Origin of the sequence: Streptomyces sp. NPDC002809 (assembly GCF_040295435.1) — a bacterium.
Classification (GTDB): domain Bacteria; phylum Actinomycetota; class Actinomycetes; order Streptomycetales; family Streptomycetaceae; genus Streptomyces.
Genome location: NZ_JBEOVJ010000059.1, coordinates 1 through 53,097 on the forward strand (window position 1 = coordinate 1; position 53,097 = coordinate 53,097).

Annotated in this window: 39 protein-coding genes and 1 pseudogene; 26 read left to right on the forward strand and 14 right to left on the reverse strand. The window is 71.7% G+C overall.

Going from position 1 to position 53,097, the window contains the following annotated elements; genetic code table 11:
* The 5 genes from ABT025_RS27940 to ABT025_RS27960 all read left to right on the forward strand — a co-directional run.
* A partial coding sequence (locus tag ABT025_RS27940; RefSeq protein WP_502972040.1) for an amino acid adenylation domain-containing protein occupies positions 1-6,519 on the forward strand: 6,519 nt, incomplete at its 5' end.
* A gap of 3 nt (positions 6,520-6,522) precedes the next feature.
* On the forward strand, positions 6,523-6,738 hold the full coding sequence (locus ABT025_RS27945) for an MbtH family protein (protein ID WP_123467710.1): 216 nt from the start codon (positions 6,523-6,525) through the stop codon (positions 6,736-6,738).
* Between the two features lie 10 nt (positions 6,739-6,748).
* Complete coding sequence (locus tag ABT025_RS27950; protein WP_351000122.1) at positions 6,749-7,996, forward strand: cytochrome P450; 1,248 nt, start codon at positions 6,749-6,751, stop codon at positions 7,994-7,996.
* 27 nt (positions 7,997-8,023) lie between these two features.
* Complete coding sequence (locus ABT025_RS27955; protein ID WP_351000125.1) at positions 8,024-8,782, forward strand: SRPBCC family protein; 759 nt, start codon at positions 8,024-8,026, stop codon at positions 8,780-8,782.
* Complete coding sequence (locus tag ABT025_RS27960) at positions 8,782-8,982, forward strand: hypothetical protein (protein ID WP_351000128.1); 201 nt, start codon at positions 8,782-8,784, stop codon at positions 8,980-8,982. Before ABT025_RS27955 ends, ABT025_RS27960 begins: the two co-directional genes overlap by 1 nt.
* Before the next feature lie 357 nt (positions 8,983-9,339).
* Here ABT025_RS27960 and ABT025_RS27965 read toward each other — a convergent pair.
* A pseudogene (locus ABT025_RS27965) lies at positions 9,340-9,558 on the reverse strand (YjbQ family protein); the annotation flags it as partial.
* Between the two features lie 92 nt (positions 9,559-9,650).
* On the opposite strand from ABT025_RS27965, the gene ABT025_RS27970 reads away from it, so the two are divergent.
* The 4 genes from ABT025_RS27970 (at position 9,651) to ABT025_RS27985 (ending at position 13,302) form a co-directional block, all read left to right on the forward strand.
* Positions 9,651-9,734: a putative leader peptide gene (locus ABT025_RS27970; RefSeq protein ID WP_351000224.1), complete on the forward strand. Its 84-nt coding sequence runs from the start codon at positions 9,651-9,653 to the stop codon at positions 9,732-9,734.
* A 258-nt stretch (positions 9,735-9,992) separates the two neighbouring features.
* Positions 9,993-10,826: an ATP-binding cassette domain-containing protein gene (locus ABT025_RS27975; protein WP_351000131.1), complete on the forward strand. Its 834-nt coding sequence runs from the start codon at positions 9,993-9,995 to the stop codon at positions 10,824-10,826.
* The gene (locus ABT025_RS27980; protein WP_351000134.1) at positions 10,823-12,031 is read left to right on the forward strand and encodes an LLM class flavin-dependent oxidoreductase; all 1,209 of its coding nucleotides are present in this window, start codon (positions 10,823-10,825) and stop codon (positions 12,029-12,031) included. Before ABT025_RS27975 ends, ABT025_RS27980 begins: the two co-directional genes overlap by 4 nt.
* A 179-nt stretch (positions 12,032-12,210) precedes the next feature.
* Positions 12,211-13,302, forward strand: coding sequence for an NAD(P)-binding domain-containing protein (locus tag ABT025_RS27985; protein WP_351000137.1), 1,092 nt, complete (start codon positions 12,211-12,213; stop codon positions 13,300-13,302).
* A 17-nt stretch (positions 13,303-13,319) separates the two neighbouring features.
* Here the strand turns inward: ABT025_RS27985 and mltG are convergent, their stop codons facing one another.
* From mltG to ABT025_RS28000, 3 genes are all read right to left on the reverse strand, one after another.
* The gene (mltG, locus tag ABT025_RS27990) at positions 13,320-14,180 is read right to left on the reverse strand and encodes an endolytic transglycosylase MltG (protein ID WP_351000140.1); all 861 of its coding nucleotides are present in this window, start codon (positions 14,178-14,180) and stop codon (positions 13,320-13,322) included.
* A gap of 374 nt (positions 14,181-14,554) precedes the next feature.
* Positions 14,555-15,163 (reverse strand): hypothetical protein, encoded by a 609-nt coding sequence (locus ABT025_RS27995; RefSeq protein ID WP_351000143.1) that lies wholly within the window; start codon positions 15,161-15,163, stop codon positions 14,555-14,557.
* Between the two features lie 101 nt (positions 15,164-15,264).
* The gene (locus ABT025_RS28000; RefSeq protein ID WP_351000146.1) at positions 15,265-17,073 is read right to left on the reverse strand and encodes an ABC transporter ATP-binding protein; all 1,809 of its coding nucleotides are present in this window, start codon (positions 17,071-17,073) and stop codon (positions 15,265-15,267) included.
* Positions 17,074-17,280: 207 nt separating this feature from the next.
* Between ABT025_RS28000 and ABT025_RS28005 the strand changes: the two genes are divergently transcribed.
* On the forward strand, positions 17,281-17,727 hold the full coding sequence (locus ABT025_RS28005) for a MarR family winged helix-turn-helix transcriptional regulator (RefSeq protein ID WP_351000149.1): 447 nt from the start codon (positions 17,281-17,283) through the stop codon (positions 17,725-17,727).
* A 43-nt stretch (positions 17,728-17,770) separates the two neighbouring features.
* Positions 17,771-20,704 (forward strand): FAD-binding and (Fe-S)-binding domain-containing protein, encoded by a 2,934-nt coding sequence (locus tag ABT025_RS28010; protein ID WP_351000152.1) that lies wholly within the window; start codon positions 17,771-17,773, stop codon positions 20,702-20,704.
* A 185-nt stretch (positions 20,705-20,889) separates the two neighbouring features.
* Here ABT025_RS28010 and ABT025_RS28015 read toward each other — a convergent pair whose 3' ends face one another.
* Entirely contained in the window at positions 20,890-21,630 is a 741-nt protein-coding gene (locus tag ABT025_RS28015; protein WP_502972041.1) for a hypothetical protein, read from the reverse strand.
* Positions 21,631-21,880: 250 nt separating this feature from the next.
* On the opposite strand from ABT025_RS28015, the gene ABT025_RS28020 reads away from it, so the two are divergent.
* From ABT025_RS28020 to ABT025_RS28035, 4 genes are all read left to right on the forward strand, one after another.
* Positions 21,881-23,737: an ABC transporter transmembrane domain-containing protein gene (locus ABT025_RS28020; protein ID WP_351000155.1), complete on the forward strand. Its 1,857-nt coding sequence runs from the start codon at positions 21,881-21,883 to the stop codon at positions 23,735-23,737.
* Positions 23,734-25,515, forward strand: coding sequence for an ABC transporter ATP-binding protein (locus ABT025_RS28025; RefSeq protein ID WP_351000158.1), 1,782 nt, complete (start codon positions 23,734-23,736; stop codon positions 25,513-25,515). The genes ABT025_RS28020 and ABT025_RS28025 overlap by 4 nt, the downstream gene beginning before the upstream one ends.
* A 61-nt stretch (positions 25,516-25,576) precedes the next feature.
* The gene (locus ABT025_RS28030) at positions 25,577-27,337 is read left to right on the forward strand and encodes an ABC transporter transmembrane domain-containing protein (RefSeq protein WP_351000161.1); all 1,761 of its coding nucleotides are present in this window, start codon (positions 25,577-25,579) and stop codon (positions 27,335-27,337) included.
* The gene (locus ABT025_RS28035; RefSeq protein WP_351000164.1) at positions 27,334-29,106 is read left to right on the forward strand and encodes an ABC transporter ATP-binding protein; all 1,773 of its coding nucleotides are present in this window, start codon (positions 27,334-27,336) and stop codon (positions 29,104-29,106) included. Before ABT025_RS28030 ends, ABT025_RS28035 begins: the two co-directional genes overlap by 4 nt.
* Before the next feature lie 32 nt (positions 29,107-29,138).
* Here ABT025_RS28035 and ABT025_RS28040 read toward each other — a convergent pair whose 3' ends face one another.
* Positions 29,139-30,791 (reverse strand): MFS transporter, encoded by a 1,653-nt coding sequence (locus ABT025_RS28040; protein ID WP_502972042.1) that lies wholly within the window; start codon positions 30,789-30,791, stop codon positions 29,139-29,141.
* 273 nt (positions 30,792-31,064) lie between these two features.
* On the opposite strand from ABT025_RS28040, the gene ABT025_RS28045 reads away from it, so the two are divergent.
* Complete coding sequence (locus ABT025_RS28045; protein ID WP_351000166.1) at positions 31,065-32,060, forward strand: Lrp/AsnC family transcriptional regulator; 996 nt, start codon at positions 31,065-31,067, stop codon at positions 32,058-32,060.
* 171 nt (positions 32,061-32,231) lie between these two features.
* Here ABT025_RS28045 and ABT025_RS28050 read toward each other — a convergent pair whose 3' ends face one another.
* Positions 32,232-33,023: a metal-dependent hydrolase gene (locus tag ABT025_RS28050; RefSeq protein WP_351000169.1), complete on the reverse strand. Its 792-nt coding sequence runs from the start codon at positions 33,021-33,023 to the stop codon at positions 32,232-32,234.
* A 170-nt stretch (positions 33,024-33,193) separates the two neighbouring features.
* On the opposite strand from ABT025_RS28050, the gene ABT025_RS28055 reads away from it, so the two are divergent.
* On the forward strand, positions 33,194-35,707 hold the full coding sequence (locus tag ABT025_RS28055) for a DEAD/DEAH box helicase (RefSeq protein ID WP_351000172.1): 2,514 nt from the start codon (positions 33,194-33,196) through the stop codon (positions 35,705-35,707).
* Between the two features lie 46 nt (positions 35,708-35,753).
* Positions 35,754-36,635, forward strand: a complete 882-nt coding sequence (locus tag ABT025_RS28060) for an acyl-CoA thioesterase (RefSeq protein ID WP_351000175.1) — start codon at positions 35,754-35,756, stop codon at positions 36,633-36,635.
* 4 nt (positions 36,636-36,639) lie between these two features.
* On the opposite strand, the gene ABT025_RS28065 is transcribed toward ABT025_RS28060, so the two are convergent.
* Positions 36,640-36,864, reverse strand: coding sequence for a DUF6011 domain-containing protein (locus ABT025_RS28065; RefSeq protein ID WP_351000178.1), 225 nt, complete (start codon positions 36,862-36,864; stop codon positions 36,640-36,642).
* Positions 36,865-36,931: 67 nt separating this feature from the next.
* Here ABT025_RS28065 and ABT025_RS28070 point away from each other — a divergent pair, with 67 nt between their 5' ends.
* Together ABT025_RS28070 and ABT025_RS28075 are read left to right on the forward strand one after the other, a co-directional pair.
* Positions 36,932-37,621, forward strand: coding sequence for a hypothetical protein (locus ABT025_RS28070; RefSeq protein WP_351000181.1), 690 nt, complete (start codon positions 36,932-36,934; stop codon positions 37,619-37,621).
* Positions 37,622-37,801: 180 nt separating this feature from the next.
* On the forward strand, positions 37,802-39,571 hold the full coding sequence (locus ABT025_RS28075) for a cation:proton antiporter (RefSeq protein WP_351000185.1): 1,770 nt from the start codon (positions 37,802-37,804) through the stop codon (positions 39,569-39,571).
* A 33-nt stretch (positions 39,572-39,604) separates the two neighbouring features.
* On the opposite strand, the gene ABT025_RS28080 is transcribed toward ABT025_RS28075, so the two are convergent.
* The gene (locus tag ABT025_RS28080; RefSeq protein WP_351000188.1) at positions 39,605-41,422 is read right to left on the reverse strand and encodes a glycoside hydrolase family 15 protein; all 1,818 of its coding nucleotides are present in this window, start codon (positions 41,420-41,422) and stop codon (positions 39,605-39,607) included.
* A 168-nt stretch (positions 41,423-41,590) separates the two neighbouring features.
* On the opposite strand from ABT025_RS28080, the gene ABT025_RS28085 reads away from it, so the two are divergent.
* Positions 41,591-43,027, forward strand: coding sequence for a DUF2252 domain-containing protein (locus ABT025_RS28085; RefSeq protein ID WP_351000191.1), 1,437 nt, complete (start codon positions 41,591-41,593; stop codon positions 43,025-43,027).
* Positions 43,028-43,174: 147 nt separating this feature from the next.
* Positions 43,175-44,515 (forward strand): chloride channel protein, encoded by a 1,341-nt coding sequence (locus ABT025_RS28090; RefSeq protein WP_351000194.1) that lies wholly within the window; start codon positions 43,175-43,177, stop codon positions 44,513-44,515.
* 36 nt (positions 44,516-44,551) lie between these two features.
* Here ABT025_RS28090 and ABT025_RS28095 read toward each other — a convergent pair whose 3' ends face one another.
* Positions 44,552-44,989: a DUF7144 family membrane protein gene (locus ABT025_RS28095; protein ID WP_351000197.1), complete on the reverse strand. Its 438-nt coding sequence runs from the start codon at positions 44,987-44,989 to the stop codon at positions 44,552-44,554.
* A 178-nt stretch (positions 44,990-45,167) separates the two neighbouring features.
* On the opposite strand from ABT025_RS28095, the gene ABT025_RS28100 reads away from it, so the two are divergent.
* Positions 45,168-45,749, forward strand: coding sequence for a helix-turn-helix domain-containing protein (locus ABT025_RS28100; protein ID WP_351000199.1), 582 nt, complete (start codon positions 45,168-45,170; stop codon positions 45,747-45,749).
* A gap of 13 nt (positions 45,750-45,762) precedes the next feature.
* Complete coding sequence (locus tag ABT025_RS28105; protein WP_351000201.1) at positions 45,763-46,329, forward strand: GNAT family N-acetyltransferase; 567 nt, start codon at positions 45,763-45,765, stop codon at positions 46,327-46,329.
* Here ABT025_RS28105 and ABT025_RS28110 read toward each other — a convergent pair.
* The 3 genes from ABT025_RS28110 to ABT025_RS28120 form a co-directional block, all read right to left on the reverse strand.
* On the reverse strand, positions 46,299-47,549 hold the full coding sequence (locus tag ABT025_RS28110; protein WP_351000204.1) for a metal-dependent hydrolase family protein: 1,251 nt from the start codon (positions 47,547-47,549) through the stop codon (positions 46,299-46,301). The two genes, ABT025_RS28105 and ABT025_RS28110, sit on opposite strands and share 31 nt — an antisense overlap.
* A gap of 47 nt (positions 47,550-47,596) precedes the next feature.
* Positions 47,597-49,027 (reverse strand): MFS transporter, encoded by a 1,431-nt coding sequence (locus tag ABT025_RS28115; RefSeq protein WP_351000207.1) that lies wholly within the window; start codon positions 49,025-49,027, stop codon positions 47,597-47,599.
* Between the two features lie 196 nt (positions 49,028-49,223).
* Entirely contained in the window at positions 49,224-50,783 is a 1,560-nt protein-coding gene (locus ABT025_RS28120; protein ID WP_351000210.1) for an amidase, read from the reverse strand.
* 150 nt (positions 50,784-50,933) lie between these two features.
* On the opposite strand from ABT025_RS28120, the gene ABT025_RS28125 reads away from it, so the two are divergent.
* Together ABT025_RS28125 and ABT025_RS28130 are read left to right on the forward strand one after the other, a co-directional pair.
* Positions 50,934-51,938, forward strand: coding sequence for an AsnC family transcriptional regulator (locus ABT025_RS28125; RefSeq protein ID WP_351000212.1), 1,005 nt, complete (start codon positions 50,934-50,936; stop codon positions 51,936-51,938).
* A gap of 36 nt (positions 51,939-51,974) precedes the next feature.
* A complete protein-coding gene (locus tag ABT025_RS28130) occupies positions 51,975-52,463 on the forward strand; it encodes a glutathione peroxidase (RefSeq protein ID WP_351000215.1) in 489 nt (162 codons plus the stop codon).
* Between the two features lie 63 nt (positions 52,464-52,526).
* Here ABT025_RS28130 and ABT025_RS28135 read toward each other — a convergent pair whose 3' ends face one another.
* Positions 52,527-52,925, reverse strand: coding sequence for a hypothetical protein (locus ABT025_RS28135; RefSeq protein ID WP_351000218.1), 399 nt, complete (start codon positions 52,923-52,925; stop codon positions 52,527-52,529).
* Between the last annotated feature and the right edge of the window lie 172 nt (positions 52,926-53,097).

Genomic DNA, 53,097 nt, shown 5'->3' on the forward strand with positions numbered 1-53,097 from the left:
CGGCCGGACACCGACCCGGACATCACACACGACATCCGGCACCCCGCCTACGTGATCTACACCTCGGGCTCCACCGGCCGCCCCAAGGGCGTCGTGGTCGGTCACAGGGGTGTCGCGAGCCTGGTCGCAGGGCAGATCGAGCGCTTCGCGATCGAACCCGGCAGCCGGGTGCTCCAGTTCGCATCGCCCAGCTTCGACGCCTCGGTGTCGGAGATCTTCACCGCCCTGCTGGGCGGCGCCACCCTGATGCTGCCCACCGCAGCCGACCCGGTCGCCGCCCTGACCGACCCGACCCTCGGCGCCACCCATGTGACGGTGCCGCCGTCCGTCCTCGCCGCTGTGCCGGACGGCACGGTGACGGTGTCGACGCTGGTGGTGGCGGGAGAGGCGTGCCCGCCGGAACTGGTGCAGCGCTGGGCCCCCGGACGGCGGATGATCAACGCGTACGGCCCGACCGAGACCACCGTGTGCGCGACCATGAGCGACCCACTGTCCCCGGGCTCCGGCGTACCGCCCATCGGCCGACCGATCGCCAACGCCCGTGTGTACGTGCTGGACGACCGCCTGCGGCCGGTACCGCCGGGCATGACGGGCGAGCTGTACGTCGCGGGCGCGGGCCTGGCACGCGGATACCTCCACCGGCCGGCCCTGACGGCGGGGAGGTTCGTCGCCTGCCCGTTCGGGCCCGGTGAACGCATGTACCGCACCGGCGACCTGGTGCGCCGGCTGGGCGACGGCCAGCTGGAATACGTCGGTCGCGCCGACGACCAGGTGAAGGTGCGCGGGTTCCGCGTCGAACCCGGCGAGGTCGAGGCCGTCCTGGCCGAGCACCCCGCCGTCGCCCAGGCCGCCGTCGCGGCCCAGGACGACCGGCTCGTCGGCTACGTCGTTCCGCGCCGGGACTCGGCCCGGGACAGCGGCCTGGAAGCGGACCACGTGGGCGAGTGGCAGGATGTCTACGACGCCCTGCCCATCGCCCCCGAGCAAGCGGCCTTCGGCCACAACTTCGTCGGCTGGAAGAGTAGTTACGACGGCGGTTCGATCCCCGTCGAGCAGATGCGGGAATGGCGGGACGCGACCGTGACCCGCATCCTGGCCCTGAAGCCGCGCCGGGTGCTGGAGGTCGGAGTCGGCACCGGTCTGCTGCTCTCTCAGATCGCACCCAGGTGCGAGACCTACTGGGCGACCGACTTCTCCGCCACCGCGATCGACGCCCTGACCGCCCAGGTCGCGAAGGAGGAACGGCTGGCCGGGCGCGTGGTGCTGCAGACCCGTCCGGCGCACGATACCGACGGGCTGCCGGCCGGTGAGTTCGACACCATCGTGATCAACTCGGTGGTGCAGTACTTCCCGTCCGCCGACTACCTCGCGGACGTGATCGGGAAACTGATGGCGCTGCTCGCCCCCGGGGGTGCGCTCTTCATCGGCGACGTCCGCAACCTGCGGCTGCTGCGCCCGCTGGCCACCGCTGTCGAGCTGTACAGGGCCGGCGACGGCGCCGACCGCGCGGCCGTGCGCCGCGCGGTGGAGCAGGCCCTCAGGGTGGAGAAGGAACTCCTGGTGGACCCGGACTTCTTCGCCGTCCTGCGCGAACACGGCACGGACATCGGCGCGATGGCCGTGGAGGTCAAGCGCGGCCGTCACCACAACGAACTGACCCGCTACCGCTACGACGTGACGCTGCACAAGCCGCCCGTCGCCCCCGGGGCCTCGACCACGTCAGCCGACCTGGCCTGGGGACGGCAGATCACCGGGACGGCCGGGCTGCGCGAGCTGCTCGCCCAGCCGCCCGCCGAGGTGCTGCGGATCACCGGCGTGCCGAACCGCCGTGTGGTGGGAGAAGCCGCCCTCGCCCGGGCGGTGCAGGACGAGGACGGACCGCTCGCGGAACTGCTGGGGCGGTTGCACGCCCCGGAGGGAAGCGAGCTCCCCGACCCGGAGGACTTCCACGCCCTCGGCAGGGAGTTCGGCCGCACCGTGGGCGTCACCTGGTCGGCCACCGCGGCCGACACCGTGGACGTCGTCCTCGCCGGTCCGCGGGCGCTCCACGGCTCGACGGTCGAACCGTGCCGGCCGGCCGGGGCAGCCGGCCGGGCACTGTCCTCGCTGACCAACCGCCCGGCCGGCAGCCGTGGCACCGGCGCCCTCCTCGGCGAACTCCGGGACTGGCTGCGCGGGCGGCTGCCCGACTACCTGGTTCCGTCCGCGTTCGTCGCGATGGAGACACTGCCGCTGACCGCCAGCGGCAAGCTCGACCGCCGCGCTCTGCCCGCCCCCGACCTCGGCGCTGCCGCTGCCGGACGGGCACCGCGCACCCCGCAGGAGCAGGTCCTCGCGGAGCTTTTCGCCGAGGTGCTCGGACTGGCACAGGTCGGGGTCGACGACAGCTTCTTCGACCTCGGCGGACACTCGCTGCTGGCGACCCGCCTGGCCTCCAGGGTCCGGGCGACCCTCGGCGCCGAGCTGGAGGTCCGGACTCTGTTCGAGACCCCGACCGTGGCCGGGCTGGCGGCCCATCTGGACGGTTGTGGAGCAGCGCGGCCCGCGCTGACCGCCCGTCCCCGTCCGGAGCGCCTGGAACTGTCCTTCGCTCAGCGCCGCTTGTGGTTCCTGCACCGGATGGACGGACCGAGCGCCACCTACAACATGCCGCTCGCGCTGAGCCTGACCGGCAGCCTCGACCGGTCGTCCCTGCACGCCGCGCTCGCGGACGTGATCACCCGGCACGAGAGCCTGCGGACCGTCTTCCGCGAGACCGACGGCGTCCCGTTCCAGGTCGTGCTGAGCCCCGCGCAGGCAAACCCGGCGCTGCCGGTGGTCGAACTCGACGAGAGCGGGCTGGCCGCGCGCCTGGCGGACACCGCCCGCCGCGGCTTCGACCTGGCCGCGGAGCCGCCGGTCCGGGCCGAGCTGTACGCGCTCGCCCCCGACCGGCACGTGCTGCTGGTCGTGGTGCACCACATCGCCGCCGACGGCTGGTCGATGGGACCACTCTCCGGCGACCTCACGAAGGCCTACGCGGCACGCTGCCGGGGCGAGGAGCCACAGTGGTCCCCCCTGCCGGTGCAGTACGCCGACTACACCCGCTGGCAACGCGACCTGCTCGGCGACGCCGCCGATCCTGACAGCCTGTTCGCCCGGCAACTTGCCTACTGGAAGGACGAGCTGACGGGTATTCCGCAGCAGGTGCAGCTGCCTGCCGACCGTCCCCGGCCGCCGGTGGCCTCCCAGCAGGGCGACCGGGTCGTGGTCCGCTTGGACCCCGAGCTGCACCAGGCGCTTCGGGACCTGGCCGCCGAGCGCGGGGCCAGCATGTTCATGGTGCTCCAGGCCGGTCTCGCCGCTCTCCTCAACCGGCTCGGAGCCGGGACGGACATCCCGATCGGCAGCCCGATCGCCGGCCGTACCGACCAGGCGCTGGACGAGCTCGTCGGCTTCTTCGTCAACACGCTGGTGCTGCGCACCGACACCAGCGGGGACCCCGGCTTCCGCGAACTGCTCGGCCGGGTACGGCAGAAGGCGCTCACCGCTTACGACCACCAGGACGTGCCCTTCGAGTACCTGGTCGAGGTGGCCAACCCGGTGCGGTCGCTGGCCCATCACCCGCTGTTCCAGATCATGCTGGCCCTGCAGAACGCTCCGCTCGGCGAGTTCGCCCTGCCAGGACTGGCGACGGGCCACCTGGAGGCGCCGACCGGGACATCCAGGGTCGACCTCACGTTCAGCCTGGCCGAGCAGTTCCGCCCGGACGGAGGTGCCGACGGTCTGGTCGGCGCGGTGGAGTACGCCACCGACCTGTTCGACGCGTCCACGGTGAAGCAGCTGTTCGAACGCTGGGCCCGCCTGCTGCGCGCGGCGGTCGCCGACCCCGACCGGCCGATCAGCCGGATCGACCTCATGTCCGAGGCCGAGCGCCACCGGCTGCTGTACGGCTTCAACGACACGGCCGCGGAGCTGCCGTCGGCCTCGGTGCCGGAGCTGTTCGCCCGTCAGGTGCGGTCCTGCCCGGACGCGGTCGCGGTCGTGGCGGGCGGCACCGAGCTGACCTACGCGGAGCTCGACGTCCGGGCCGACCGCCTGGCGAGGGCGCTGATCCGCCAGGGCGTACGGCCGGAGACGCCGGTCGCGGTCATGATGGACCGCTCCGCGGAGCTGGTCGTGGCGATCCTGGCGATCGTCAAGGCGGGTGGCGCCTATGTACCACTGGACTCCCGCTTCCCGTCCTCCCGGATCGACCTGATCATGCGGGAGAGCGGGGCCGCCCTGGTGCTCACCCCGGAGGTGCTCACCGCACTCGTCGGGTCCGCGGCCGCCGACCCGTGCGACGTCGACGTCTCCTGCGAACCGGGGCAGGTGGCGTACATCATGTACACCTCCGGCTCGACCGGACGGCCGAAGGGCGTGGCCGTGACCCACGGGGACGTGGCGGGCCTGGCGCTGACGCCCGAATGGCGTGGCGGCGGACACGAGCGGGTGCTGATGCACTCCCCTACGGCCTTCGACCTCTCGACCTACGAGCTCTGGGTTCCGCTGCTCAACGGTGGCCGGGTCGTGGTCGCACCGCCCGAGCAGCTCGACCTCGACCTGCTGCAGCACACCATCGCCACGCACGGGGTGACCGGACTGTGGCTGACCGCTGGGCTGTTCCGTCTGGTCGCCGAGGAGCGACCGGGCGTGCTCGCCGGGGTCCGCGAGGTGTGGACCGGCGGCGACGTGGTCTCCCCCGCCGCCGCCGCGCGGGTGCTCGCGGCCTGCCCCGGCATCGAGGTGGTCAACGGCTACGGGCCCACCGAGGCCACCACCCTGGCCACCTGTCACCCTGTGCGCGACCTCCCCGAGAACGCCGCGACCGTGCCGATCGGCGGGCCGATGGCGAACATGCGCGCCTACGTGCTCGACGACCGGCTGCGGCCGGTGCCGACGGGCATGGTCGGTGAGCTGTACCTCGCGGGGACGGGCGTGGCCCGCGGCTACTTCGGCCGCCCCGGCCTGACGGCTGAGCGCTTCACCGCCGACCCGTACGGACCGGCCGGAAGCCGGATGTACCGCACCGGCGACCTCGCCTGGTGGCGCCCGGGCGGGCGCCCCCGGCCGGAGGGCGGTGGTGGCACCCTGGAGTTCGCCGGACGCGTCGACCACCAGGTCAAGCTGCGCGGCCAGCGGATCGAGCCCGGGGAGATCGAGGCGGTCCTGACGGGATGCCCGGGCGTCGCCCAGGCCGCCGTGGTCGCCCGGGAGGACCGGCCGGGAGACAAGCGGCTGGTCGCCTACCTGGTGCCCACGTCCGAGGGTGCGCCCGGGACGGCCGAGCTGACCGGCCGGCTGCGCCGCGAACTGCCCGACTACATGGTGCCGGCGGCGTTCGTCACCGTGGACACGCTGCCGCTGACCGCCAACGGCAAGCTCGACCGGGCCGCCCTGCCCGCCCCCGACTACGGGGCGTCGGAAGCCGGGCGCGGCCCCCGGACGCCGCAGGAACAACTGCTGTGCGGCCTGTTCGCCGAGGTCCTCGGCCGGGAGCAGGTGAGCATCGACGACGGCTTCTTCGATCTGGGCGGGCACTCACTGCTGGCCGCCCGGCTGGCCTCCCGGGTTCGCGAGACCCTCGGCCTGGAGCTGGGGCTTCGCCTGCTCTTCGAGGCGCCGACCGTGGCCGGACTCGCCGAACGCCTGGGCATGAACCGTCAGGACGACGCGCTGGACGTGCTGTTGCCGCTGCGCTCGACCGGGACGGATACACCGTTGTTCTGCGTCCACCCCGGCGGTGGAATCAGCTGGTCCTACAGCGGGCTGCTGAACCACCTCGGTCCGCAGCACCCGGTGTACGCGATCCAGGCGCGCGGCCTCGGCCGCCCCGAGCCGCTGCCTGCGTCGTACGAGGAGATGGCGGCCGACTACGCCGACCACGTGCAGAAGATCCAGCCGGAGGGCCCGTACCTGCTGCTCGGCTGGTCCGCGGGCGGACTGATCGCCCACGCACTGGCCTGCGAACTGCAGGCCCGCGGGGAGCGGACCGCACTGCTGGCGATCCTCGACGCCTACCCGGTGAGGGACGTGCGGTTCGAGGAGGAGCCGGTGCCCACCGTGCGGGACGTGCTCGTCGGGGTGCTGGACGTCGACCCGGACGAGCTGGACGGCCAGGAGATCACCTACGCCGAGGTCGCCGAGGTTCTGAACCGGCGGGGCAGTGCGCTGGCCGGTCTGAACGAGCGGCAGGTCGAGGTGATCGTCCAGATCATGATCAACAACGCGAAGCTCGCGGTCGATTTCGTCCCCGGCAGGTACGACGGGGATCTGCTGCTGTTCAACTCCACGATCGACCGGAGCCACGACGGCGCCGGTCCGGAGGTCTGGCGTCCGTACATCAGGGGCCGGATCGAATCCCACGAAGTCACCACCCGGCACGACCAGATGACCCAAGCGGGGTCGCTGGCCCAGATCGGGCCGATCCTGGCCGCCAGGATCGCCGAGGCCACCGGTGACGCCGATGACACCACCCGTTCCCCTCAGGAGGACTGACCCATGACCAACCCCTTCGACGACCAGGACGGCACCTTCCTCGTCCTCGTCAACGACGAGAACCAGCACTCGCTCTGGCCGCAGTTCGCCGACGTCCCGGCCGGCTGGACCGTCGTCCACGGCCCCGACTCCCACGCCGCCTGCCTGGAACACGTCGAGCAGTCCTGGACCGACATGCGGCCCAAGAGCCTCGCCGACGCAATGAACGCCCAGCGGTAGCACGGCCGACGTGACCTCCACCGACACACTGGGCGGGGCCCGCGAAACCGCGGGCCCCGCCCGGCCCGACGACCTCGCCGCGGCCCTGCTCACCGCCCGGGCCCGGCGGGACCCGTACCCGTTCTACGCCCGCATGCGGAGCGAGGACCCGGTCCATCGAAGCCCCCAGGGCATCTGGTACCTCACCCGGTACGCCGATGTCGAGGCAGCGCTGGGTGACCTGCGGCTGTCCAACGACCGGGACCGGATGACCCGCGCCTACAGCGCGCTGGGCGGCGACCTCAAGGCCTTCAGCCGACTCACCGAGCGACTCGGCCGGGTGATGACCAACACCGACCCGCCGGACCACGCCCGGCTGCGCAAACTGGCCAACAGGGCCTTCACCGCCCGGCGGGTGGAGGCCCTGCGTGACGGCGTCCAGCGGATCGTCGACCGGCTCATCGACGAGGCGGTCGCGGCCGGGCCGGCCATGGACCTGATCGAGGCCGTCGCCTCCCCCCTGCCGATGTCCGTGGTCTGCGAGCTCTTCGGCATTCCGGAAGAGGACCGACCCCAGGTCAAGAGCTGGTTCCGCCGCTTCGGCCGGCTCAGCGAGGACATCGACAAGTCCGAGGCGGCGATCGACCAGTACGAGGAGTACCTGTCCGGGCTCATCCGGCAGCGCAGGCGTGAACCGGGCGACGACCTGGTCAGCGCCCTGGTCGCCACCCAGGCACAGGACGACCGGCTCACAGACTCCGAACTGCTCTCCACCTGCTTCGTCCTGATCACCGCGGGCGACGAGACCACCACCCACCTGATCGGCAACGGCGTGCTGGCCCTGCTGCGCCACCCGGACCAGCTGGCCCGGCTGCGCGCGGACCCGGGCCTGATCCGCGGCGCCGTCGATGAACTGGCCCGCTACGACACGGTGACCCAGGCGATCGTCCGGGTCGTCGCGCAGGACCTGGAGATCGGCGGACGGACGCTGAGTGAAGGCGACCTGGTGTACCTGTTCCTCGGCGCGACCAACCGTGATCCCGAGCGCTTCGAGGACCCCGACCGGCTCGACCTGTCCCGCCCCGGCAACCGGCACCTGAGCTTCGGCCACGGCCCGCACTTCTGCCTCGGCGGTCCACTCGCCAAGCTCCAGGCGGAGGTGGCCGTCGGCACGCTGGTGCGCAGGCTCCCCGAGCTGCGGCTGGCCGACGCGTCGGCCCTGGACTGGCGGGACAACCCGCTGCAGCGGCGGCTGACCGCTCTCCCGCTCGCCTACTGACACCTCAACGACGAAGGAGTACCGACCATGGCCCAGGAATTCGAGGTCTGCCGGGAGCAGGTTCTGTCCGTCCCGCCCGACCAGGTCTGGAACGCCGTCGCCACCGGCCCCGGCAATCTCGGCTGGCTCTATCCGATGGAGATCGAGCCGCGCGTCGGCGGAAAGGTCACCCGGGGAGACGCCACCGTCGTGGCGTGGGAGCCGCCGCACCACTTCGCGGTCCGGGCAACCCAGGACGGCGGGTTCTCCAACACGCTCAGCTACCGCGTCGAGCCGGTCGACGGCGGCACGAGCCGCCTGCGGATGGGAATCCACTGGGTGCACACGGGTGTCGTCGACGACGCCTGGCAGTGGGACGCCAAGACGGACGTGGCCGAGAAGTACGTCGACTTCCACCAGCACGCCCTCGCCGAGTACCTCCGGCACTTCGCCGGCCGGCCCGCCGTCTACATCGGGTCCCAGCGCCCCGAACCCACCGCCGACCCGGCCGACTTCGCCGCCCTGCGCCGACGCCTCGGCCTCGCCGACCACGCGGCCGTCGGCGACCGGGTCATGCTCCTGGCCCCCGGCCCGGAGCACGACCCCGTGGAGGTGGTCGTCGACTGGCTCAGCACCGATTTCGTCGGCCTGCGAGGCCCGGACGCCCTGTACCGGTTCTTCAACGGCAGCAGCTGGAACGTGCCGGTCCGGCTCGGCCACCACCTGTTCACCGAGGAGACCGACGAGGAGCAGACCACCAAGGCATGGACCGCCTGGCTCAACGACACGCACCCCCAGGAGCTCTGATGGAAACCTCCACCCGGACTTTGCTTTTTGCCGCCGAACTCATCGAGGAGAACGGCACCCACACCCTCGTCGTCCAGGACGTGAGGAGAGATACCGTCCAGACCACCACGGTCCCCAAAGCCATGGTCGACAAGCTCCCGATCTTCCTCTCGGCGCTCGTCGCCAAGCTCCACCCGGTGCAGCCGCGCCGCCGCTGGTAGGGCGGCCGCACCGGAAGCCGGTCCCACCTCGACGGCTCGAACCGTCGGTGTCAGCCCGAAGCTGCCGGTGGACAGAGGGCGCGGAGCCGACTCGACGGCCGTGGGACCGGTCAGCGACGCTCCCACGGCGGTGTGGCTGCAAGTCCCCAGTTCATGGCCGTTCAGAGCTCGTCCTCGATGCCGGGGCGGGGCCCGAACCGGATCTCCCGGCTCGAAGCCGACGCCGTGTCGCTCGTGACCGAGAGCAAGCCGGCTGAGCGGCAGTCGCCCGCCCTCGGCCAAGAGGCGATCCGATCCTCCGAGGCCGCCGCCGAAGGATCCGAGCGACCCGCCCGCAGCGCCCAGGGCGGGATCATCAAGGTCGGACAGGAGGTCGTCGTCGCTGCCCGCGCCGCTCTCGGGCGCGGCGTTGCCCGCGTTCGGGTGCGGGACGAAGATGATGAAGATGTCGAGCAGGCCGTCCGGGCCCGCGGCAGTCCGGGTGAGGAACTGCTCGCAGTCGGACGTCAGGTCGGTGACGGTCTCCGTCGTGCCGGTGGTGATGCGCACGACGCCGGTGGTGACGGCGGAGAGCACGGGCTCAATTACCCCGCCCGCTACGCGGGATTGCTCGTCCACGTGCCGAGACACCGTTGACCGCCCCTCTGCCGGCGGCTACGTTCGGCGCCATGTTCCGGTCAGTCATGCTCACTTCGCGCGGTCACATCGACCTGCTCCGGGTGACCTCCGCCGCGTGTTGTCGCGGCTGCTGACGTTCTCTCGGCGCACGACCCGCCGGTGACCGGAAACACCCGGCGCGGCGTCCTGTCCGCCCGTTGCTCCTGACGGCGTACATGTTCCGCCGTCCCGGCCCCCGGGCGTTCCGTCCCTTCGGTCTCCTTCCGTGGTTCCGTCACGGCTCTTCGCCCGGCCGGGCTGCCGCGTGCCCTGGTGCCGGGCTTGCGGCCGGGTACGCCGCACGGGGCCTCGCCACCCGACGCCGTCGCCCGTATCCCCGAAAGGCTGCTGCCATGGCGAGCCACCCGCACGGACCTGCGAGCACCCTCTCCCCCGCCCCGGCCTGTCCACCGGCGGATGCCGTACGGGTTGAGGGGCTGATCCGTTCGTTCGACGGACGGGCCGTCATCGATGGACTCGATCTCACCCTGCGCGCAGGCGAGTTCACCGCGGTTCTCGGTCGCAGCGGCAGCGGGAAGTCGACGTTGTTGCGGGTGCTCGCCGGTCTCGACCGGGAGATCCGCGGGACCGTCCTGGTGCCGAAACGCCGGGCGCTCGTCCTTCGTCCACGTCGGCCGACGTGGTGGTCGAGAGCCTGGCGCAGTGTGCTGCCCGGGCGGCCCGGTATGTCCGAACGCGCCCTGATGGAGGGGGCCTTGGCCGAGACAGGGCCCGCCCGGTGCTCCCGCGTCCGGCCCGGGATGTTCTCCGGCGACGAGGCACCGCGCGTCTCGCTCGCGCAGGTGCTGGCCGGCGAGCCCGCTCTGCTGCTGCTCGACGAGCCGTCCGGAGCACTCGATGCCCTGGCCGGAACCGTGGCGCAACGGCTGGTGACAGAGCTCCGGCGGCGCCGTGGCTGCGCGGTCCTGCTCGTCACGCACGATGTCGACGAGGCGCTGCTGCTCGCCGACCGTGCGCTCGTGCTGCGCGACGGGGTGATCGCGTACGGGACTCCGCTCGCCTCGGACCGCCCGCGCCGCCCCGGCACACCCGGGTTCGCCGCGCTGCGTACGAGGCTGCTCGACGAACTCGGAACGGATACCGGTCCCCCGCCCTCGCCCGGGGCCGAGCCCTCCAACGATCTACGAACCCGCTCTCCCCGCTCGTACGGAAAGGCCTCCTCATGAACGTCCACCTGCACTGGTTCCTCCCCACGGGCGGCGACGGGCGCACGCTCGTCGACCGGCACGCCTACACCGACGGCGGGATCAAGCGGGAGCGGATCACCCCGGTCAGCGGGGTCCGCGCACCGGACATCGAGTACCTGGCTCAGATCGCGAAGGCTGCGGAGCAGCTGGGGTTCGAAGCGGTTCTGACGCCGACCGGCACCTGGTGCGAGGACGCCTGGCTGACGACCGTGGCCCTGTCCCAGCACACCGAGCGGCTGAAGTTCCTGGTGGCGTTCCGGCCCGGGGTGATCTCCCCGGTGCTCGCGGCGCAGATGGCCGCGACCTATCAGCGGATCACCCGGGGGCGGCTGCTGCTGAACGTGGTGACGGGCGGTGACTCGACGGAGCAGCGCAGGTTCGGGGACCACCTGGACCACGACCGGCGCTATGCCAGGACCGCGGAGTTCCTTTCGGTGGTACGCGGGGCCTGGAGCGGGCGGCCGTTCGACTTCGACGGTGAGCATTACCAGGTGGAGGGCGGGCTGACGGCGCTGCCGCCGGACCCGCTGCCCGACATCTTCTTCGGCGGTTCGTCGGATGCGGCCGGGCCCGTCGCGGCCGCGCACGCGGACGTCTATCTGACGTGGGGCGAGCGGCCCGCCGATGTGAAGAAGAAGATCGACTGGATCCGAGGGCTGGCCGAGGAGCAGGGGCGCACGGTCCGGTTCGGGATCCGGCTGCACACCATCTCGCGCGACTCGTCGAAGGAGGCATGGGCGACGGCCGACCGGCTGCTCGGTGACCTGGACGCCGACACGATCGCGGCCGCCCAGCAGGCGCTGGGGCGCAGCGAGTCGGTGGGGCAGCAGCGGATGCTGGCGCTGCACGGTGGTACGCGCGACAAGCTGGAGATCGCGCCGAATCTGTGGGCCGGGGTCGGTCTGGTGCGCGGTGGCGCCGGGACGGCACTGGTCGGCAGCCACGCCGAGGTCGCTGACCGGATCGAGGAGTACCACTCGCTGGGTGTGGAGCATTTCGTGCTGTCCGGGTACCCGCATCTGGAGGAGGCGTACTGGTTCGGTGAGGGAGTCACTCCGGAGCTGGCGGCCCGGGGGCTGCTGTCGACGGTCCCGGCGTCCCCGCTGCTGGGGGTGCCTGCGGTGAACGGCCGGCCGGCCTCCGCGCCGGGCGGGGCCCCGCTGCTGTTCGCCGGAGGGCGCTGACCACCTCGGGGGCGGGGGCGCTGACCGTCTCGGAGGCGGGGCCCTCCGACCGCCCCGGAGGCGGGGCCCGCGGCGGACGGGTTCCTTCTGGAGTGGTGCTCCTCGGCCGGCGAGTTTCCGGGCAGTCCGGGAAGATCCACGACCCCGGCACGGTTGGTAGAAGCGTGAACAATGCCGGGGTGCACTCAGTGGATGTCGTGGTGATCGGTGCCGGACAGGCGGGCCTGTCCGGCGCCTACCATCTGCGTCGTAGCGGCCTGGAACCGGACCGCGATTTCGTGGTTCTCGACCACGCCCCGCACGCCGGCGGCGCCTGGCAGTTCCGTTGGCCCTCCCTGACGTACGGCAAGGTGCACGGAATGCACGCGCTGCCCGGCATGGAGCTGACGGGTGCCGACGACAGCCGGCCCTCGTCCGAAGTGATCGGGGCGTACTTCGATACGTACGAGCGCACCTTCGACCTGAGGGTGCACCGGCCCGTCGAGGTGAGCGCGGTGCGCGAGGGTGATGGCGGGCGGCTGCTCGTCGAGACGTCCGAGGGTACGTATGCGACACGCGCTCTGATCAATGCCACGGGGACCTGGGACCGGCCGTTCTGGCCGCGCTACCCGGGCCAGGACACCTTCCGCGGGCGGCAGCGGCACACGGCCAACTATCCAGGGCCGGCCGAGTTCGCGGGGCAGCGGGTGATCGTGGTGGGCGGTGGCGCCTCCGGGACCCAGCATCTGATGGAGATCGCGGACGTGGCGGCGGACACGTACTGGGTGACGCGCAGGCCACCCGTGTTCCGGGAAGGTCCGTTCGGTGCGGACGAGGGCCGGGCCGCCGTCGCCATGGTGGAGGAACGGGTGCGGCTCGGGCTGCCGCCGCAGAGCGTCGTGAGTGTCACCGGGCTGCCGGTCACCGACGCCGTCCGGCGCGCCCGCGAGTCGGGGGTGCTCGACCGACTGCCCATGTTCGACCGGATCACGCCGACCGGCGTGGCCTGGGACGACGGTCGCACCGTCGAGGCCGATGTCATCCTGTGGGCGACAGGCTTCCGGGCCGCCGTCGACCATCTCGCCCCGCTGAGGCTTCGTGAGCCCGGTGGCGGGATCCGGGTCTTGGGGACGCAGGCCGTGCGTGACGAGCGTGTCCATCTCGTCGGGTACGGGCCGTCCGCAAGCACCATCGGCGCCAACCGGGCCGGGCGCGCCGCCGTGCGCGCGATCGGGCGGCTGCTGGAGCGGGCCGAGCCGGTTACCGACGGATCGGTCTCCGTGTCCGCGTAAGTGTGCCGGCGTGCTGCTCAGCCGGTGCCCGCGGTGCGCCGGTTGCGGTTGAACTCGGCCACGTTGCGCTGCTGTTCCGCGTAGTCGTCGGTGAAGCGGGTGTCGCCGGGCGCGACCGTGACGAAGTACAGCCAGGAGCCGGGGGTGGGGCTGATCGCCGCCACCATCGCCTGCTCTCCGGGATTGCCGATGGGTGTGGGCGGCAGGCCCTTGCGTTCATAGCTGTTGTACGGGCTGTCGATCTTCGTGTCGCCCGTGGTGGTGTCCAGCGTGCTGCGGTTCAGCGCGTAGTTGAGCGTGGAGTCCATCTGGAGCGGCATGCCGCGATCGAGCCGGTTGTGGACGACCCGGGCCACCTTGCCCATGTCCGACCGGGTGTCCGCCTCGGCCTGGACGATGCTGGCGATGATCACCGTCTGGTAGACCGTGACGTTGTTGCGCTCCGCTCCGGCCGTGATGTGGTCCGCGCCGAACCGGCTCAGCGCGGTGTCGACCATGTAGCGCAGCAGGCTCTTCGGGGTCGTGCCGGAGGTGATCGGGTACGTCGCCGGGAAAAGGTAGCCCTCGGGGTTGCCCTTCGCCTCGGCCGGAAGCGGCAGGTCCGCCGTCGTGACCGCCTTCTCCGTGGTTCCGGCGGGCTCACCGAGGACCTTGTCGGCGGCCGCGTACACCTGCGAAGCCCGCCATCCCTCCGGAATCACCAGGGTGCGGACCTGCTCGGTCTTCGGCTCCCTGGTCAGCAGGGGGACAAGGACGGCGGCTGCCACCACGAGGACGAGGACGGCGCCGACGAGCAGTACGAGGCGGCCGCGCTTGGTCGGGCGGATGCTGCGGCCGGGCCTGCGGCCGGGAGGTACGTCCGGGGGCTCGTTCACCATGCGGGCACGCTATCCCGCGCCGATCGCGCCTTCCGGCACCCCGTCCGCGACGACACGCGGCCCGCACACACGACACGAACAAACGAACAGGGGATCGGGTGTTCGCTGGAACGCGTGATCGTATCGGTATTCATTGCTCAACTGCCGGGCGGCGGTTGATGATTACAGGGCGCAAGCGACGGGCTGCAGACCGCGACTGTGCTGTCCCAGAGATTCACCATGCACAAGGAGAAACACCCGATGAACCTGATCACCAACCTGCTGGCCGGCGTCGTCCACTTCGTGGGTTGGCTCATCTGACCATTGCTCCGCCCGGCGCCGTCGCTCCCCGTCCCACGGGGGCGGCGGCGCCGTCGCGTGCGCGCCGTGTCCCGTCAGCCGTGCGCCGCGGGGCCCACGAAGGGCGGCAGCACCGCGAAGTCCGGGGCCACCGAAACAGCCTGCGCCAGGGTGTCGAGGGCGCGCCGGACCCTGGTCAGCGGGTGGTCGGGGAACTCCGCGTCCCACTGCGCATGGTCGGCGGCGTGGAACGGCAGGCCGCCCTGGACGTCCGGGGCGTAAGGGTGGGGCCGGAAGTAGTCCTGCGGCCCGACCTTGGCGAGGACGACGGCTTCCCGCATCCCCGTCATGCCCTGCTCCAGCGCCTGGATCTTCACCACGGTGCTGCACCCGGCACGCGGCACCGTGAAGCTGCCGATGAACGCCTGGCCGCTCGGCCGGTCCGGCAGCGGCAGTTTGAGTATCTGGCGCAGGGCCGGCAGCTCCCCCACCTTCTTCACCGACGCCTCGATGAGTCCGCCGCCCGCCCGCGCGGTGCGGTGGGTGAGCACGTTGCGCAGGGCCGGGCCGTCGTCGAGTCCGGCCGGCAGGTCGGGAGGCAGGGCCAAGAAGTGCAGCGACAGCACGTCGTCGCGGTCGTTCACCCAGGTGTCGTCCGCGACGGGCCGGTATCCGGGGAGTTCGACCCCGAGGAGAGCTCTCATGGGCGGGGATCATGCCGTATCGCCGCCCGGCCCGGCGGGCGGGGATCATGCCGTATCGCCGCCCGGCCCGGCACCACGGGGCTGCCGCTGCGCGGTGCCGGTCAGCCCGCCACGGGGGCGAGTCGCGTGTCGTCCCTGCGGACCAGTGCCGCGTACCGCCCGTCCTGCTGGAGCAGTTCCTCGTGGCTGCCGCGCTCCGCGGTGCGGCCGCCGTCCAGGACGACGATCTGGTCGGCATCGCGCACGGTGGAGAGCCGGTGGGCGATGGTGATCGTGGTGCGCCCGGCGGAGAGCGCGTCGATCGCCTCCTGCACGGCGAATTCGGTGCGGGTGTCGAGGGCGCTCGTCGCCTCGTCGAGGATCAGCACCGGCGGGTCCCGCAGGATCGTGCGGGCGATGGCCAGCCGCTGCTTCTCGCCTCCCGAGAAGCGGTAGCCGCGTTCACCGACGAGGGTGTCGTAACCGTCGGGCAGCGAGGCGATGTGGTCGTGGATCTGCGCGGCCCGGGCGGCCGCCTCGATCTCCTCGTCGGTCGCCTCCGGCTTGGCGAAGCGCAGGTTCTCGGCGACCGAGGCGTGGAAGAGGTACGTCTCCTGGGAGACCACGCCGACCGCCCTGGCGAGGGTGTCGAAGTCGAGCTGGCGCACGTCCACCCCGTCGAGGGTGACCCGGCCGCCCGTGACGTCGTACAGCCTCGGCACCAGATAGCTGAGGGTGGACTTGCCTGAACCGGTGGGGCCGACGACGGCAAGGCTGGCACCGGCGGGCACCGTCACGTCGACGCCGCTGAGGGTCGGGCCGCTCTTCTCGTCGTAACTGAAGTCGACGTTCTCGAAGCGGATCTCGCCGCGGATCTTCTCCAGGCGTACCGGCTTCTCCGGCTCGGTGATGTCCACCGTGAGGTCGAGGTATTCGAAGATCCGCTGGAAGAGCGCGAGGGACGTCTGCATCTGCACCCCGGTGGAGAGCAGGCTCACGGCGGGCCGGAAGAGGCCCTGCTGGAGCGAGACGAAGGCCACCAGTGTGCCGATCGAGACGTCCGGGCCACCGGGCTGGAGGGCGATGCCCGCGGCCCAGTAGATGACGGCCGGCATGGCGGCCATCACGATGCCGATGGTCGACATCCGCCAGCGTCCGGCCATGCTGGAGCGCACTTCGAGGTCGACCAGCCGCTCGGACTCCTCGGCGAAGCCCTTGGTGAGCGAGTCCGAGCGTCCCATGGTGCGGCCGAGCAGGATGCCGCTGACGGAGAGCGACTCGGTGACGGTGGCCGCCATGGCCGCCATCTGCTTCTGGCGCTGAGTGGTGATCTTCTTCCGCTCGCGGCCCACCCTGCGGCTGATCCAGACGAAGACCGGCAGCAGGAGCAACGAGACGACGGTCAGCCGCCAGTCGAGCGCCAGCATGGCGACGACCGTGGCGATGACCGCGGTGAGGTTGGAGACCAGCGAGGTCGCCGTCGAGGTGACGGTGGCCTGCATGCCTCCGATGTCGTTGGCGATCCGGGACTGGACCTCGCCCGTGCGCGTCCTGGTGAAGAAGGCGAGCGGCATCCGCTGGAGCTGTGTGTACACCGCGGTGCGCAGGTCGTGCATGACCCGCTGGCCGACGGTGGTGGAGATGAGGGTCTGCAGCACGCCGAAGACGCTGTTCATGACCGCGGTGAGGATCATGCCGAGGGCGAGCAGCGAGAGCAGCCCGGTCCGCCCCTGCGGGATGGCGGTGTCCAGGATCTCGCGCAGCAGGAACGGGGAGGCGACCGACACCAGGGACGAGGCGCCGACGAGCAGCCCGACCACCGCGAGGCGGCCGCGGTAAGGGTGGAACAGGCGGAGGATGCGGCGCAGCTCGGCGGGCGGCTGAGCGGCGTCCCGGGACGGGGGTGTCCACGTGGGTTCTTCGGGTTTCATGGGCTCCTTCGTCAGGCGCGCGGCAACGGGGGAAGGGGCGCGGGCGCCTGTGACGGCATGCGCGTCCACGACGTGGGCAGGACGGCCGGGTGGCCACTCTGCGGGCCCGGAGCTCGGACATCGCGGCTCCTGGCAGTCGAACAGATGAGAGCATAGCTCATTGTTACCTATGCTCACAATGAACAAGGTCCTGATATTGTTCCCGGTATGGATTCCCCCGACCCCGACGGCGTGCTCGCCGAACAGCTGCTGCGGCTGACGCGCAGACTTCAGCGCATTCAGAGCCGTCAGCTGGAGCCGATCGGCATCACCCCCGCACAGTTCCGGCTGCTGCGCACCGTCGCGCACTGCGACGGTCCCCCTCGGATGGCGGATCTCGCGCAGCGTCTCGATGTCGTCCCCCGAGCCGTGACCACGCTGGTCGACGGGCTGGAGGCCAGCGGCAGGGTGCGGCGGATCCCCGATCCGGACAGCCGCCGGGTGGTCCGGATCGAGATCACGGAGGAGGGCATCGCCACACTCCGGTCGCTGCGCAACGCGCGCCGGGCGGCCGCAGAGGAGATCCTGGCTCCATTGACCGCCGATCAGCGCGAGGTGCTCGGCGGGCTGATGACCGCTCTGGTCGACGGAATGCCGGAGCGCCGCCGCTGCTGACCGGGTGCCGAGCACCGAGCCGAGCCGCCGATGGGATCTCGATATGCCGCTGCTGGAACCGAACCCGGAATCCCTGCGCCCCGGCACGGTGCGGGCCCCCTCCCACGACCGGGTCGCCGACGGCCGGGCGCCGGGCACTCCCGAGCCGTTGCGGGGCGAGCTGACCGCTCTGCTGGGCCCGCGGAAGGTGCTCTGGAAGATCTCCGACCTGGTGCGGTACGCCTCCGACGCCAGTCCGTACCGGTTCGTTCCGCAGGTCGTCCTCGTTCCGGAGGACATCGACGACATCTCCGCGATCCTTTCGTACGCCCACGGCAAGGGCCGCAACGTGGTCTTCCGGGCCGCGGGCACCAGTCTGAACGGCCAGGCGCAGGGCGAGGACATCCTCGTCGACGTACGCCATCACTGGGCGGGCATCGAGGTCCTGGACGACGGCGCGCGGGCCCGCATCCGCCCGGGGACGACGGTCATGCGGGCCAATGCCACCCTCGCCCGGCACGGACGGCTGCTGGGGCCGGACCCGGCGAGCGCGATCGCCTGCACGATCGGCGGGGTCGTCGCCAACAACGCCTCCGGGATGACCGCCGGCACGACCCGCAATTCCTACCGGACCGTCTCCTCCCTCACCTTCGTGCTGCCCAGCGGCACGGTGGTGGACACCGGCGACCCCGCGGCGGACGAGGACCTGGCGCTCGCGGAGCCGCGGCTCTGCGCGGGGCTGCTCGCCCTGAAGGCGGAGATCGAGGCGGATGCCGCGCTCACCGCCCGGATCCGGGCCAAGTACGAGATCAAGAACACCAACGGCTACCGGCTCGACGCCTTCCTGGACGGTGCGACGCCGGTGGAGATCCTGCGCGGTCTCATGGTCGGCTCGGAGGGGACTTTCGGCTTCATCTCCGAGGTCGTCTTCGACACGCTGCCGCTGGACCGCCGGATCTCCACCGCACTGCTCTTCTTCCCCTCGCTGACGGCGGCCGCCGCAGCCGTCCCGCTGTTCAACGAAGCGGGCGCCATCGCCGTGGAGCTGATGGACGGCAACACCCTGCGCGCCTCGGTCAGCGTCAAGGGGGTGCCGGCCGACTGGGCAGGTCTGCCGAAGGAGACCGCGGCACTGCTGGTGGAGTTCCGCGCCCCGGACGAGCCGGGCCAGGAGGCGTTCGAGGAGGCGGCGGCAGGCGTCGTGCGGCAGCTGGAGCTGGTCCGGCCCGTCACCTCGGTGACCAATGAGTTCACCCGGGACGCCCGGACCATCTCCGGCTACTGGAAGGCCCGCAAGGCCTTCGTCACCGCGGTCGGCGGCTCCCGGCCGTCCGGTACGACGCTGATCACGGAGGACTTCGCGGTCCCGCCCTCCCGGCTGGCCGACGCCTGCGAGGCACTGCTGGGGCTCCAGGCCGAGCACGGTTTCGATGCCGCCGTCGCGGGTCACGCGGCCCATGGCAATCTGCACTTCCTGCTGGCCTTCGACGCGGCGAAGCAGTCCGACGTCGACCGGTACGCCGCGTTCATGGCGGACTTCTGCCGGCTCACCGTGGAGCGGTTCGACGGATCGCTCAAGGCCGAGCACGCCACCGGCCGCAACATCGCCCCCTTCCTGGAGCTGGAGTGGGGTCCTCGGGCAACCGAACTGATGTGGCGTACGAAGCAGGTCATCGACCCCGACGGGGTGCTGGCGCCCCGGATCGTCCTGGACCGCGACCCGAAGGCCCATCTGCGCGGGCTGAAGACCATTCCCCAGGTGGAAGCCGTCGCCGACCCCTGCATCGAGTGCGGTTTCTGCGAACCCACCTGCCCCAGCCACGACCTGACCACCACACCGCGCCAGCGCATCGTGCTGCGCCGGGAGATGATGCGGCAGCCGGACGGTTCACCGGTGGAGGCCGGGCTGCTCGATGCGTACGGCTACGACGCCGTCGACACCTGCGCGGGCGACTCCACGTGCAAGCTCGCCTGCCCCGTCGGCATCGACACGGGCGCCATGATGAAGGACTTCCGCCACCTCCGGCACTCCCCGCGCGAGGAGCGGGTCGCCGCGCTCACCGCGAAGGGCTTCCGCGCCGTCGAGGCGGCAGCCCGGCTGGCGGTCGCAGCGGCCGACCGGATCGACGACCAACTCCTCGAAGGGGTCACCGGTCTCGTCCGCAAGGCCGTACGACCCGACCTGGTGCCCGAGTGGCTGCCGGAGATCCCCGGCGCGGCCGCCCGGAAGCTGCCCCGCACTTCCAGGGTGGGAGCGAGCGCGGTCTACTACCCGGCCTGCGTCAACCGCATCTTCGGCGGCCCGGAGGGGCATCCCGGCCCGTCGCTCCCGCAGGCCGTGGTCCTCGTCTCGGCCCGTGCCGGCAAACCCGTCTGGATTCCGGAGGATGTCGCGGGGACCTGCTGCGCGACGATCTGGCACTCCAAGGGGTACGACGCCGGAAACGCCGTGATGGCCAACCGGATCGTCGAGGCCGCCTGGGGCTGGACCGCCGGGGGGAAGCTGCCCCTGGTCGTCGACGCCTCATCGTGCACGCTGGGCATCGCCCACGAGGTGGTGCCTTATCTGACGGAGGACAACCGGGAGTTGCACCGCGAGCTGACCGTCGTCGACTCGCTGGTCTGGGCGGCGGACGAGCTCCTGCCGGATCTGACGGTGCTGAGGAGGACCGGTTCCGCGGTTCTGCACCCGACGTGCTCGATGGAACATCTCGACGATGTCGGCCACTTGCGCACGGTCGCGGAGGCCTGCGCGCAGGAGGTCGTGATCCCGGACGACGCCGCGTGCTGCGGCTTCGCCGGCGACCGCGGCATGCTGCACAAGGAGCTGACGGCCTCGGCCACGGCGAAGGAGGCCGCCGAGGTGAACACCCGGGAGTACGACACGTATCTGTGCGCGAACCGCATGTGCGAGATCGGGATGGACCGGGCGACGGGGCGTTCGTACCACTCGGCACTCATGGAGCTGGAGCGGGCGACCCGTCCCGGTCCCGCCTAAGGGCTGTCCCGCAGCTCCTGGCGGATCGACGCGCGGTGGGGGATGCGGTGCACCGTGAGGCGGAGGGACGCCCGAGCGCTGGATGTATTCGGGCGTTCCGACTACGGGTGGGGTCCCCCGTGCCGTAGCCGGGGTCGTGCGCGCGCCAGGAATCGCGGGACAGTCCCCGGGTACGGGCAGGCCGCTCAGGCCTTGAGGGCGGCGCGGTCGCCCATCACCACGACCGGGTTCTGCTTCGGGTCCAGGGTGCGGAGCAGCTTCACCATGGCGGCCTTCGGCAGGCTCACACAGGCCGATGTGCCGCTTCCGTGGTCCATGTGGAGCCAGATGCTGCCGCCCTTCGACTGGCCTTCCGGGCGCGTCGGATCGTTGGGGGCAGTGCCCTTGACGCGGTTGTAGTCGATGGCGATGACGTAGTCGAAGTCGTGCCAGTAGGGCTTGGCCCAGTACCGGGGGGCCTGGATGGCGGCCGACTCGCTGTACGGGAGCAGGGAGCCCGGGTCGGGCAGTGCGCCGCCCGCGTCGGTGAGAGTGAAGACGCCGACCGGGGAGCGCTTGTCGTCCTCGTGGTGGTCGGCTGTCCAGCCCTTGTGGCCGTTGTGGGCCTTCCAGACGGCGTTCTTGTCCCAGGTGGATCCGGTCCGGGTGTACAGCACGACCGTGGAGTCCGGGGAGTTCTTGCCCGCGCCGTACACGGCGACGACCTGGCGGGAGCCGGCCGGGATCTGTGACCGCAGCCGGTCGCCCACGTCCGGGATGCGCTTCAGGCCGGTGGTCCGCGCCTCGTCCTTGTCCTTCTGCGCACCGGCCGACCGCGTGTCCGACTTCTTCGGGTCCTGCCCGTCACCGCACGACGTCAGGGTCGTGAACAGGACACCGCAGGCGGCCGCCGAGGCCACCACTCGTACCGCACCGGCTCTACGCATCCGTCCATGCTCGCACCACCGGGCGTCCGGGGCCTTCCTCGCCTGCGGCGGACGGCGAATGCGTGCCCAATCTTTACTCCGTGCACCGGCCCGGCACAGACGGGCTCCCACGGGGCTCCGCGCGTAAAAGGGTTTGCCTCGGCCCCTGCGGGGAGCGAGGCTTGGACGGTTTGGTCCCCCCACACGCATCCCCACGTGTTTCTGGAGATCCCTCGCGGATCTCAGCTCATTTCCGATCTTTTGGGACGTCATGCAAATTCGCGATCTTCCGTACTCGGATCCCGGCGATCCCGACGTCCGGTCGGGCCCCCGCTTCCTGCTCTGGCTCGGCCGCAACCAGATCCGCGGACAGCTCAAGTCCCTGTCATGGGGCCTGCTGCAGCAGTGCTCCATCGCGGGGCTGCCGCTCGCCGTGGGCTTCGCCGTCCAGTCGGTCGTCGACCGGTCCGGCGGACGGCTGGCGCTGGCCGGGGGCATGCTCGCGGTGCTCGGCGTGCTGATCGCGGTGGGCGACACCATGCTTCACCGGACGGCCGTCACCAACTGGATCACCGCTGCCGCCCGGGTCCAGCAACTGCTGGCCCGCAAGACCGCGGAGCTCGGCTCGGCGCTGACCCGCCGGGTCGCCGCGGGCGAGGTCGTCGCGGTGTCCACCGGCGACGTGGAGAAGATCGGCTGGTTCGTCGAGGCACTCTCCCGCTTCGCCGCCGCCGCCGCGACCCTCGTCATCGTCTGTGCCGGGCTCGTCCTCTATCTGCCCTCGCTCGGCCTGCTCGTGGCGGTCGCCATGCCGGTACTCGCCCTGGCCGTGCTGCCGTTGCTCCCCCGGGCCACCCGTCGCGCCGACGTCCAGCGCGAGAAGGCGGGCAAGGCCACCGAGCTGGCATCCGACACGGTGGCCGGGCTGCGCGTGCTGCGCGGCATCGGCGGCGAGGAGCTGTTCCTCGGCCGCTACCGGCGCGCCTCGCAGGAGGTCCGCAAGGCGGCGGTGCGCAGTGCGCGGATGTGGTCGCTGATCTCGGCGGTCCAGGTGTTCCTGCCGGGCGTGCTGCTGATCTCGCTGGTCACGTACGGGGCGACGCAGGCCCGGGACGGGAAGATCGACGTCGGTCAGCTCGTGACGGTGTACAGCGCGGTGACGCTGATGCTGCTCCCGCTGCGGAACTTCGAGGAGATCGCCATGGCGTACTCCTTCTCGCGGCCGTCCGCGCAGCGCGCGGTCCGCGTCCTCTCGCTGAGCCGGGTGGCACGGCCGTCCACTGTCGACGCCGCCCCGACCGGTGACCTGTACGACCCGGTCACCGGCCTGCTGGCTCCGGAGGGCCTGTTCACCGCGGTGGTCTGCGGCGATCCGGACGAGGCGGGTCGGCTCGCGGACCGGCTCGGCGGCCATGCCCAGCCGGCCGTGGCGCGGGAGGACGAGGCCGGGGACGCCCCGGGCACCGTCGTGCCGTCGGTCCTGCTCGGGGGTGTGCCCCTGGACGAGTTGGAGCTGGCCGCCGCACGGACCGCGGTCCTGGTCCAGGACAAGGACCCGGTGCTCCTCTCCGGCACGCTGCGCGAACTGCTCGACGTGCCGTCGTCCGGCCGGGTCGCCGCCGCGGACGCGCTGGCGGCCGCGCAGTGCGGCGACGTCCTGGACGCGCTCGCCCAGGCATCCGTCGACAGCGAGGGCGACCCCATGAACACCCGGATCACCGAACGCGGCCGGTCGCTGTCCGGCGGTCAGCGCCAGCGGCTCGCGCTGGCCCGGTCCCTGGTGACGGATCCGGAGGCTCTGGTGCTCGACGAGCCGACGTCCGCCGTCGACTCGCACACGGAGGCACGGGTCGCCGAGGGCATCAAGGCCCTGCGCAAGGACCGTACGACGGTGGCGTTCGCCTCGTCGCCGCTGCTGCTCGACCTGGCCGACCGGGTGGCGCTGGTCCACGGCGGCACCGTGGTGGCCGTCGGTACCCACCGTGAGCTGCTGCGGGACGAACCGCGATACCGGGCGGTCGTCACCCGTGAGACGGACGACGAGATCGCGGCCGCACCGGACCACACCGAAGACATCGACACGATCGACACGATCGACACGATCGAGGAAATCGAGGAGAGGGCATGATCGGCGTCGCACCACCGGCGTACGACCCGGCCGCCCCGGAGTCGGCGACGACCCTGCCGGTCGGCACCCCCACGACCGTACGCACCTACGTCCGTGAGCTGATGCGTCGCCACCGGCGGCCGTTCATCGTGGTCACGGTGCTCAACTCCGTCGCGGTGATCTCGTCGATCGTGGGTCCGTATCTGCTGGGCGGACTGGTCGAGGACCTGTCCAACGGGGTCACCGACCTCCATCTGGAGCGCACCGCCGCGGTGTTCGCCCTGGCGCTGGTCATCCAGTCCGTGGTCACCAGGATGATGCGGCTGCGCAGCGCCGTGCTGGGCGAGGAGATGCTGGCCGATCTGCGTGAGGACTTCCTCGTGCGGTCGGTCCGGCTGCCGCCGGGCGTGCTGGAGCGGGCCGGGACGGGTGACCTGCTGTCCCGGATCACCACGGACATCGACCGGCTCGCCAACGCCATGCGCGAGGCGGTTCCGCAGCTGGCCATCGGTGTGGTGTGGGCGGGGCTGCTGCTCGCCGCACTCACTGTCACCGCTCCCCCGCTGGCGCTCTCGGTCCTCATCGCACTGCCCATTCTGATCACCGGCTGTCGCTGGTACTTCCGCCGGGCGCCGTCGGCGTACCGCTCGGAGGCGGCGGGCTACGCGGCGGTCGCGGCGATGCTCGCGGAGACCGTGGACGCCGGGCGGACCGTGGAGGCACACCGGCTGGGTGCGCGCCGGGTCGCGCTGTCGGACCGGCGGATCAAGGAGTGGACGGCGTGGGAGCGGTACACGCTGTTCCTGCGGTCCGTGCTCTTCCCCGTCATCAACGGCACGTTCGTGACGATTCTCGGCGCGGTCCTGATGCTCGGCGGCTGGTTCGTCATCGAGGGCTGGCTCACCGTCGGTCAGCTGACGACGGGAGCGCTGCTCGCGCAGATGATGGTCGATCCGATCAACCTGATCCTGCGCTGGTACGACGAGTTGCAGGTCGCTCAGGTGTCGCTGGCCCGCCTCGTGGGGGTCCGGGAGATCGAGCCGGACGCGGGTGACGACGGTGTGGCCCCGGACGGCCGCGAAGTCCGTGCCGACGAGGTGCACTTCGGCTACCGCGCCGGTCTCGACGTGCTGCACCGGGTGTCGCTCGATGTCGCTCCCGGTACGCGGCTTGCGCTGGTGGGCCCGTCCGGTGCGGGCAAGTCGACGCTGGGACGGCTGCTGGCCGGGATCTACTCCCCGAGGACCGGTGAAGTCACGCTGGGCGGTGCGCAGTTGTCACAGATGACCGCGGAACGGGTCCGTACGCATGTGGCTCTGGTCAACCAGGAGCACCATGTGTTCGTCGGGTCACTGCGGGACAACCTGCTGCTGGCCCGTACCGGCGCCGAGGACGCCGAGCTGTGGGCCTCGCTGGCCGCGGTCGACGCGGACGCCTGGGCACGGACGCTCGACGAGGGGCTGGACTCCGAGGTCGGTTCGGGCGGTCTGGCTCTCACCCCGGCGCAGGCCCAGCAGATCGCGCTGGCCCGGCTGGTGCTGGCCGATCCGCACACGCTGGTGCTGGACGAGGCGACCTCGCTGCTCGACCCGCGCGCGGCCCGCCATCTGGAGCGTTCGCTGGCCAGGGTGCTGGACGGCCGTACGGTCGTGGCGATCGCCCACCGGCTGCACACGGCGCACGACGCGGACGTGATCGCCGTCGTCGAGCAGGGCCGGATCAGTGAACTGGGCAGCCATGACGAGCTGGTGGCGGCGGACGGCGCGTACGCGGCGCTGTGGCGGTCCTGGCACGGCTGACCGGAATGAGCATGTCCGGGGCCCCTGCCCGTACCGGCCGATGATCACTAGGGTGCTGTACATGACAGCAACCCTCTCGGATCCAGGGACCCCGGACTGTCGCGGCGCCGCGCGGTACCTGTGGTGGCTGATCGCCTGTCAGCGCCGCCGGATCGCCGCCGGTGCACTGCTCGGCAGCGCCTGGATGGCCGGTCTGACGCTGCCCCCCTACCTGCTGTCACGCGCCATCGACGACGGGCTGGAACCGGGGCGGGAGTCCGCGCTGGCCGGCTGGGTCGCGGCGTTGCTCGGTGCGGGCGTGCTGAACGCGTGGCTGGGCATCATGCGGCACCGCACGATGACCAGGGTCCGGCTGGACGCCGCCTTCCGTTCCGTACAGGTGGTGGTCAGGCAGGCGACCGAGCTGGGGGCGGCGCTGCCGCGCCGGGCCACGGCGGGAGAGGTGGTCACGATCGGCTTCGGTGACGTCGCCATGATCGCCAATACGCTGACCAGCACCGGACCCGGGGTCGGCGCCGTCCTCGCCTGTGTCGTCGTGGCCGCGCTGCTGCTGAGCGTTTCGCCACTGCTCGCCGCGGTGGTGCTGCTCGGTGTTCCGCTGCTCGCCGTACTGGTCGGCCCGTTGCTGGGACAGCTGCAGGGCGTCGAGGCGGCGTACCGGGAACAGCAGGGCGGGCTCGCCTCCCGGTTCGAGGACATCGCCGCGGGCCTGCGCGTACTGAACGGCATCGGCGGCAAGGAGGTGTACGCGCAGCGCTACAGGAGCGGCTCACGGGCCCTCCGGGCGGAGGGGTACCGCGTCGGCTCGGTGACCAGCTGGATCCAGGCGCTCGGCGTCGGCCTGCCCGCCCTGTTCCTGGGAGCCGTGACCTGGCTGGCGGCCCGGATGGCCGCTCAGGGAACCATCACGGTCGGCGAACTGGTCGCGGTCTACGGATACGCCGCGGTCCTCGTGGTGCCCGTCTCGTCCTTCATCGAGGGCGGCTACGACATCAGCCGTGGGCTGGTCGCTGCCCGCAGGGTCGTCCGGTTCCTGACCCTGGAGCCCGAATCCACCGGCGGGGAGGCGCTTTCGCGCGGGCCCCGGTCGCCGTCAACGCTCCGTGATCCGGAATCCGGTGTCGAGGTGGCCCCCGGAATCCTGACCGCGCTGGTCAGCGCACGGCCGTCGGACTCCGCGGCGGTGGTCGACCGTCTCGGCCGGTTCACCGGGTCGGCCGCGACCTGGGGCGCCACAGGCCTCGCCGAGATCGACCTGACGCAGGTGCGCCGACGGATCCTCGTCGCGGACAACGAGGCCGATCTGTTCGCCGGCCCGCTGCGTGACGTCATCCGCGGCCGCGGGAGCCCGGACGAGGAGACGATCTCCCGCGCCGTCCACGCGGCCATGGCACACGACATCGTCCGCGGACTGCCGGACGGACTCGACTCGCCCGTCGGCGCGCAGGGACGCAACCTCTCCGGAGGCCAGCGGCAGCGCGTCCGCCTGGTCCGGGCCCTGCTGGCCGATCCCGAGGTGCTCCTGGCGGTGGAACCGACATCGGCGGTCGACGCGCACACCGAGGCCGCCATGGCGGCGCGGCTGCGCGCCGCACGGTCCGGCCGCACCACGGTCGTCACCAGCACGTCACCGCTCCTGCTCGATCGGGCGGACACCGTGTACTACCTGGTCGACGGATCCGTCGCGGCCGTCGGAAGCCATCGTGAACTCCTGGACCGGGAACGCGGCTACCGCCTGCTGGTGTCGCGCGGCCTGGACGACGAGGACCGGGAACGCGGGGGCGAAGGAACCGTCCCGCCGAGCCGGGAGCCCGTCCGATGACCGCCGGGTCCTCACCCGCGTCCCGCGCCCTGCCCGTCGCCGAACCTGCGCGTATCCGCCGGGCGGCGCTCCGGCTGATCCGGCTGGACGGCCGCGCTTTCACCGCTGTGATCGGCCTCAACGCCCTGGCCGCCGGTGCCGGGCTCGTCGGCCCGTGGCTCCTCGGCCGTATCGTCGACGAGGTCAGGGGCGGGAGCACGGTGGCCTCGGTGGACCGCCTCGCGCTCACCGTCCTCGCCTTCGCGCTGGCACAGCTCCTCCTGGTCCGCTGGGCCGGCTGTCTGGGGCACCGCTTCGGCGAGCGGACCCTGGCGCGCATCCGGGAGCAGTTCGCGGACCGGGCTCTGTCCCTGCCTGCCGCGGCCGTCGAGCGGGCGGGCACGGGCGACCTCATGACCCGCGGCACCGCCGATGTCGCCTCGGTGGGCGCCACCCTCCGGGACGCCGGGCCGGAGGTTCTCATCGCCGGGGTCCAGGCGCTGTTCATCCTCGGGGCGGTGTTCGCACTCGACCCGCTGCTCGGTGCGTGCGGCGTGCTGGGACTGCTCGGCATCTGGTTCGCCGCCCGCTGGTATCTGCGCCGGGCGCTCACCGCGTACCTTGCCGAGGGAGCGGCCAACTCGGCTCTCGCCGAGCAACTGGCCGCGACCGCCGCCGGGGCCAGGACGGTCGAGGCCCTCGGACTGCAGGAGCGCCGCATCGCGGCGTGCCAGGAAGCGATCGACAGGTGCCGCAGCACCCGGACCCGGACGCTTTTCCTCCGCAGTGTCCTCTTCCCTGCCGTGGACGTCTCGTATGTCGTTCCGGTGGCGGGTGTCCTGCTGATCGGTGGTGTACTGCACGACCAGGGCTCGATGAGCCTGGGTGCGGTGGTCGCCTCGGCCCTGTATCTGAGGCAGCTTTCGCAGCCCCTGGACAGCATCCTGCAGCGGCTCGAGCAGATACAGAGCAGCAGCGCCTCCTTCGCCAGGGTCGAGGGCCTGGGAGCGGCCCCGCAGGCACCACCGGCCGGCTCCCCCGCACCGGACGGCGACCGGATCGAGGTGGCCGGTGTGCGCTACGCCTACGACGACGGGGGCGATGTCCTGCACGGTGTCGACCTGACGGTCCGGCCCGGCGAGCGGCTGGTGATCGTCGGGCCATCCGGCGCGGGCAAGACCACCCTGGGCAGACTGCTGGCAGGCATGGACACACCGCGCACCGGTTCGGTGACGGTGGGGCGGGTCCCGGTCGCCGGCCTGGACCCCGACCGGTTGCGCCGCCACGTCGTCCTCGTCACGCAGGAGCACCACGTCTTCCAGGGCACGGTCCGTGACAACCTGCAGATCGCCTCGGGTTCCGCCACGGACGGCGAACTGCGCTCGGCACTCGCCGCAGTCGGCGCCGAGTGGGCGGACGAGCTGCCCGACGGCCTGGACACCGATCTGGGCCACGCGGGGCACCGGCCGGACGGCGCCCGGGCACAGCAGCTCGCCCTGGCGCGCGTGGTGCTGGCCGACCCGCACACGCTGATACTCGACGAGGCCACCGCGCTCCTGGACCCGAGGACCGCCCGGCACACGGAACGGGCACTGGCCGCCGTCCTCGACGGCCGGACCGTCATAGCCATCGCGCACCGCCTGCAGACGGCCCACGACGCGGACCGGGTGGCCGTGATGGAGGACGGCCGGATCACCGAACTCGGCACCCACGACGCTCTCGTGGCGGCCGACGGCGCCTATGCCGCGCTCTGGCGCTCCTGGCACGGTGAGCGGCCGCCCTCCACCTGAGCGGGGGCGCTCCTGCCGGAGCGCCCCCGCTGTCAGCCGCGTCCCCGCGCCGGGGCCCGTCCGCCGCCCCGGCCCGAGGCGACCTCGTCAGCGTCGGCGGCGGTGGCGGGGGCGGTGTGTGAGCCGGCCGCGGCCACCGTCACCGAGGGGGTGGGCGCCCCGCCCGGCCGGCGCAGCAGTACGGCGGCGACGAGGGCGGCGAGCAGCGTGAGCGCCGCGGCGACGATCAGGCACAGGCGCATGCCGTCCAGGAAGGCATCGCCCACGGCGCCCAGGACCGGACCGGTCGCAGCACCCGGATCCATCGCGGCGACCGCGCCGAGCCCTCCCTCGCGGGCGGCGTCCACCATGCTCTGCCGGGCCGCTCCCGTGATTCCGGCGTCGGCGAGACGGGCGGGGAAGGTGTCGAGGGCCCGGGCGGTGAGGAGCGCGCCCAGGACGGCCGGGCCGAGCGCGCCGCCGATCTGCCGGAAGGCGTTGTTGCCGGCTGCGGCCATACCCGCCAGGTGGTGGGGCACGGAGGCGACGGCGGTGGCGGTCATGGGCGTCAGGACGCCGCCGATCCCGAGGCCCAGGAGGGCCAGCCGCCATGCGACGGAGACGAAGGACGTGTCCGCGTCGAGCGTGGTCATGGAGAGCAGCGCGGTGGTGACGACGAGCAGCCCGGTGGTGATCAGGATGCGTGCGGGGAACCGGTGCATGAGGCGTCCGACGGGACCGCCGACGACGATCGCGGCCGCGGTGACCATGAGGAGGCGCCAGGCCGCCGCCAGGGTGTCGAGCTGCTGCACCAGGCCGAAGTAGAGGCTCAGCAGGAAGAAGAAGCCGATGAGCGCCAGGAAGGTGATCATCGCGACGAGGGTGGTGGCCGTGAAGGCCGGGCTGCGGAACAGCGTCAGGTCCAGCATCGGGCTGTCGCTGCGCCGCTCGGCCACGACGAACGCGACCGCGCCGGCCGCGGCGACGACCAGCGCCACCAGGACCGGGGTGTCGGTGAAGGAACCGGCACCGCCCTCGATCACGCCGTACACCAGCGCGGTGATGGCCACCGCGGCGGTGATCTGGCCCGGCCAGTCGAGCCGCCGGCCGTGCGGGGCACGCGAGTCGGTCAGCAGCCGCGAGGCGAAGGCCATCGCGAGCAGCGAGACGGGAATGACCAGGAGGTAGATCCACCGCCAGGCAACGTGCTGCAGGACGGCCCCGGCGATCAGCGGGCCGACGGCCAGCGCCATGAGGAGCGAGGTGGCCCACATGCCGATGAACTTGCCGCGCTCGCGGTGGTCGGGAACGGCGTGGCTGATCAGGGCCAGCGTCGTGGGCAGCAGCGCGGCCGCGCCCAGTCCGGCGAGGGCCTGACCGATCCACAGCACCTGGATCGACTGTGCGGCCAGCGCGACGGCCGCACCGGCGGCGGAGAGCAGCAGGCCCGCCTGGAACACCTTCTTGCGCCCGTGGACATCGCCGACCACACCAGCGGTCAGGATGAACGCGGCCATGGGAAGAACGAACGCGTCCTGGACCCATGCCAGTTGGGCCGTCGACGCGCCCAGCGCCGCTTGGATGGCCGGCAGGCTCACAGCGACCGTGGTCACCGGCAAGTAGGCGACGAATACGCCCAGGCAGGCCATGGCGAGCGTGGCCGCCCGCCGGTCGGGCCGGCCGCTCGCCGAAGGTGTGACGTTCAAGGAAGCACTCCTTTACGGCGCGACGCGCCGCGATTGATGTCCAGCGGGCGTTCGTCGAACGCGTTCCGTCCGACGTACCGCCGGTGCCCCGGCCGCCACGAAGCCCGGACGATGCCGTGCGCCCGGGTGCGACGAGGAGCGGGTGGGACGTCGGGCCCACGATGCGAACGACCCGGGCCCCAGCATCGGCGAAACCAGGCAGAACCAACGAAGCAGCCCCGCACATCCGGAGAAAACCTCCGCCCACCTCGGGCCTCGTGACAGACTTCCGCCGTGACCGACGATGTCGACATGAAAATCCTCCGCGCGCTCAAACTCGCGCCGCGTGCCCCGTTCCGGCTCATCGGCGACGTGATCGGGGTGTCGGAGCAGACGGCGGCCCGCCGCTACCAAGCCCTGCGCCGCAGCGGCGCGATGCGGGTCGTGGGCCTGGTCGATCCCGCCGTCCACGGCGAGGCGCAGTGGGTGGCCCGTATCCGCTGCCGCCCCGACCGGGCCGCACCCCTCGCCGACGCTCTCGCCCGGCGCCCCGACATCGCCTACGTCGGCATCGCCTCGGGCGGCTCGGAGATCATCTGCGTCATCCGGTCACCCCTCCATGCCCCGCGCGAGGACATGCTGCTCCAGCAGCTGCCCAGGTCCGCGGCCGTCCTCGACCTGAGCATCGACCTGCTCCTCCACCCCTTCGGCGTCCCCGGTACGTCCGGCTGGACCGGCTACGGCGGGCGTCTCACCGCCGAGCAGGAGCAGCGGCTGGCCGGCAGCCCTCCCCCTGCCCCGGCCGGCGCTCTCCTCCCCCTCACCGCCGAGGACGGCCCGCTGCTCGACGCCCTCGCCGAGGACGGCCGCGCCTCGCACACCCGACTTGCCGAGGTCACCGGCCAGTCCAAGGGCCGCGTGGCCCGCCGGCTGGAGTCACTGGAGACGTCCGGCACCCTCTCGTACGACATCGACCTGTTGCCGGAACTCCTCGGCTACCACCTCAACGCCACGCTCTGGCTCCGCGTCGCTCCCGCCCACCTGGAACGCACCGGCCACGAGATCGCCGGCCACGACGAGGTCGCGTTCACCGGCGCCACGAGTGGTGAACACAACGTGATGGCCATCGTCATCTGCCGTGACGCCGAGGAGTTCTACCGCTATCTGACCACCCGCCTCGCCACCACCCCCGGCGTCGACACCTATGGAGTCAGCATCCGGACGCGCCGCCTCAAGCAGGCCGCCTCCCTCATCTCCCACGGTCGCCTGGTCCCTCCCGCAGCCGTCTAGGGTCTTACGTCCGGATCAGGCCTGATCAGGCCTGATCCGGCCTGGTCCTCGGGGTCCGGCCTGATCCGGACGAAGGCCCAGGCCGTGTCCGCAAGAACGAAAGGCGCCCCGGGCGGAGAGAAATCCGCCCGGGGCGCCTTCGTGCCGGAGACCGGTCCGGCCCGGAACGCGTCAGATGAAGTTCATGGCGGCAGCCCCGCCCACTCCCCCGAGCACCATGAAGACCGGCATCAGCACCTTCAGCTCCACCCAGCTGCCGGCCCTGAACCGCATGGCCTTCGGCGGGCCGATCGGGTACCAGCGCTTGCGGCCGACCGGGATCGGCCACAGGATCGGGCAGCCCGAGACGGTCAGCGCGTCGCCGATGTCGTGGACGAGGGCGCCGAGCACGATGGGCAGGCCGAGCCAGAGGTATTCCTGGCCGGGGGCGTTGAAGAGCCAGTCCGAGCCGTTGCCCGGCTTGTCCAGGACGCCGGCGAGAATCCACGCGCTGGTCGCGCCGAGCAGCCACACCAGGACGTCGCTGGACATCCGGGCGGCCCGCCAGAGCAGCCCCTCGACGGCGAGCACCAGGTGGACGAAGAGGATCGCCAGCACCGCCCACCGGCCGCCGGTGATCGCCGCGGCAGAGGCGCCCCCTCCTATCAGGACCGCCCACAGCCAGGTGTGGGTCAGGGTCCGGTGGCCGCCGTTGCGGTTCGAGTCGCCCCGCATCTTCGTGGCCTTGTAGACGGCGTGCGAGAGCTTGTCGACGATCTCGCAGAGTCCGCGGGACACCGGCCCGAAGGCGCGCGAGATGGTCGCCGACTTGTGGTCGAGGTCCGGGGCGAGCGCGGCGCCCGCGGTGATCAGCGCCCCGACGACCAGGACGGGCCACGGCATTGTGTGGCCCGCGGCAGCCGCGGCCGCGCCCACCCCCAGCCAGGCCGCTGCCCCTGACAGAGAGTGTGCCGGTCCCATCATGGCTGTTTCCGCCCCCGTAGGTGTCGTGAGGTGCGACAGGTATCGCCTGTGCACGCGTTCCGGCCATCATCGTTGTGGTGCGGCCGAGTTGAAGGGGCAGCGTATCGTCCGTGATCTTCGTACCGTCGTCCGGTTCCCTCATCGGGGTGGAAGACAGGCAAGATGGGGGCGTGACCCTTATCGATCAGCTGCCCCCGACCGACGACCCCGACGCCCTCTTCGAGGCATTCTCGTCATGGACCGAGACGCAGGGGATCACCCTCTATCCCGCTCAGGAGGAGGCGCTGATCGAGGTGGTCTCCGGAGCCAACGTGATCCTTTCCACCCCCACCGGGTCCGGAAAGAGCCTGGTCGCGGCCGGTGCGCACTTCACCGCGCTGGCCCAGGACAAGGTCACCTTCTACACCGCTCCGATCAAGGCCCTGGTCTCGGAGAAGTTCTTCGACCTGTGCAAGCTGTTCGGTACGGAGAACGTCGGCATGCTCACCGGCGACGCCTCGGTCAACGCCGACGCCCCCGTGATCTGCTGCACCGCCGAGGTGCTCGCGTCCATCGCGCTGCGTGACGGGAAGTACGCGGACATCGGCCAGGTCGTCATGGACGAGTTCCACTTCTACGCGGAGCAGGACCGCGGCTGGGCGTGGCAGATCCCGATCCTGGAACTCCCGCAGGCCCAGTTCGTCCTGATGTCGGCCACGCTCGGTGACGTCCGGATGTTCGAGGAGGACCTGACCCGCCGCACCGGCCGCCCCACCTCCGTGGTGCGCTCGGCGACGCGTCCGGTCCCGCTGAGCTACGAGTACCGGCTGACGCCGATCACCGAGACGATCACCGAGCTCCTGGACACCCGCCAGTCGCCGGTCTACATCGTGCACTTCACCCAGGCCGCGGCCGTCGAACGGGCGCAGTCGCTGATGAGCATCAACATGTGCACCAAGGAGGAGAAGGAGAAGATCGCCGATCTCATCGGCAACTTCCGCTTCACCACCAAGTTCGGTCAGAACCTCTCGCGTTACGTACGCCACGGCATCGGCGTGCACCACGCGGGCATGCTCCCGAAGTACCGCCGACTGGTCGAGAAGCTCGCGCAGGCGGGGCTCCTGAAGGTCATCTGCGGCACGGACACGCTCGGTGTCGGGGTCAACGTCCCGATCCGCACGGTGCTGTTCACCGCCCTCACCAAGTACGACGGCACGCGGGTGCGGACACTGCGGGCACGTGAGTTCCACCAGATCGCCGGCCGGGCCGGGCGGGCCGGTTTCGACACGGCGGGCTTCGTCGTCGCGCAGGCCCCCGAGCACGTCGTCGAGAACGAGAAGGCGGTCAAGAAGGCCGGCGACGACCCCAAGAAGAAGCGCAAGGTGGTCCGCAAGAAGGCTCCCGAGGGCTTCGTCGCCTGGTCGGAGACCACCTTCGACAAGCTGATCCAGTCCGATCCCGAGCCGCTGACCTCCCGCTTCCGGGTCACGCACACCATGCTGCTGTCCGTCATCGCGCGTCCCGGCAACGCCTTCGAGGCGATGCGGCACCTGCTGGAGGACAACCACGAACCGCGCAGGGCGCAGCTGCGGCACATCCGCCGGGCGATCGCGATCTACCGCTCGCTGCTGGACGGCGGCGTCGTGGAACAGCTGGACAAGCCCGACGCCGAGGGCCGCATCGTGCGGCTCACCGTCGATCTGCAGCAGGACTTCGCGCTGAACCAGCCGCTGTCCACGTTCGCGCTCGCCGCCTTCGAGCTGCTGGACGCCGACTCGCCCTCGTACGCGCTGGACATGGTCTCGGTGGTGGAGTCGACGCTCGACGACCCGCGGCAGATCCTCGCCGCGCAGCAGAACAAGGCGCGCGGTGAGGCGGTCGGGCAGATGAAGGCCGACGGCATCGAGTACGAGGAGCGGATGGAGCTCCTCCAGGAGGTCACGTACCCGAAGCCGCTGAGCGAGCTGTTGTGGCACGCGTACGACGTCTACCGCCAGAGCCACCCTTGGGTGGGTGACCATCCGGTATCGCCGAAGTCGGTGATCCGCGACATGTACGAACGCGCGATGACGTTCACCGAGTTCACGTCGAACTACGAGCTGGCCCGTACCGAGGGCATCGTGCTGCGGTATCTCGCGAGCGCGTACAAGGCGTTGGAACACACCATCCCGGACGACATCAAGTCCGAGGACCTGGAGGATCTCATCGCCTGGCTCGGCGAGATGGTCCGTCAGGTCGACTCCAGCCTCCTCGACGAGTGGGAGCAGCTCGCCAATCCAGAGGTGGAGACGGCCGAGCAGGCGCAGGAACGGGCCGACGAGGTCAAGCCGGTCACGGCCAACGCCCGCGCCTTCCGCGTACTGGTGCGCAACGCGATGTTCCGCCGGGTCGAGCTGGCCGCGCTGGACCGGGTACGCGACCTCGGGGAGCTGGACGGCGACGCGGGCTGGGACGAGGACGCGTGGGGCGAGGCCATGGACGCGTACTGGGACGAGTACGAGGAGCTGGGCACCGGTCCGGACGCCCGCGGGCCGAAGCTGCTGAAGATCGACGAGGACGCGGAGCACGGGCTGTGGCGGGTCCGGCAGGCATTCGCCGATCCGAACGGCGACCACGACTGGGGCATCAGTGCCGAGGTCGATCTGGCCGCGTCCGACGAGGAGGGCCGGGCGGTCGTCCGGGTCACCTCCGTGGGCCAGTTGTGAGCGCGCCCGTACCGGTGGCGCCGCTGCGAGAGTGGAGAAGAACCGCATGACGAACCCCGCCGATCGTCTGGTCGACCTGCTCGACCTGGAGCGGATCGAGGTCAACATCTTCCGCGGCCGCAGTCCCGACGAGTCCCTCCAGCGGGTCTTCGGCGGGCAGGTGGCCGGACAGGCGCTGGTCGCGGCGGGCCGCACCACCGACGGGGACCGGCCGGTGCATTCGCTGCACGCCTACTTCCTGCGGCCGGGCCGTCCCGGGGTGCCGATCGTCTACGAGGTCGAACGGGTCAGGGACGGCCGGTCCTTCACCACCCGCCGGGTGACGGCCGTCCAGCAGGGCCGGACCATCTTCAACCTGACGGCGTCCTTCCACCGTCCGGAGGAGGCCGGCTTCGAGCACCAGCTGCCGCCGGCCCGTGTGGTGCCCGATCCGGAGGAGCTGCCGACGGTCGCCGAAGAGGTGAGCGAGCACCTGGGCGGTCTGCCGGAGGCGCTGGAGCGGATGGCGCGGCGCCAGCCGTTCGACATCCGCTACGTCGACCGGCTGCGCTGGACGCAGGAGGAGATCAAGGACGCGGACCCGCGCAGCGCGGTGTGGATGCGCGCGGTCGGCCCGCTCGGCGACGACCCGCTGGTGCACACCTGTGCGCTGACGTACGCGAGCGACATGACGCTGCTGGACGCGGTGCGCATCCCGGTGGAGCCGCTGTGGGGGCCGCGCGGCTTCGACATGGCGTCGCTGGACCATGCCATGTGGTTTCACAGGCCGTTCCGGGCCGACGAGTGGTTCCTGTACGACCAGGAGTCACCGGTGGCGACCGGCGGGCGGGGTCTGGCGCGCGGCAGGATCTACGACCGCGCGGGCAATCTGCTGGTGTCGGTGGTGCAGGAGGGGCTGTTCCGGCGGCTTGGCGAGCAGCCCTCCTGACGGCTCAGGTGCCCGGCAGCGGGTCCTGGTCGACCTCGTGACGGCGGGTGCGGATGTCGGGCGGCGCCGGGTGCAGTCTGGCGTCGCAGGTGGGGCCGAGGCCGGTGCGGCGTGAGGCCGTGCCGGTGAGCGGGCGGCCGCACATGCGGCAGCGCACCGGGCGGCGGCCCGTCGCCGCGGCGGTGCCGGGCAGCGGATCGGTGCCGGGGACGGATTCTGAGGACTCCACCCGTCGATCTTCGCAGGTGCCCGTCTACGCTTCGACTTCCCGACCGCGCACAACGGAGGAGTCGCACGTGCTCAGCGCCCTGAAAGTGATGGCCCTGCCCAAGGACGGGAAAGCCGGGGGCGCGCCCCTGCCGGGGGTGGCCGAGGGCTTTCACCACGTCGTCGTCGACACGTCCGCGGGCCCGTTCCACGTGGTCGCGTATCTGGAGCGCGAACTGCCGCAGGGCGGGATACCCGCGTATCTCGCGGCGCGGAAGACGGGTGCCCGTTCCTTTGTGCTGTGGGACAGCCCGGAGCGTCGTTCGCGGCTGGCCACACTCATCACCACGTCGGCGGGCGAGGGCGTGTCGGTCTATCAGGTGTGGGGCGGGCAGGGCGAGCTCGTCGGCACCCTCGTGCGGGAGAAGGCGCTGTCCGGCAAGGGGATTCGGACCCGGTGGACGGTCGGCCAGACCGGCTGCCCGGAGGCGGTCGGATTCAAGGGCCGGATCTTCTGGTGGTACGTGTGGTGGCTGCTGTTTCCCGTGCAGGTGGCCATCGCCGTGGGCAGCCTGCTGAGCGGCAGCGGCGATGTGGCACGCGGACCACGGCGCGTCATCTGGCGTGCGGGCCATGAGGTCCCGATGGAGTTCCGGTCCGACGAGGACGAGGTCCAGGTGCACGCGCAGTGGGTCGACCGGCGGCTCGCGGCCTCGATGTCGGCGCTGATCCGGACGTTCGACAGCTGGATGGGCACACCCTGGGACGACAGGAAGTGATCCGTGCGCCCGTCCCGTGACGCACTGCGTTAGGCCGTCGGGGGGACACCGGGGTGCCGGGACGGCCGTCGGAGCGAGCCCTCGCCCCCTTTGCCGTGCGCCGCCACGGAAGGTGGTCGCACGCGGTGCTCCGCGGGTCGCGACCGCTGCCCCGGCGCTCGCGCCGGAGGAGGCACGGTGATGACGGCGGATCAGGTGTTCGTGGGCATCGGACTGATCGTGGTGCTCGCGGTCGGTTCGCAACTGCTGGCGAGCCTGCTGCGCGTCCCGGCGCTGCTCGTCCTGCTGCCGGTCGGTTTCGCCGCAGGGGCGCTGAGCGACGACGTCGATCCCCAGAAACTGCTGGGCGGATCCTTCTCCCCGCTGGTGTCGCTCGCGGTGGCCGTGATCCTCTACGACGCCGGCCTGGGCCTGGAGCTCAGGAGGCTGAAGGGCCACACGCGCCGCGTCGTGGTCCGGCTGCTCTGGCTGGGGACGCTGCTGACCGTGGTGTCCGCCGCGCTGTTCGCCGTGCCGGTCCTGGACATGTCGATGCGGGCGGCGGTGATGCTCGCGGCCATCCTGGTCGTGTCCGGGCCGACCGTCGTCGGGCCGCTTCTCAACTTCGTCCGGCCCACCGAGCGGCTGCAGCGCATCCTCATCTGGGAGGGATCGCTGATCGACCCGGTCGGAGGCATCCTGGGGGCGCTCGTCTTCCACGCGGTCCTCGCGGGCGACCGGCCGGGGTTCGGCAGTCAGCTGGCCGAGTTCTCGGTCAGCACGGCAGTGGGTGTGGCGGGTGGTGCGGTCGGCGCCGGCGTGCTGTGGCTGCTGCTCCGGCGGGTGCTGATGAGCGAGGAGCTGGCCACCTCGGTGCAGTTGGCCGCCGTGATCGGCGTGGCGGCCGGCTGCGACGCACTGCGGGACGACACGGGCCTGATCTCCGCGGTGGTCATGGGGATGGCCATGGCCAATCTGCCGGGCCTGGACCTCCCCGCGCGACGGCCCTTCTTCGACACCCTGGTCTCGCTGATCATCGGGCTGCTGTTCATCTCCATCTCGGCCACGGTCACACCGGCGTCCCTGCGGCACGTGGTGCTGCCGTCGCTCGCGCTGGTCGCCCTGCTCGTGCTGGTGACCAGACCGCTGGTGGCCCAGCTCGCCACCCTCCGGACCGATGTACCGCGCGGGGAACGGTGGTTCATCGGATGGATGGCACCGCGCGGCATCGTCGCGGCGGCCACGGCCTCCACGTTCTCGGCCGAACTGGTCGACCACCGCATCACCGGCGCCGAGCGCATCCTCCCGGCGACGTTCGTCGTGATCGTCGCCACGGTGATGCTGTACGGCCTGACGGCGTTCCCGGTCGCCCGGCGGCTGGGGGTGCTGCGTCCTGCACGGTCCAGGCCGCTGCTCGTCGGCGGCGCGCCCTGGGCGGTCGACCTGGCGTGCGCGCTGCGCGCGGCAGGGCTGGATGTCCTGATGTGGGCCGGGGCCGGCCGTGACCGTACGCGGATCGAGGAGGCCGGACTGAAGCTGGCGCCCGGCGAACTGCTCGCTGCCGCCACCGGGTCGGGTGCGGAACTCGAGGGAATCACAGGCGTGTTGCTGCTCACCGACGAGGACGACTTCAACGCGCTCGCGTCGGTGACGCTCCGCGAGAGCGTCGAGGGGCCCGTCCACCGTCTCCGGCCGCCCTCCGCGAGTCACGGGGTCGTGGCTCCGTACACCGGTGGTGAATCGCTCTTCGATGCCGGGCTCACCGGACCCGAGCTGGCCCGCAGGTACGAGGCCGGGGCTCGGGTGGTGACGCGGACCTCCGCCGGGCCGGTCCCGGCCGGTCATGAGCTGCTGTTCGTGGTGCGTCCGGACGGCCGGCTCGTCCCGGTCACCGACGCGCGGACACAGGCCCCGGAGACGGGTGACACCCTCGTCCTCCTGGGCCCGCCCGCCGGTGCTCCTGCGGTCTGAACGCCGGGCGCGCCACCAGGGCGCCGGCCCGGTTCAGTCGCGCTGCCGGTCCAGGGCCTCGTCGAGCGTGCGCGCCGCGGTAATGAGCGAGAGATGGGTGAACGCCTGCGGGAAGTTGCCCAGTTGCTCTCCGCTGAGGCCGATCTCCTCCGCGAAGAGACCGACATGGTTGGCGTAGGTGAGCATCTTCTCGAAGGTGTACCGGGCCAGGCGCAGTCGTCCGGCGCGGGCCAGTGCGTCGACGTAGAGGAAGGTGCAGAGACTGAACGTGCCCTCCGAGCCGCGCAGTCCGTCCGACGAGGCGGCCGGATCGTAGCGGTAGACCAGGCTGTCGGAGACGAGGGTGCGGTCCATGGCGTCCAGGGTGGACAACCAGCTGGGGTCCTTGGGCGCCAGGAACCCGACCCGGGGCATCAGCAGGAGCGAGGCGTCGAGCACGGCGCTCCCGTACTGCTGGACGTAGGCCCCGTCCGGCTCGCTCCAGCCGTGCTCCATCACCTGCTCCAGGATCTCGTCCCTGGCCCGGGTCCACCGGACCGTGTCGGCCGGCCTGCTGAACTCCGCGGCCAGCCGCAGGCCCCGGTCGAAGGCGGCCCAGCACATCACGCGGCTGTAGGTGAAGTCCTTGCGGCCACCACGGGTCTCCCAGATCCCCTCGTCCGGCCGGTCCCAGGAGTCGGCGAGCCAGTCCAGGGTGCGGGCCACGAGCTTCCAGCCCCGGTAGCCCGCCTGGATGCCGACCTCACGTCCTTCGGACAGTGCGTAGAGGGCCTCGCCGTAGATGTCGAGCTGGAGCTGACCTGCCGCGGCGTTGCCGAGCCGTACCGGCGCCGAGCCCCGGTAGCCCGAGAGGTGGCCGAGCACCTGCTCGGTCAGCAGGGGCTCTCCGTCGACGTGGTACATGATCTGGAGGGCTTCGCCGTCGGCGTGCTCCCGGTCCCGCAGCCGGTCGCCGAGCCAGTGGGTGAAGGCTGTCGCCTCCTCGACGAACCCCAGGTCGAGCAGGGCCCGCACGGACAGGGAGCCGTCCCTGACCCAGGTGTACCGGTAGTCCCAGTTCCGTTCGCCGCCGACCCGTTCGGGCAGTCCCATCGTCGCGGCGGCGACCGGCGCGCCCGTGGGTGCGTAGGTGAGGAGTTTGAGGGTGATGGCGGAGCGGTTCACCATGCCGGGCCACCGGCCGCGGTACGTGGAGGTCCGCAACCACGCCTGCCAGAAGTCGACGACGGACCACAGTTCGGCGGTGACCGCCTCGACGGTCGGGGGCGGCGGGGCCGGTCCGCCTGGGGCGCAGACGGTGAAGACGGCCACGGCCGTCTCGCCGGCTCGCAGGGTCAACTCACCGCGTACGTCCTGGCCCTCGCGCCCAAGAGGGAAGCTCGTCCGAAGGTGCCCGGTGCCTTCCGGTGCGCGGAACACGGCCGCGTCCGGCTGCAGTTCGAGCTCGTGCGGGGCGCGTCCGTAGTCGAAGCGGGGTCGGCACTCCAGGGTGAAGCGGACGCTCCCGCGGACGACGCGCACGGCCCGCATCAGGGTGTGCCGGTCGGTCGCCACCGGGGTGCGCGAGGGAACCATCCAGTCGAGTACCTCGCCGACCCCGTCCGGTGACATGAACCGGGTGACCAGCACGGCGGTGTCGGGGTAGTAGAGCTGCTTGCAGGTGTGGCCGGGGCCGTCCGGCGACAGTCTGAAGAAGCCGCCGCGGTCGTGGTCGAGCAGGGCGGCGAAGACGCTGGGCGAATCGAACCTCGGCGCGGCCAGCCAGTCGACCACGCCCTGCCCGGAGATCAGTGCGACGGTCTGCAGATCACCCACGAGGCCGTGATCCGCTATGGGCGGGTACCGGTCCATGTGCATCCAATCTCAGGCACGCCCGTGCACATTCCACTATCCGCCGAACCGGGCGTCCCCGCCCGGCCGGCCCGGCTGCTGGTGCCGGAATCGCAGGAACCGGCGATGATCGGAGGGAGCCGGGCAGCGTCGTCCCTTCCTGCCCGCGCAGCGGTCAGGAGGATCCCGATGCCGCACGACATCAGGCCGGTACCGTACGGCGGTGAGTTCCCCACGCCCGATGAGCGGGCGGCGCGGGGCAAGGCGGCCCGCCGAGCGGTGCCGCGGTCGAGCCACGCGGTGTTCGAGCCGGGCCCCGGCCGGCCGGATCCGCTGGACATCCTGGAGGGCCAGTCGGCGGCCAGGGTGCCCGAGCTCGTCCCGATCCGCTATGGGCGCATGACGGAGTCCCCGTTCCGCTTCTACCGGGGCGCGGCCGCGATCATGGCCGCCGATCTGGCCACCACGCCGGTCTCCGGGATCAGGGCTCAGCTGTGCGGGGACGCGCACCTGCTGAACTTCCGGCTGCTGGCCTCACCGGAGCGGCAGTTGCTCTTCGACATCAACGACTTCGACGAGACCCTGCCGGGCCCCTGGGAGTGGGACGTCAAACGGCTGGCGGCCAGCCTGGTCATCGCGGGCCGGGCGAACGGCTTCAGCGACCGGGAGCGCGCCGCCGTCGTGCTGGCCGCGGTCCGGTCGTACCGGGAGTGGATGATCCGGTTCGCGGGCATGCGCCATCTCGACGTCTGGTACGCGCGGACGGACGCCGACCGGCTGCGTACCGTGGCGACGGAGCAGCTGAGGAAGCGTGGCCGCAAGGGGGTGGCCCGCGCCATGGCCAAGGCCCGTACCAGGGACAGTCTGCAGGCGTTCGACAAGCTCACCGAAGTGGTCGACGGACGGCGCCGGATCGCCGCGGACCCGCCCCTGCTCGTCCCGGTCGCCGATCTGATGCCCGACGTGGAGCGCACTGCGTTCGAGGAGCAGTTCCGCCGGCTGATCGACGAATACGGCCGGACTCTGGCGTCCGACCGGCGCACCCTCCTTTCCGGGTTCCGGCTCGTCGACGTGGCCCGCAAGGTGGTCGGTGTGGGCAGCGTCGGCACCAGGTGCTGGATCATCCTCCTGCTCGGGCGGGACAGCGGGGACCCGCTCTTCCTGCAGGCCAAGGAGGCGGACACCTCGGTGCTCGCTCCGTACGCGGGCGCGAGCCGGCACCGGAACCAGGGCAGCCGGGTGGTCGCCGGACAGCGGCTGATGCAGGCGGCGAGCGACATCTTCCTGGGCTGGGAGCGGGTGGACGGGTTCGACGGCCGGCCCCGGGACTTCTACATCCGGCAGTTGCGCGACTGGAAGGGCATCGTCCAGCCGGAGCTGATGGTCCCGCGCGGCCTCGGCGTCTTCGGAGAGGTCTGCGGCGCCACACTGGCCCGGGCCCACGCCCGGTCGGGGGACCGGATCGCGATCGCGGCGTACCTGGGCCGCGGTGAGGTGTTCGACCGGGCGCTCCAGCAGTTCGCGGAGTCGTACGCCGACCGGAACGAGCGGGACCACCAGGCTCTGGTCGACGCCGTACGGTCCGGCCGGCTGCCCTCGGCCGACCCGGCGGCCGAAGGGACGTGACCCCGGCCGCGACCGGCCGGCACTGTTCGCGCCGCACCCGTACCGCGCGGACATATCACCCGAGTCACCACATCGTGGTATCACCTTGGGGATGCCTTGAGGACAGGGCGTCCCCAGGGGATTCGCGATGCCGAGGAGACACCGAGCATGACGGCCGAGCCAGCCGGAACGCCCGCCGCCCAGCCACCTGATCCCGTCGCCCTGATCCGCACCCGCGGCTACGCGGTCATGCTCGTGATGGTGGCGATCCTCGGGGTTCCGATCTCGGCGGCGGCCTTCGGCTTCCTCGCCCTGGTGTCCGAACTCCAGTCACTCACGTACGACGATCTGCCCGACGCCCTGGGTTTCGCCTCCACGCCCTCGTGGTGGCCGGTGCCGCTGCTCGGCGTGGCGGGGCTGCTGACGGGGCTGGCCGTCCGGTACCTCCCGGGAGGCGGCGGGCACAAGCCGGCGGAGGGGCTGGTGAGCACCGGGCCTCCCTCGGCGGCGCACCTGCCCGGCATCGCTCTCGCGGCGCTCGCCTCCCTCGGTCTCGGCGCGGTGCTCGGCCCGGAGGCGCCGCTCATCGCGCTCGGCGGCGGCCTGGCCGTGTGGGCGGTGCGGCTGATCAAGCCGGACATCGCTCCGGGGGCGGTCGCCGTGGTGGGGGCCGCGGGCAGCTTCGCCGCGGTCAGCGCACTGCTGGGTTCACCGCTTCTCGGCGCGTTCCTGCTGATGGAGGCCTCGGGGCTGGCCGGGATGATGCTCGGGGTGGCGCTGGTTCCCGGACTCCTGGCGGCCGGGATCGGCGCGCTCATCTTCACGGGACTCGGCTCGTGGACGGGCCTGGGGACGTACTCACTGACGCTGCACGAGGTGCCGCACGCCGACAACCCCACCGTCGCCGAATTCGGGTGGGCCGTCGCACTCGGACTGGGTGCCGCACTCGTGGGCGCGGGTATCCACCGGCTGGCGCTGTTCCTTCAGCCGAGGGTGGAGCGGCGGAGGGTGGTGGCCACCGCGGTAATGGGCCTCGCCGTCGGGGTACTCGCCCTTGTGTACGCCGAGAGCACCGGAAAGTCCGCGTCGCAGGTGCTGTACTCGGGCGAGCACGCGCTGGACCCGCTGCTCTCCGACAGCGCCCAGTACTCGGCGGGCGCCCTGGTGGTGCTCATCGTCTGCAAGTCGCTGGCCTACTCGGCGTCCTTGAGCGCGTTCCGGGGCGGCCCGGTCTTCCCGGCGATGTTCGTCGGTGCGGCGGGCGGCCTCGCGCTCTCCCACCTTCCCGGGCTGAACCCGGCATCCGGATTTGCCATGGGCATCGGGGCGATGTGCGTGGCCATGCTGAAACTCCCGATGACGGCGGTGCTGCTGGCGACCCTGCTGCTGGGTTCCCAGGGACTCACCGTCATGCCGCTCGTGATCGTCTCGGTGGTCGTCTCCTACGTCGTCACGCTGCGGATCACTCCCCCGCCGGCCGCGTTCGCGACGGAGCCGCCCACACGGTGAGCGGCCCCTTCCGCCCCGGGAGGCACGGCTGCCCCGTCAGACGGTCTCACTCTTGTGCGGCCCCGCGCAGAGCGCCCAGATGATGAAGACGTCGATGGCGATGAGCACGATGGACCACAACGGATAGTGCGGCAGCCACAGGAAGTTGGCGAGTGCACCGAGTCCGGCGAGGACCACACCCACCACACGCGCCCACACGGCCCCGGTGAACAGGGCGCAGCCGCAGAGCACGATGACGATGCCGAGAATGAGGTGGATCCAGCCCCAGCCGGTCAGGTTGAACTGGAACACGTAGTTGCGCGTGGCGACGAAGACGTCGTCCTTGGCGATGGCGGCGACTCCCTGAAGGATCGCCATGGCCCCGCCGAAGATCATCAGGACTGCGGCGAAGACCGTCCACCCCGTCTGGAACGGATGACGGGAGCTCGGGGCGGTGTCGCGCGCGGCTCGTGGTTCGTTACTGGTACTGGCCATGCCGGTCGGCCTCCTCGGGTAGCGGAATCACCCGGCGGGACCGAGATGCCCGACCGGGCGAACCCCCTGTCCCAGCGTGACACGACGGCACCTGACCGGCAGAACGAAGAAGGGCCCTCCGCGTACCCGCCGCAGGCCGCACCACCGAACGTCTCGGAATAGAGATATCCTCTCCGATGTGAGAGATGCAGGCGTGGAAGAAGCCGGATCCGTAGAGGCCGGACTGGCGGCGCGGCTCGGTGAACTGCGCGTCGAGCGCGGCTGGTCGCTGGACGAGCTGGCCCGGCGCAGCGGGTTGAGCCGCTCGACGCTCTCCAGGCTCGAACGAGGTGAGCTGAGCCCCACCGCCGCCCAGCTCGGCCGGCTGTGCACCGTCCACGAGCGGACCATGTCCCGGCTGCTGCTGGAGGTGGAGGCCCAGCCACCGCAGCTGGTACCCGCCGGGCGCCAGACGGTCTGGCGGGACGAGGAGTCGGGATTCGTGCGCAGGTCCGTCTCGCCTCCGCATGCCGGTCTGCGCGCGGAGGTCATCGAGGGCATCCTCGACGCGGGTGCCGTGATCGCGTACGAGAATCCGCCCGTCCCCGGCCTGGAGCAGCACATCTGGGTCCTGGAGGGGACGGTCGAGATCACCGTCGACGCCACCGTGCACACGGTGGGCCCGGGCGACTGCCTGCGCTTCCGGCTGCGCGGCCCCTCTCGCTTCCACTGTCCGGGCCCGGAACGGGTCCGCTACGCACTGATGATCGTCGCACCGTGAAAGGACCTGCCGCATGACCGAGATCGTCCCGGTGACCGGACCCGAACTGGTCACGTACGCCGATGAACTGGCCGCCCTCCTGGTGGAGACGGTCGACTGCGGAGCATCCGTGGGGTTCCTGGCACCGCTCGACCGGAATGCCGCCGCGTGCTGGTGGCGGGAGCGCGCCGCATCCGTCGACGCGGGACATCACCAGGTGTGGATCGCCCGGGACGGTGAGCGGATCGCGGGGACCATCGGCCTGGCCCGGGCACCGCTGCCCAACGCCCGTCATCGCGCTGAGATCGCCAAGCTGATGGTCCGTCCGTCGACGCGCGGCCGCGGGCTCGGCCGGGCCCTGCTGGACGCCGTCGAGCGCTCGGCGGCCGGGGACGGCGTCACGCTGCTGATCCTGGACACCGAGAGCGGAAGTCCGGCCGAGCGGCTGTACCGCTCGGCCGGATGGACGGAGTGCGGGTCCGTTCCGGACTACGCCGCCGACCCGGCCGGTGTACTGAAGCCGACCACCTTCTACTACAAGGCCCTCGGCCGGGACGGTGCGGAGCCCGGTCAGGCGGTGAGCCCTTCGATGTCCTTGTAGGCGACGCCGTCCTTCATGACGAGCAGGATGTTCCCGGGGTCGCCGAGGGACGTGATGTCGTCGAGCGGGTTGCCTCGCGCGATCACGACGTCGGCGCGCCTGCCGGGCTCCAGGGTGCCGATCTCGTCGGCGAGTCCCAGGAGTTCGGCCGCTTCGGCGGTCCCGGCCCGCAGCGCGCCCATCGGGGTCATCCCGCAGTCGACGAGGTGCCCGAGCTCGCGCAGGTTCGTTCCGTGCTCGGCGATGCCGCAGTCGGTGCCCATCGCGATCCGCACCCCGCGCTCGATCGCGCGCGGGATGTGCCGGCGGGCGACGTCCTGCCAGTGCTTCTTCTTGGCGTACGCCCAGGGCGCGGCCTTCCCCGGGTCCGGGTCGGTGTTGGCGGTGGTGAGCGTCGGTACGAGGAAGGTGCCCCGCTCCAGCATCAGCCCGATGGCCTCGTCGTCGATCTCGTAGCCGTGCTCGACGCTGGCGACGCCGCCGCGCACGGCGTTGAGGATCCCGCCCCGGCCCTGGGCGTGGGCGGCTACCTTCTTGCCCCGGTGACCGGCGGCGATCTCCGTGATCGTGCGGATCTCGTCCTCCAGGAACCCGTCGTCGTCGGGCTGGTCGGTCGGGCTCCACACCCCGCCGGTCGCCGCGATCTTGACGCAGTCGGCGCCGCGGCGGAGCACGTCGCGGACCGCCCTGCGGCATTCGGCCGGGCCGTCGGCCAGCCGGCCCATGGGGTTGCTGTTGGGGCGGTCGTCGTTGCCGGCCCGGAAGTCGCCGTGCCCTCCGGTGGGGCTGAGCATGGCTACGGCGACCTGGAGCCGGGGGCCGACGAGCAGGCCGGATTCGACGGCCCGCCGGTGTCCGGCGTCCGCGCCGCCGAGGTCCCGCGCCGTGGTGACGCCGGCTTCGAGCGTCTGCTTCATCCTGGGCCCGGCCAGGAAGGTGACCAGGCTGTGCGGCATGGCGGCGATCTCGGCGTGGCTCAACGTCGTTCCGGGGGCGGCCATATGGACGTGGCAGTCGATGAAGCCCGGGAGTATCGCGTCTCCGCGGACGTCGACGCGGCGGGTCGCGGCCGTGGTGACGGGCCTGTCGGCGGTGCGGCCCGCCCACCGGACGCGACCGTCCTCGATGAGAACCGCACCGTCGCGGACCGGCTCGCTCCCGGTGCCGTCGATGAGCAGGCCGTTGTGCAGGAGTACGGATGTGGTGGGGGCGGCGGGCATGGCGCTGTTCCTTCCCTGGAGAGGGTGCAAGAGGGCGGGACGGTGGTTCAGTTGGCGGGCTTCACGGGGCGGGCCACGACCGCGGCGGCGACGGCGACGAGGGCCGACACCCCGGCGCAGCACCACCACACGGTGGTGTAGGCGTCGATCGTCGGGATCTCGGTGCCCTTGAAGGTGAGGGCGGTGAGGATGGCCGCGAACACGGCCCCCGCGACGGAACCGCCCACGGTCTTCGCCGTGTTGTAGATGCCGGTGGCGATGGCGGTGCGCTCGTGCGGGCTGGAGTCGATGATCAGGACGGGCATCGCGCTGAGGGCGAGGCCGACGCCCGAACCGACGACGAGGTTGACGACGACGAACTGCCAGGGGTGGTCGTGGGCGGCGATCAGGAACACATAGCCGATCGCCATGAGGACCCCGCTGAGGGCGAGGGCGCCGCGTCCGCCGATGAGCTTGAAGAGCCGGGAGGCGAACAGCGAGGCGATGAACGCCATGACACCGGACGGCAGCATCAGCCAGGCGATCCCGAGGGCGTCGTAGCCGAAGCCGTATCCGAGCTTGTCGGCGGGCGAGGACACGAAGAGCACCAGGGCGGTCTGGGCCCCGAAGAGTGCGGTGCCGAGCAGGAAGCTCGCCGCGTAGACGGGAAGCAGGGTGCGCTGCACGGTGAGGCGGATGTCGACGATCGGCTCGGCGACGCGGAGTTCGACCAGGACCCAGACGACGAGGCTGACCGCGGCGACGGCGAACAGGGCCAGGGTGGTCTCGTCGGTCCAGCCCCACTTGGGCCCCTGGGAGATGCCCAGCAGCAGCGTGGCGAGTCCGGCGCTGAGGAGTCCGGCCCCGGCCCAGTCGACCCGGCCCTGGGCCCTGGTCCTCGACTCGGGCACCAGGAAGAACACGACTCCGGCGCACAGGAAGGTGGCGGCGGCCGGGATCCAGAGGACGCCGTGCACGGAGGAGATGGCCTCACGGAGCAGTCCGGCGACGACCATGCCGGCGCTGGCGCCGAAGGTCAGCGCGCCGACGAGCATGGCGATGGCGCTCCGGGCGCCCGCTGCGTCCAGCCGGTCGCGGACCAGTCCGATCTCCAGGGGCAGGAGCGCGGCAAGCGGTCCCTGGAGCACCCGGCCGACCAGCAGCACCTCGAAGGAGGGCGCCCAGGCGACCAGTACGGAGCCGACGGCGAGGCAGAGGACGGCGATGCGCAGCAGCCGCCGGTGACCGTACATGTCGCCGAGCCGTCCGAAGAGCGGAACGGAGACGGCGGCGGCAAGGAGCTGGGCCGCGTTGACCCAGTTGAGGTCGCCCGCGCCGACGTTGAGCACGGTGCCGAGCTCGGGCAGCAGGGTCGGCATCATCCCCTGGATGATGCCGCTGGTCAGCTCGACGAAGACCAGGAATCCGACGACCGCGGCGACACGGGTGGCGCCGAGGCCTGGCGCGCCGGCGCCCGGGGTGGGCTGGATACGCGACATGGGTTCTCCACTTGGGCACGGCCGCGCGCACAGGCGCGGCGGGTGAGGGCGGGTCAGGGGAAGACCGGGGGGCAGCGTCGGTGGGTCGTTGCCCGCCGGGGTCGGGGAAGAGCAGGAGCGGCGTCGGTGGGGCGCCGCCCGGCCGGGGGCGGAGGAAGACCGGGGGCGGCGTCGGTGGGACCCGCCCGGCCCGGGGTCAGGCGGCGGGCCGGCGGCCGGCGTCGAGGAGCGAGCGGGCCACGGCCCGTACGACGGCCAGATCGGCCGGTCCCGGGGTGATGCCGATCGCGGCCAGCGCCGCTCCGGCTCCGGCCGGGCCGTCGGGAGGGGTGGGCGTGGACGGCGCCGGGGACGAGCGGTCCGGCCCTGCACCGTCCGGGTCACGGAGCGGGGTGGGCCGTTGCCCGGGGTCGGGCGCGGCCCGGCGCAGATGCCAGGTGGTGGCGGACTGATAGGCGTCGCCCGCGGCGAGCAGGGTGTGCTCGGAGCGGGGCCGGCCGGCCAGTTGGAGGGAGAGCGGCAGCCCGGCAGGGTCCGCGCCCATGGGCAGCGCGAGGGCCGGGAAGCCGGTGGGGTTCCAGACGGCGGTGAGGTTGAGCTCCTCGCCGGGTGCGGCCTCCTGTGCGTACGGCCGCGCGGGCGCGGGCCAGGTCGGGGTGGCGATCAGGTCGACGCCGCCGGGGCCCTCCATCCGCGCGAGCAGCTGCGCGGTGAGCTGTCCGCGGGTGCGCTGGGCCCGGAGGTAGAGGTGTGCCGGGACGAGTCCGCCGGCCGCGGCCAGCCGGCGAAAGGTCCGGCCGTGCCCGTCCCAGTCGGCGGCAAGCCGCTCGCTGTGCGCGGTGAAGGCTTCGGCGAGCATGGTGACGCCGTTGACGGCCAGCAGCCCGCCGAACTCCGGGAGTTCGAACTCCCTTATCTGTGCGCCGAGTTCACGAAAGGTCCGCAGCGCGTCCTGAAATGCGGTGCGGCACTCCGCGGTGACGCCCGGAGAGTCGAGCAGTCCGTACGGAACACCGATGCGCAGTCCGCGCACCCCGTCCGGCACGGGGGCCTCGGGCGGCAGCCCGGTCAGCGCGTCGAGGAGGAGCCCGCAGTCCCGGGCGGTGACGGCCATCGGGCCGAGGACGTCCTGCGAAGGGCTGAGCGGGATGCAGCCGTCGACGGGCAGCAGCCCGAAGGTGGTCTTGAGGCCGGTGGCCCCGCAGAGCGCGGCGGGCAGCCGGACGCTGCCGGAGGTGTCGCTGCCGAGGGCGCCGAGGAAGAGTCCGGAGGCGATGCCGGCGCCGTTTCCGGTGCTCGATCCGCCGGTCCACCGCTCGGGGTCCCAGGGGTTGCGGGGCACCGGGAAGTCATGGGCGGGGTCGGGGCGGCCCATGGCGTACTCGGCCATGGTGGTCTTGCCGAGCACGACCGCCCCGGCGCCGCGCAGCCGGGCGACGGCCGGTGCGTCGAGCCCGCTCCACCAGTGCGGGTCGTGGACGGGGCTCTGCGCGGTGGCCGGGCCCTCGACGGTGGCGAGGTTGTCCTTCACCGCGAGGGGCAGCCCGTGCAGCGGGCCGCGTTCACCGGCGGGGCGGGAGTCGGCCGCCCTGGCGGCGGCAAGCGCCTGTTCCGGGAAGCGGGACACGTACACACCGAGCAGCGGATCGAGGGCCTCGGCGTCGGCGAGTGCGGCAGTGACGAGTTCCTCGCTGCCGACGGCGCCCGACCGCAGGGCGGCGGCGGCATCGGCGAGGGTGGCGAAAGGCTGCTGCACGCGGCGCCTCCGGAGTCGGATGTGGCTGGATCTGATGAGGTACGGCGATGCTAATCTCCGCTCAACATTCCGCTCGAAATTGCCAATCTCTGTCGTTGACCTTGACCGAATGCAGTTTTTTCCCGAAGCACTCGTCAGTACGGAATCCCGATGACTGAAAATCTGCCCTCACTCAGCGAGCTGGACCTGGCCCTGGTCAACGCTCTGCAGATCAACCCACGGGCCCCCTGGACCGAGCTGGCGAAGGCCCTGGAAGTCGATGCCGCGACCGTGGCCCGGCGCTGGGAGCGCCTGCGGGCAGCCGGCCACGCCTGGGTGACGGCGTATCCGTACGGCGGCTCGGGGGCCGGCGCGCTGGTCGAGATCGACTGCGCGCCGGGGCAGGCCGGAGCGGTCGCCGAGCTCCTGTCGGCGGACCCGCACGCGGTGACCGTGGAGCACGCGGCGGGCGGCCGCGACCTCCTGATCACCGCGATGGCCACGGGTTTCGGCGCACTCTCGAGCTACATCGTGGACCGGCTGGGAACCACACCCGGGATCGCGGCGACCCGGGCCCACCTGATCACCCGCAGTTACACCGAAGGCAGCGTGTGGCGGCTGACGAGCCTGAGCCGCACCCAGCAGGAGACGCTGGCCGCGTCCCGCCGGTCGGCGCTGGGCGAGACACAGCATCTGCCCGAGTACGCCGAACTCGTCACGTCGATAGGCGAGAACGGGCGCATGTCCCTCAGCGAACTCGCCGAGACCCTCGGCGTCTCGGTGAACACCGCGAGCCGCCGGCTGAACCGGCTGCTGGAAACCGGACGTCTCGTACTCCGCTGCGATCTGGCCCGTTCACTGTCCGGCTCACCGGTCGCCGTGACTCTCTTCGGGACTGTGCCGGCCGAGCATCTGGACGCCACTGCCCGGGAGTTGGCGAAGCTTCCGGAGATCAGACAGTGCCTGGGACTGGCCGGTCCGCAGAATCTGATCGCCACCGTCTGGGTCTCGTCCCTGGTGGACGCCCAGGCCCTGGAGGTCCGCCTCGCCGCGACCATCCCGCATCTGCGGATCGCCGACCGCGCGGTCGCGCTGCGCGCGGTGAAGCTGATGGGCCGGCTGCTGGATCCGGACGGCCGGGCGACCGGCTTCGTGCCGATGGACCTCTGGGCGTGACAATGGCCGTGGAAGACACATGACGAGGAGACACCCATGACGCTGCACGACATCCCGCTCCACACCCTCACCGGCGAGCCGACCACGCTGGGCGCCTACCGCGGCCAGGCGGTCCTGCTGGTGAACGTCGCCTCCAAGTGCGGGCTGACCCCGCAGTACGCCGGCCTGGAGCGGCTCCAGAAGGAGTACGGGGACCGGGGCTTCACGGTGCTCGGCGTGCCCTGCAACCAGTTCGGCGGCCAGGAGCCCGGAAGCTCGGAGGAGATCCAGACGTTCTGCTCGACGACGTACGGGGTGAGCTTCCCGCTGCTGGCGAAGACCGACGTCAACGGCGCCGGCCGGCACCCGCTCTACACGGAGCTCACCCGGCTCGCGGACGCGGACGGCGAGGCCGGTGACGTCCAGTGGAACTTCGAGAAGTTCCTGATCTCCCCTGCGGGCGAGCCGGTCGCCCGCATCCGCCCCCGCACGGAGCCGGAGGCCCCGGAGGTCGTCGCGGCCATCGAGGCGCAGCTCGCCGCCTGAGTGCCCCCGGCGCGCCGCCGGGTGGGCCGGTTCACCACCCACCCGGCGGGCGGGGGCCCGCTGTCAGGCGTGGCTCAGCAGGAGGGAGCCCTTCGGGTAGGTGACTTCGCCGTTGACATACGTCACCTGGATGCTCACCGGCGTGCCTTCCTGGATGTCGCCGCTCTTCCACGGGCCGCAGTAGGGCGAGTGGTGGCCCCGGGTGTTCGTGACACGGTCCCAGGTGCCGTTGCGGCCGATGTCGAGCTTCACCTCGACGCTCCAGCCGTCCGCGGCCGTGTCGCAGGCGCGGATCGAGTCTCCCGGGATGCCTCCGGACGGGTCGGCGTTCCACTGCCCGTATCCGCCGGATCCGACGTCGATGGACTTCGGCTCGGCGGACGCCGTGCCCTGGGCTGCGACGACGAGCCCGAGCGCGGCAGCGGCGGCTGTCACGGCCCGGGCGATGGCGATCTTCAGCATGGACGCCCCCTCCGTCGACCGATCATGATCTTCACGGGGAATGTACAGGGACATGCCGGGGACACACCATTCCCGCCGAACCGGCGCGGCCCCCGCTCCCTGTCGGCATCTGCGGGTTGGTGAACTGCGGGTTGTCGCCCTCGTTGTGACCGCGGCGGCGGTAGCAGATGAG

Bases quoted from the DNA above. Each gene is read 5' to 3' on its own strand.
- ABT025_RS28010 (WP_351000152.1), top strand. From the start codon at position 17,771: ATGCCGCTGCTGGAACCGAACCCGGAATCCCTGCGCCCCGGCACGGTG.
- mltG (WP_351000140.1), bottom strand. From the start codon at position 14,180: ATGGTGAACGAGCCCCCGGACGTACCTCCCGGCCGCAGGCCCGGCCGC.
- ABT025_RS28130 (WP_351000215.1), top strand. From the start codon at position 51,975: ATGACGCTGCACGACATCCCGCTCCACACCCTCACCGGCGAGCCGACC.
- ABT025_RS28095 (WP_351000197.1), bottom strand. From the start codon at position 44,989: ATGGCCAGTACCAGTAACGAACCACGAGCCGCGCGCGACACCGCCCCG.
- ABT025_RS28035 (WP_351000164.1), top strand. From the start codon at position 27,334: ATGACCGCCGGGTCCTCACCCGCGTCCCGCGCCCTGCCCGTCGCCGAA.
- ABT025_RS28105 (WP_351000201.1), top strand. From the start codon at position 45,763: ATGACCGAGATCGTCCCGGTGACCGGACCCGAACTGGTCACGTACGCC.
- ABT025_RS27960 (WP_351000128.1), top strand. From the start codon at position 8,782: ATGGAAACCTCCACCCGGACTTTGCTTTTTGCCGCCGAACTCATCGAG.
- ABT025_RS28085 (WP_351000191.1), top strand. From the start codon at position 41,591: ATGCCGCACGACATCAGGCCGGTACCGTACGGCGGTGAGTTCCCCACG.
- ABT025_RS28005 (WP_351000149.1), top strand. From the start codon at position 17,281: ATGGATTCCCCCGACCCCGACGGCGTGCTCGCCGAACAGCTGCTGCGG.
- ABT025_RS28125 (WP_351000212.1), top strand. From the start codon at position 50,934: ATGACTGAAAATCTGCCCTCACTCAGCGAGCTGGACCTGGCCCTGGTC.
- ABT025_RS28060 (WP_351000175.1), top strand. From the start codon at position 35,754: ATGACGAACCCCGCCGATCGTCTGGTCGACCTGCTCGACCTGGAGCGG.
- ABT025_RS27980 (WP_351000134.1), top strand. From the start codon at position 10,823: ATGAACGTCCACCTGCACTGGTTCCTCCCCACGGGCGGCGACGGGCGC.
- ABT025_RS27995 (WP_351000143.1), bottom strand. From the start codon at position 15,163: ATGAGAGCTCTCCTCGGGGTCGAACTCCCCGGATACCGGCCCGTCGCG.
- ABT025_RS28015 (WP_502972041.1), bottom strand. From the start codon at position 21,630: ATGCGTAGAGCCGGTGCGGTACGAGTGGTGGCCTCGGCGGCCGCCTGC.
- ABT025_RS28080 (WP_351000188.1), bottom strand. From the start codon at position 41,422: ATGGACCGGTACCCGCCCATAGCGGATCACGGCCTCGTGGGTGATCTG.
- ABT025_RS28090 (WP_351000194.1), top strand. From the start codon at position 43,175: ATGACGGCCGAGCCAGCCGGAACGCCCGCCGCCCAGCCACCTGATCCC.
- ABT025_RS28075 (WP_351000185.1), top strand. From the start codon at position 37,802: ATGACGGCGGATCAGGTGTTCGTGGGCATCGGACTGATCGTGGTGCTC.
- ABT025_RS27970 (WP_351000224.1), top strand. From the start codon at position 9,651: ATGTTCCGGTCAGTCATGCTCACTTCGCGCGGTCACATCGACCTGCTC.
- ABT025_RS27945 (WP_123467710.1), top strand. From the start codon at position 6,523: ATGACCAACCCCTTCGACGACCAGGACGGCACCTTCCTCGTCCTCGTC.
- ABT025_RS28135 (WP_351000218.1), bottom strand. From the start codon at position 52,925: ATGCTGAAGATCGCCATCGCCCGGGCCGTGACAGCCGCCGCTGCCGCG.
- ABT025_RS28110 (WP_351000204.1), bottom strand. From the start codon at position 47,549: ATGCCCGCCGCCCCCACCACATCCGTACTCCTGCACAACGGCCTGCTC.
- ABT025_RS28050 (WP_351000169.1), bottom strand. From the start codon at position 33,023: ATGATGGGACCGGCACACTCTCTGTCAGGGGCAGCGGCCTGGCTGGGG.
- ABT025_RS27955 (WP_351000125.1), top strand. From the start codon at position 8,024: ATGGCCCAGGAATTCGAGGTCTGCCGGGAGCAGGTTCTGTCCGTCCCG.
- ABT025_RS28000 (WP_351000146.1), bottom strand. From the start codon at position 17,073: ATGAAACCCGAAGAACCCACGTGGACACCCCCGTCCCGGGACGCCGCT.
- ABT025_RS28020 (WP_351000155.1), top strand. From the start codon at position 21,881: ATGCAAATTCGCGATCTTCCGTACTCGGATCCCGGCGATCCCGACGTC.
- ABT025_RS27975 (WP_351000131.1), top strand. From the start codon at position 9,993: ATGGCGAGCCACCCGCACGGACCTGCGAGCACCCTCTCCCCCGCCCCG.
- ABT025_RS28025 (WP_351000158.1), top strand. From the start codon at position 23,734: ATGATCGGCGTCGCACCACCGGCGTACGACCCGGCCGCCCCGGAGTCG.
- ABT025_RS28030 (WP_351000161.1), top strand. From the start codon at position 25,577: ATGACAGCAACCCTCTCGGATCCAGGGACCCCGGACTGTCGCGGCGCC.
- ABT025_RS28115 (WP_351000207.1), bottom strand. From the start codon at position 49,027: ATGTCGCGTATCCAGCCCACCCCGGGCGCCGGCGCGCCAGGCCTCGGC.